The sequence below is a fragment of the Carboxylicivirga caseinilyticus genome, from assembly GCF_050589785.1.
Lineage (GTDB): Bacteria > Bacteroidota > Bacteroidia > Bacteroidales > Marinilabiliaceae > Carboxylicivirga > Carboxylicivirga caseinilyticus.
Genome location: NZ_JBNGOX010000013.1, coordinates 57,672 through 115,342 on the forward strand (window position 1 = coordinate 57,672; position 57,671 = coordinate 115,342).

58 protein-coding genes (2 of these 58 cut by a window edge) are annotated in these 57,671 nt (G+C 35.7%); 19 read left to right on the top strand and 39 right to left on the bottom strand.

Annotated features, from left to right (window positions below; genetic code table 11):
* The 9 genes from ACRD62_RS08805 to ACRD62_RS08845 form a co-directional block, all read left to right on the top strand.
* Window positions 1-206, top strand: the end of a protein-coding gene (locus tag ACRD62_RS08805) for a thiamine pyrophosphate-dependent enzyme (protein WP_430819763.1). The gene continues 1,408 nt to the left of window position 1, outside the view; 206 of the gene's 1,614 nt are visible here — the last part of the coding sequence; its start codon lies beyond the left edge, outside the window; it ends in the stop codon at window positions 204-206.
* 103 nt (window positions 207-309) lie between these two features.
* Window positions 310-903 (top strand): indolepyruvate oxidoreductase subunit beta, encoded by a 594-nt coding sequence (locus ACRD62_RS08810; RefSeq protein ID WP_430819764.1) that lies wholly within the window; start codon window positions 310-312, stop codon window positions 901-903.
* Between the two features lie 123 nt (window positions 904-1,026).
* The gene (locus ACRD62_RS08815; protein ID WP_430819765.1) at window positions 1,027-1,326 is read left to right on the top strand and encodes an ArsR/SmtB family transcription factor; all 300 of its coding nucleotides are present in this window, start codon (window positions 1,027-1,029) and stop codon (window positions 1,324-1,326) included.
* Between the two features lie 68 nt (window positions 1,327-1,394).
* Window positions 1,395-1,640: a thioredoxin family protein gene (locus tag ACRD62_RS08820; RefSeq protein ID WP_430819766.1), complete on the top strand. Its 246-nt coding sequence runs from the start codon at window positions 1,395-1,397 to the stop codon at window positions 1,638-1,640.
* Window positions 1,637-2,047 carry a nitrophenyl compound nitroreductase subunit ArsF family protein gene (locus ACRD62_RS08825; protein WP_430819767.1) on the top strand — a complete coding sequence of 137 codons (411 nt, stop codon included), beginning with the start codon at window positions 1,637-1,639 and terminating at the stop codon, window positions 2,045-2,047. The genes ACRD62_RS08820 and ACRD62_RS08825 overlap by 4 nt, the downstream gene beginning before the upstream one ends.
* Before the next feature lie 106 nt (window positions 2,048-2,153).
* Window positions 2,154-2,855 carry an aromatic aminobenezylarsenical efflux permease ArsG family transporter gene (locus ACRD62_RS08830; RefSeq protein WP_430819768.1) on the top strand — a complete coding sequence of 234 codons (702 nt, stop codon included), beginning with the start codon at window positions 2,154-2,156 and terminating at the stop codon, window positions 2,853-2,855.
* Between the two features lies 1 nt (window position 2,856).
* Window positions 2,857-3,882, top strand: a complete 1,026-nt coding sequence (locus ACRD62_RS08835) for a permease (RefSeq protein WP_430819769.1) — start codon at window positions 2,857-2,859, stop codon at window positions 3,880-3,882.
* Between the two features lie 105 nt (window positions 3,883-3,987).
* A complete protein-coding gene (locus tag ACRD62_RS08840) occupies window positions 3,988-4,614 on the top strand; it encodes a zinc-ribbon domain-containing protein (protein ID WP_430819770.1) in 627 nt (208 codons plus the stop codon).
* 100 nt (window positions 4,615-4,714) lie between these two features.
* Window positions 4,715-4,882 carry a hypothetical protein gene (locus tag ACRD62_RS08845; protein WP_430819771.1) on the top strand — a complete coding sequence of 56 codons (168 nt, stop codon included), beginning with the start codon at window positions 4,715-4,717 and terminating at the stop codon, window positions 4,880-4,882.
* Window positions 4,883-4,889: 7 nt separating this feature from the next.
* On the opposite strand, the gene ACRD62_RS08850 is transcribed toward ACRD62_RS08845, so the two are convergent.
* Together ACRD62_RS08850 and ACRD62_RS08855 are read right to left on the bottom strand one after the other, a co-directional pair.
* Complete coding sequence (locus tag ACRD62_RS08850; protein WP_430819772.1) at window positions 4,890-5,015, bottom strand: hypothetical protein; 126 nt, start codon at window positions 5,013-5,015, stop codon at window positions 4,890-4,892.
* A 92-nt stretch (window positions 5,016-5,107) separates the two neighbouring features.
* The gene (locus ACRD62_RS08855) at window positions 5,108-5,782 is read right to left on the bottom strand and encodes an inorganic diphosphatase (RefSeq protein ID WP_430819773.1); all 675 of its coding nucleotides are present in this window, start codon (window positions 5,780-5,782) and stop codon (window positions 5,108-5,110) included.
* Window positions 5,783-6,260: 478 nt separating this feature from the next.
* On the opposite strand from ACRD62_RS08855, the gene ACRD62_RS08860 reads away from it, so the two are divergent.
* The 6 genes from ACRD62_RS08860 to ACRD62_RS08885 all read left to right on the top strand — a co-directional run bounded on the left by ACRD62_RS08860 (window position 6,261) and on the right by ACRD62_RS08885 (window position 14,174).
* On the top strand, window positions 6,261-6,923 hold the full coding sequence (locus ACRD62_RS08860) for a B3/B4 domain-containing protein (RefSeq protein WP_430819774.1): 663 nt from the start codon (window positions 6,261-6,263) through the stop codon (window positions 6,921-6,923).
* A gap of 121 nt (window positions 6,924-7,044) precedes the next feature.
* The gene (locus ACRD62_RS08865) at window positions 7,045-7,851 is read left to right on the top strand and encodes an MBL fold metallo-hydrolase (RefSeq protein ID WP_430819775.1); all 807 of its coding nucleotides are present in this window, start codon (window positions 7,045-7,047) and stop codon (window positions 7,849-7,851) included.
* Window positions 7,852-8,283: 432 nt separating this feature from the next.
* On the top strand, window positions 8,284-9,147 hold the full coding sequence (locus ACRD62_RS08870) for a DMT family transporter (RefSeq protein WP_430819776.1): 864 nt from the start codon (window positions 8,284-8,286) through the stop codon (window positions 9,145-9,147).
* 11 nt (window positions 9,148-9,158) lie between these two features.
* Window positions 9,159-11,345, top strand: coding sequence for a B12-binding domain-containing radical SAM protein (locus ACRD62_RS08875; protein WP_430819777.1), 2,187 nt, complete (start codon window positions 9,159-9,161; stop codon window positions 11,343-11,345).
* 299 nt (window positions 11,346-11,644) lie between these two features.
* Entirely contained in the window at window positions 11,645-13,312 is a 1,668-nt protein-coding gene (locus ACRD62_RS08880; protein WP_430819778.1) for an alpha-amylase family glycosyl hydrolase, read from the top strand.
* 73 nt (window positions 13,313-13,385) lie between these two features.
* On the top strand, window positions 13,386-14,174 hold the full coding sequence (locus tag ACRD62_RS08885; protein ID WP_430819779.1) for a PhzF family phenazine biosynthesis protein: 789 nt from the start codon (window positions 13,386-13,388) through the stop codon (window positions 14,172-14,174).
* Window positions 14,175-14,225: 51 nt separating this feature from the next.
* Here the strand turns inward: ACRD62_RS08885 and ACRD62_RS08890 are convergent, their stop codons facing one another.
* On the bottom strand, window positions 14,226-14,753 hold the full coding sequence (locus ACRD62_RS08890) for a DUF4251 domain-containing protein (RefSeq protein WP_430819780.1): 528 nt from the start codon (window positions 14,751-14,753) through the stop codon (window positions 14,226-14,228).
* A 194-nt stretch (window positions 14,754-14,947) separates the two neighbouring features.
* Here ACRD62_RS08890 and ACRD62_RS08895 point away from each other — a divergent pair, with 194 nt between their 5' ends.
* Window positions 14,948-15,469, top strand: a complete 522-nt coding sequence (locus tag ACRD62_RS08895) for a hypothetical protein (protein ID WP_430819781.1) — start codon at window positions 14,948-14,950, stop codon at window positions 15,467-15,469.
* Here the strand turns inward: ACRD62_RS08895 and ACRD62_RS08900 are convergent.
* Window positions 15,466-16,230: a YdcF family protein gene (locus tag ACRD62_RS08900; RefSeq protein ID WP_430819782.1), complete on the bottom strand. Its 765-nt coding sequence runs from the start codon at window positions 16,228-16,230 to the stop codon at window positions 15,466-15,468. The genes ACRD62_RS08895 and ACRD62_RS08900 overlap by 4 nt on opposite strands.
* A gap of 95 nt (window positions 16,231-16,325) precedes the next feature.
* Between ACRD62_RS08900 and ACRD62_RS08905 the strand changes: the two genes are divergently transcribed.
* On the top strand, window positions 16,326-16,859 hold the full coding sequence (locus ACRD62_RS08905; RefSeq protein ID WP_430819783.1) for a nitroreductase family protein: 534 nt from the start codon (window positions 16,326-16,328) through the stop codon (window positions 16,857-16,859).
* 3 nt (window positions 16,860-16,862) lie between these two features.
* Here the strand turns inward: ACRD62_RS08905 and ACRD62_RS08910 are convergent, their stop codons facing one another.
* The 4 genes from ACRD62_RS08910 to ACRD62_RS08925 all read right to left on the bottom strand — a co-directional run bounded on the left by ACRD62_RS08910 (window position 16,863) and on the right by ACRD62_RS08925 (window position 21,096).
* Window positions 16,863-17,855 carry a DUF6588 family protein gene (locus ACRD62_RS08910; protein ID WP_430819784.1) on the bottom strand — a complete coding sequence of 331 codons (993 nt, stop codon included), beginning with the start codon at window positions 17,853-17,855 and terminating at the stop codon, window positions 16,863-16,865.
* A complete protein-coding gene (locus ACRD62_RS08915; protein WP_430819785.1) occupies window positions 17,855-18,850 on the bottom strand; it encodes an SPOR domain-containing protein in 996 nt (331 codons plus the stop codon). The genes ACRD62_RS08910 and ACRD62_RS08915 overlap by 1 nt, the downstream gene beginning before the upstream one ends.
* A gap of 112 nt (window positions 18,851-18,962) precedes the next feature.
* A complete protein-coding gene (locus ACRD62_RS08920; RefSeq protein WP_430819786.1) occupies window positions 18,963-19,925 on the bottom strand; it encodes a DUF6588 family protein in 963 nt (320 codons plus the stop codon).
* A 40-nt stretch (window positions 19,926-19,965) separates the two neighbouring features.
* Window positions 19,966-21,096, bottom strand: a complete 1,131-nt coding sequence (locus ACRD62_RS08925; RefSeq protein ID WP_430819787.1) for a hypothetical protein — start codon at window positions 21,094-21,096, stop codon at window positions 19,966-19,968.
* 176 nt (window positions 21,097-21,272) lie between these two features.
* On the opposite strand from ACRD62_RS08925, the gene ACRD62_RS08930 reads away from it, so the two are divergent.
* Window positions 21,273-23,294 (top strand): M3 family metallopeptidase, encoded by a 2,022-nt coding sequence (locus ACRD62_RS08930; protein ID WP_430819788.1) that lies wholly within the window; start codon window positions 21,273-21,275, stop codon window positions 23,292-23,294.
* A 32-nt stretch (window positions 23,295-23,326) separates the two neighbouring features.
* Here ACRD62_RS08930 and ACRD62_RS08935 read toward each other — a convergent pair whose 3' ends face one another.
* From ACRD62_RS08935 to ACRD62_RS08945, 3 genes are all read right to left on the bottom strand, one after another.
* On the bottom strand, window positions 23,327-24,127 hold the full coding sequence (locus ACRD62_RS08935; protein WP_430819789.1) for a ribonuclease H family protein: 801 nt from the start codon (window positions 24,125-24,127) through the stop codon (window positions 23,327-23,329).
* A 124-nt stretch (window positions 24,128-24,251) separates the two neighbouring features.
* A complete protein-coding gene (locus ACRD62_RS08940) occupies window positions 24,252-24,698 on the bottom strand; it encodes a cold shock domain-containing protein (protein WP_430819790.1) in 447 nt (148 codons plus the stop codon).
* A gap of 451 nt (window positions 24,699-25,149) precedes the next feature.
* Window positions 25,150-26,982: a tetratricopeptide repeat protein gene (locus ACRD62_RS08945; protein ID WP_430819791.1), complete on the bottom strand. Its 1,833-nt coding sequence runs from the start codon at window positions 26,980-26,982 to the stop codon at window positions 25,150-25,152.
* A gap of 152 nt (window positions 26,983-27,134) precedes the next feature.
* On the opposite strand from ACRD62_RS08945, the gene ACRD62_RS08950 reads away from it, so the two are divergent.
* Window positions 27,135-28,676 carry a thiol-activated cytolysin family protein gene (locus ACRD62_RS08950; protein WP_430819792.1) on the top strand — a complete coding sequence of 514 codons (1,542 nt, stop codon included), beginning with the start codon at window positions 27,135-27,137 and terminating at the stop codon, window positions 28,674-28,676.
* 126 nt (window positions 28,677-28,802) lie between these two features.
* Here the strand turns inward: ACRD62_RS08950 and ACRD62_RS08955 are convergent, their stop codons facing one another.
* The 28 genes from ACRD62_RS08955 to ACRD62_RS09090 all read right to left on the bottom strand — a co-directional run.
* Entirely contained in the window at window positions 28,803-29,297 is a 495-nt protein-coding gene (locus ACRD62_RS08955) for a DUF2867 domain-containing protein (RefSeq protein ID WP_430819793.1), read from the bottom strand.
* 34 nt (window positions 29,298-29,331) lie between these two features.
* A complete protein-coding gene (locus ACRD62_RS08960; RefSeq protein WP_430819794.1) occupies window positions 29,332-30,285 on the bottom strand; it encodes a hypothetical protein in 954 nt (317 codons plus the stop codon).
* 256 nt (window positions 30,286-30,541) lie between these two features.
* A complete protein-coding gene (locus ACRD62_RS08965; RefSeq protein ID WP_430819795.1) occupies window positions 30,542-31,648 on the bottom strand; it encodes a TFIIB-type zinc ribbon-containing protein in 1,107 nt (368 codons plus the stop codon).
* A complete protein-coding gene (locus ACRD62_RS08970; RefSeq protein ID WP_430819796.1) occupies window positions 31,648-32,751 on the bottom strand; it encodes an SPFH domain-containing protein in 1,104 nt (367 codons plus the stop codon). Before ACRD62_RS08970 ends, ACRD62_RS08965 begins: the two co-directional genes overlap by 1 nt.
* A gap of 197 nt (window positions 32,752-32,948) precedes the next feature.
* Complete coding sequence (locus tag ACRD62_RS08975; protein WP_430819797.1) at window positions 32,949-33,983, bottom strand: serine hydrolase domain-containing protein; 1,035 nt, start codon at window positions 33,981-33,983, stop codon at window positions 32,949-32,951.
* Window positions 33,984-34,100: 117 nt separating this feature from the next.
* Entirely contained in the window at window positions 34,101-34,595 is a 495-nt protein-coding gene (locus tag ACRD62_RS08980) for a MepB family protein (RefSeq protein WP_430819798.1), read from the bottom strand.
* 35 nt (window positions 34,596-34,630) lie between these two features.
* On the bottom strand, window positions 34,631-35,116 hold the full coding sequence (locus ACRD62_RS08985; protein ID WP_430819799.1) for a hypothetical protein: 486 nt from the start codon (window positions 35,114-35,116) through the stop codon (window positions 34,631-34,633).
* 89 nt (window positions 35,117-35,205) lie between these two features.
* On the bottom strand, window positions 35,206-36,327 hold the full coding sequence (locus tag ACRD62_RS08990) for a hypothetical protein (protein ID WP_430819800.1): 1,122 nt from the start codon (window positions 36,325-36,327) through the stop codon (window positions 35,206-35,208).
* 70 nt (window positions 36,328-36,397) lie between these two features.
* Entirely contained in the window at window positions 36,398-37,591 is a 1,194-nt protein-coding gene (locus ACRD62_RS08995; RefSeq protein ID WP_430819801.1) for a hypothetical protein, read from the bottom strand.
* Between the two features lie 91 nt (window positions 37,592-37,682).
* Window positions 37,683-38,435: a formylglycine-generating enzyme family protein gene (locus ACRD62_RS09000; RefSeq protein ID WP_430819802.1), complete on the bottom strand. Its 753-nt coding sequence runs from the start codon at window positions 38,433-38,435 to the stop codon at window positions 37,683-37,685.
* A gap of 112 nt (window positions 38,436-38,547) precedes the next feature.
* Window positions 38,548-39,435, bottom strand: a complete 888-nt coding sequence (locus ACRD62_RS09005) for a hypothetical protein (protein ID WP_430819803.1) — start codon at window positions 39,433-39,435, stop codon at window positions 38,548-38,550.
* 160 nt (window positions 39,436-39,595) lie between these two features.
* On the bottom strand, window positions 39,596-40,321 hold the full coding sequence (locus ACRD62_RS09010) for a hypothetical protein (protein WP_430819804.1): 726 nt from the start codon (window positions 40,319-40,321) through the stop codon (window positions 39,596-39,598).
* A 217-nt stretch (window positions 40,322-40,538) separates the two neighbouring features.
* Entirely contained in the window at window positions 40,539-41,564 is a 1,026-nt protein-coding gene (locus tag ACRD62_RS09015) for a hypothetical protein (RefSeq protein ID WP_430819805.1), read from the bottom strand.
* Between the two features lie 309 nt (window positions 41,565-41,873).
* The gene (locus ACRD62_RS09020) at window positions 41,874-43,139 is read right to left on the bottom strand and encodes a T9SS type A sorting domain-containing protein (RefSeq protein ID WP_430819806.1); all 1,266 of its coding nucleotides are present in this window, start codon (window positions 43,137-43,139) and stop codon (window positions 41,874-41,876) included.
* Between the two features lie 513 nt (window positions 43,140-43,652).
* Window positions 43,653-44,378, bottom strand: coding sequence for an NAD-dependent epimerase/dehydratase family protein (locus ACRD62_RS09025; RefSeq protein ID WP_430819807.1), 726 nt, complete (start codon window positions 44,376-44,378; stop codon window positions 43,653-43,655).
* A 79-nt stretch (window positions 44,379-44,457) separates the two neighbouring features.
* The gene (locus ACRD62_RS09030; RefSeq protein ID WP_430819808.1) at window positions 44,458-44,634 is read right to left on the bottom strand and encodes a hypothetical protein; all 177 of its coding nucleotides are present in this window, start codon (window positions 44,632-44,634) and stop codon (window positions 44,458-44,460) included.
* 90 nt (window positions 44,635-44,724) lie between these two features.
* Complete coding sequence (locus ACRD62_RS09035) at window positions 44,725-45,294, bottom strand: Crp/Fnr family transcriptional regulator (protein WP_430819809.1); 570 nt, start codon at window positions 45,292-45,294, stop codon at window positions 44,725-44,727.
* A 94-nt stretch (window positions 45,295-45,388) separates the two neighbouring features.
* Window positions 45,389-46,405 carry an arabinan endo-1,5-alpha-L-arabinosidase gene (locus tag ACRD62_RS09040; protein ID WP_430819810.1) on the bottom strand — a complete coding sequence of 339 codons (1,017 nt, stop codon included), beginning with the start codon at window positions 46,403-46,405 and terminating at the stop codon, window positions 45,389-45,391.
* A 193-nt stretch (window positions 46,406-46,598) separates the two neighbouring features.
* Window positions 46,599-47,270, bottom strand: a complete 672-nt coding sequence (locus ACRD62_RS09045) for a TMEM175 family protein (protein WP_430819811.1) — start codon at window positions 47,268-47,270, stop codon at window positions 46,599-46,601.
* A gap of 141 nt (window positions 47,271-47,411) precedes the next feature.
* Entirely contained in the window at window positions 47,412-48,452 is a 1,041-nt protein-coding gene (locus ACRD62_RS09050) for a proline racemase family protein (protein WP_430819812.1), read from the bottom strand.
* 70 nt (window positions 48,453-48,522) lie between these two features.
* Window positions 48,523-49,224, bottom strand: coding sequence for a VIT1/CCC1 transporter family protein (locus tag ACRD62_RS09055; protein WP_430819813.1), 702 nt, complete (start codon window positions 49,222-49,224; stop codon window positions 48,523-48,525).
* A gap of 18 nt (window positions 49,225-49,242) precedes the next feature.
* The gene (locus ACRD62_RS09060) at window positions 49,243-50,199 is read right to left on the bottom strand and encodes an ornithine cyclodeaminase family protein (protein ID WP_430819814.1); all 957 of its coding nucleotides are present in this window, start codon (window positions 50,197-50,199) and stop codon (window positions 49,243-49,245) included.
* Between the two features lie 10 nt (window positions 50,200-50,209).
* Entirely contained in the window at window positions 50,210-51,601 is a 1,392-nt protein-coding gene (locus ACRD62_RS09065; protein WP_430819815.1) for an aminopeptidase P family protein, read from the bottom strand.
* A 78-nt stretch (window positions 51,602-51,679) separates the two neighbouring features.
* Window positions 51,680-53,941 (bottom strand): S9 family peptidase, encoded by a 2,262-nt coding sequence (locus tag ACRD62_RS09070; protein WP_430819816.1) that lies wholly within the window; start codon window positions 53,939-53,941, stop codon window positions 51,680-51,682.
* A 290-nt stretch (window positions 53,942-54,231) separates the two neighbouring features.
* Window positions 54,232-55,500: an FAD-binding domain-containing protein gene (locus ACRD62_RS09075; RefSeq protein WP_430819817.1), complete on the bottom strand. Its 1,269-nt coding sequence runs from the start codon at window positions 55,498-55,500 to the stop codon at window positions 54,232-54,234.
* Between the two features lie 184 nt (window positions 55,501-55,684).
* A complete protein-coding gene (locus tag ACRD62_RS09080; RefSeq protein ID WP_430819818.1) occupies window positions 55,685-56,167 on the bottom strand; it encodes a hypothetical protein in 483 nt (160 codons plus the stop codon).
* Between the two features lie 245 nt (window positions 56,168-56,412).
* A complete protein-coding gene (locus tag ACRD62_RS09085) occupies window positions 56,413-56,964 on the bottom strand; it encodes a DJ-1 family glyoxalase III (protein ID WP_430819819.1) in 552 nt (183 codons plus the stop codon).
* Between the two features lie 298 nt (window positions 56,965-57,262).
* Window positions 57,263-57,671, bottom strand: the 3' portion of a protein-coding gene (locus ACRD62_RS09090) for a UvrD-helicase domain-containing protein (protein ID WP_430819820.1). Its footprint extends 1,301 nt past the window's final position; only the last 409 of its 1,710 coding nucleotides appear in the window; its start codon lies beyond the right edge, outside the window; the stop codon is at window positions 57,263-57,265.

Below are 57,671 nucleotides of genomic sequence, written 5' to 3' on the forward strand. Positions count from 1 at the left end.
TCGAAAGTATTATTCAAGGAATTGGTGTTGAACCTGAACATATCAGGGTGTTTAAACCAACTTCAGCCAACCTGGATGAGATGGTTGAAATAATGCGCGAAGAACTTAAATATCAAGGGGTTTCTGTGATCATTCCTCGTCGTCAGTGTATTCAAACTTTAAGAAATAAGAGTCTGGTACATAAAGTGAAAGAGCTTGGATTGTAATAGTCTGAAGTCTTAAATTTAATCTTAAGGGAACGGTTCTCTCTTAAAGTGATGTAAATAAAGAACCGTTCCGTAATTTACCTTATAGTTAAATATTTAAATTATGAAATCAGATATAGTATTAGCAGGTGTAGGAGGTCAGGGAATCTTATCAATCGCAGCAACTCTGGGAATGGCTGCAGTGGAAAATCATCTTTATCTCAAGCAGGCTGAAGTACACGGAATGAGTCAGAGAGGCGGAGATGTTCAGTCGCATTTAAGATTGAGTTCCGAACCTGTTGCCTCAGATCTTATTCCAAAAGGTAAAGCTGATATAATCTTGTCTGTTGAACCAATGGAATCGTTACGTTATCTTCCGTTTCTTTCCCGTAAAGGATGGTTGGTGACAAACATTACGCCTTTTGAAAATATTCCTGAATATCCGGATATGGAGAAAGTAATGGCAGAAATTGAAAAATTGCCTCATCATATCGCCATTGATGCTGACCAAATAGCAAGTGAAGTGGGTAATCGCAGAGCTTCTAATATTGTTATGTTGGGTGCCGCATCTCCATTTATCGATATACCTTATGATGCATTGGAAGAAGGTATTCGTAAGATTTTTAGTCGCAAAGGTGAGGGTGTGGTAGAAGTTAATCTTAAAGCATTACGCGCCGGAAGACAGGCCGCTGAGGAATCATTGGCTCATATGAATTGAATGAAAATATGTAGTACTCCTTCTGAAGTCGGCCGGCAATTGCGGTCGGCTTTTTTATGTGTAAATAATTATGAAATTAAGAATGAATTCATACCTTTGTTCGGTAATTAACGAACAATATTTATGTATAAAGAAGTGCTGACAGAAAAGCAAAAGAAGGTTGCCCGTTATGCAAAGGCTATGGGGCATCCTATTCGTGTTTATATACTTGAATTATTGTCAAAACAAAGTTGTTGCTATAGTGGTGATCTTACCGATGATTTGCCGATTGTAAAATCTACCCTGTCACAGCATCTGAAAGAATTAAAAGACGCCGGTTTGATTCAGGGAGAGATTGAGGCGCCTAAAATTAAATACTGTGTTAATAAGGAAAACTGGAAAGAAGCTCAGGATTTATTTCGTGAATTTTTAAAGTTGGAATAAAATTTTTTGAATTATATGTTCGTTGTTTTACGAACTGCGAACAAACTAAACTATTAACGAAAAAAGTTATGGAAATTAAAGTTTTAGGAACCGGTTGCAAAAAGTGTAAGACACTTGAAGCTGTAACAAAACAGGCTGTAGAAGAACTTCAATTAGATGCTGTTGTTGAAAAAGTGGAGGATATTCAGCAGATAATGTCGTATGGCATTATGCAAACACCGGGTTTAGTTGTAGATGGTAAGGTCGTTTTGTCTGGGCAATTACCGGATATTACTTTAATGAAAGGAATTCTTACTCAACAACAGTCAAAATGAGAAGAATACAATTTCTTGCAATTGCGTTAGCATTCATTTTATTAAATGTTAACTGTTCCTCAAAAAGTGCTAAAAGTAATGCTACCGAAAGTATTGCTAAGGCTGATAAAGTGGAAGTGTTCTATTTCCATTTTAACCGCAGATGCGCAACCTGCAATGCAGTTGAGGAAGTAAGTAAATTAGCTATTGCTGAGACTTATGACGATAAGGTAAGTTTTGAGAGTTGCAATCTGGATGAGAAAGAAGGTAAAGAGAAAGGAAATAATCTCGGTGTTTCGGCTCAGACCTTGTTAATTGTTTCGGGTGACACAAAAATCAATATTACCAGTCAGGCATTTATGAATGCCCGCAGTAATCCTGAAAAGCTAAAAGCTTTGATTAAAGAAAAAATCGATCCTTTATTGTAATTGTTTGCGAGTGAATGTGTAAGGTTAGTTTTTGTTGTTATTGAGTCAATAAGAATTTGCAAAATTAACTACTGTCTTCTGCCTAAATAACTAATAAGCTAAGTTTATGGAGGAGTTTCTTAATAATCTCTATAGTAACAGTTCTGCACCTGTTTGGTCGGCACTGCTATTGGGTTTAATGACTGCCATCAGCCCTTGTCCCCTGGCTAGCAATATTACAGCCATTGGATTTATCAGTAAGGATATTGAAAACCGGAATAAGGTGTTTATAAATGGTATTGTTTATACACTTGGAAGGGTTTTTTCGTATTCGTTGCTGGCAGCTGTATTGGTTTTAAGTGCCGACCAGATAAAGATTGCAGGTGTTTTTCAGCAGTATGGAGAAAAGATTTTAGGACCTGCTCTCATCATTATAGGGCTCATCATGTTGGGTGTTATTAATCTAAGGTTTTGGGGTGGTGGTGGATTGACCTCATATTTTCAGAATAAACAAAGACATAGTTATAGGGATGCTTTTTTATTGGGTGTATTGTTTGCATTAACTTTTTGCCCGTATAGTGGGGTACTTTTCTTTGGCATGCTTATACCTATGACTATCGAAAGTTCTTCAGGAATGCTTTTACCACCGGTTTTTGCTTTCGCCACGGGCATACCGGTAGTTGTATTCGCCTGGTTACTGGCTTACACCGTTTCAGGTGTGGGGACTTTATACAACAAAATCAAGGCTTTCGAAATATGGTTTCGACGGGTGGTGGCTATCACCTTTGTTGGAATAGGAATTTATTATACAATTGCTGTTTGGATATAAAATGAAGACAAAAAGAATTATTACACTGATTTTATCCCTTATTTCCTGGGTGATCATCTATCATTACCTGAAACCTATTTCAGATTTTATAGTCGATGATGTATTTAAGATGAAAGCTGAAACGCATCTTACCGAATCAGTACGTTTCTTTATTTTTGAAGTGCCAAAGGTCTTATTATTACTGGTGTTGATCATATTTCTGGTAGGTATTGTCCGATCCTATTTTTCTGCTGAGAAAACCCGTAAAGCACTGGAAGGAAAACCACTTTTTGTAGGTAATATAATGGCATCGTTGTTAGGTATAGTAACTCCTTTCTGTTCCTGTTCAGCTATACCACTATTTCTTGGATTCGTAGAAGCCGGTATTCCTGTGGGGGTAACTTTTTCATTTTTAATTGCTGCTCCAATGATTAATGAGGTGGCTCTGGTTATGCTGGTTGGTTTGTTTGGATGGAAAGTGGCCTTAATATATGTGGCAACAGGACTGATCGTGGCTATTTCGGCCGGGTATATTCTGGAGAAATTAAAACTTCAAAAGTACGTGGCTGATTGGGTTTTTACAGTTAAATCACAACAAAATGGTCTGGAATTACCTCAATTGACTTTTAATGACAGGATTATAGCTGGTCTTACCTCAGTTAAAGAGATTGTTGGAAAAATCTGGATTTATGTGTTGGCAGGTATTGCCATTGGAGCAGGGGCTCATGGTTATGTACCCGATGATTTTCTGGCACGTGTATTAGGAGCCGATAATTGGTATTCGGTATTGTTGGCAATTGTGGTTGGTGTGCCGCTTTATTCCAATGCTGCCGGTATAATTCCAATTGTAAGTGTTTTGATTGAAAAGGGTGTTTCGTTAGGAACTGCTTTAGCTTTTATGATGTCGGTTATAGGTCTTTCTTTACCCGAGATAATTATTCTGAAAAAAGTGTTGAAATGGCAACTGATAGCTGTTTTTGTAGGTGTGGTGGCAACAGGAATTATAATTGTAGGTTATGTATTTAATTATTGGGTGTTTGCAGTGTGAGATTTGTTATTTTGACAATTCATATTATTTTTAATGATGTGATGACATTCTGTTTAGGATAATGTTGTCTGCATAATGTTTGTATCGTAATATTAACCTTAACAAATGGCAATGATAATTTTTGGCAGACGAAAAGTCAGGATTAAAAAGTATAATAATTCACATATAAAATGTGAGGAATGTGGTAGTTTTCAGCAACAGTTTTCTGTGTATCAGGAATACTTTCATATATTTTTTATTCCTGTATTCCCAACAAGTGTTAAAACCATTCGAACAGTTTGCTTGAATTGCAAAGATACTTTTAATCAGGAAAAGGTAAATCATTATCTTTCTATTACAAAAACTCCAATTTATATGTATTCAGGCCTTATTCTGTTTGCATTATTAATTATTACAGGAGTGTATGCAAATAATGAGAGTCAGAAAAAGAGGGTTGAATATGTCTCTAGTCCAAAGGTTAGCGATGTTTATCTGATACAACAAAATGATGATGGGCCGACGTTTTATTATTTCTTGAAAATTATCAGTATTGATTCAGATACAGTTGAATTATTACATAGTTCTCTCCAATATAACCAATTTGTTACCAATATGACGGATTCTGACTTCTTTGTTTTGGATGATGGATTTAAGGTTCTGAAATCCGACTTGAAAGTTTTTCTCGATGATGGAATGATTCGTTCTGTTGAAAGGGATTATGATGCTGCAAGTCAATTTATGATTGAAAAATAAACATGTTCAATTGTAGAGTAATATTATTCATAAGAGCAGATTTGTTCTCAGTACATTAATCAATTAATGTATGTTGCTCAATCAATTAAACCTCTCAAAAATGAAAAAAATCTACTTCGATTTGATTTTTATAGTTTTAGCTTCTGTATTGTTGATAATAACTATTAGTACCGGCTTGCTGGAAAAGTATTTAGGATTTGCATTAATCCCACTTTTATTGGCTTATTATTTGGGGCAGTTGGTACAGAAAAAAGCTAAGAATAAATAATCCTAATTTAATTCTCTTTGTTTTTCAACTTGCATAACTCCTTCAATCTTGCAACTTCTTTGGCCTCTTCGTCAAATTCCCAGTAATCAGGGTGTTCTATTATGAATTTTTCAAGTAGTTGTTCTGCACTCATAATCTTGTTATTTAGATATTATTCCATAACAAAAATAATGTGCGCTAATACTAAAGGAGTTAAATGAATAATAAGTTGATATTAAGTTAAGGTTATAACTCTATTTTCATTAACTCATCCGCTAAAAGTTGAGTGTTGCTGAATAGCTTATCTGCACCGGCATCCAATAAGACCTGATCGTTAAGTTTACCTGTATTTACCGCAATGGTATAAATTCCGGCAGCTTTTGCTGATTCAACACCCAATGGAGCATTTTCAACTACCATGCATTCATCTTTCTTCATTCCCGATTTTTCAAGAGCTATAAGATATGGTTCAGGATGTGGTTTTCCTTGTTTGACATCACGCCCCGATACAATGTTATCTTTCAAAACCCCAAAGTGAGCATCCAGCTTATCGACCAAGCTGGGTTGTTTTGATCCGGTAACCACAAAGACTTTTACTCCATTTTCATTCAAATACTTCAGCAGTTCTTTCATGCCCAGAAGGATAGGGGCTTCGGGACATTCTTTCATTAAGCGTGTTTTTTCCCCATACACTTTATCGATGTCCTCTTCTGTTGCCTGACGATGCAAAAATTTATCAAAAGCGTATTTGATAGTTGAAAAACCCGGACGCCCTTCATTCATGTAGGCTTCTTCAGCAGGAAAATCAATCCCAATAGTTTTAAAACTTTCTTTCCAGGTATATTCATGGTTGGGCATTGAATCGTAAAGCACTCCATCCATATCAAAAAACACAGCTTTAATTGTCTCCGGCATCATCATGGTTTTTGTTTTGAGCTGCAAAAATGTGGAAAATATGGTTAGGAGGCAAAAAAAGCTGAAGGACAGAAGTTAGGAATTAGAAGTTAGGATTGGTCTTTGGACTATGGACTTCGGATTAAATTAACAATTCAATAGTTCAACATTAAAAGCTTATGGCCATTGGCTAATAGCTGACAGCTTTTCTCTGACTGATTGCCTCCAGTTAGGATCATTTCATGTTGTCCGAAATTTGTTTAGTTGTCGAATTGTCAATTTGGTTAACTGTATGTCAACTCAACAATTCAACAAAAAGCCATCAGCCAGTAGCTATCAGCTATCAGCTTTTTTTCGGACTTCGGACTAAAGCACCAACTCAACACCTTACCAGTTCTACAATTCAACAAAAAAAGCAATCAGCCATTAGCTAGAAGCCATCAGCTTTCTAAAAGATCAGGAGAAAATTTCCTTTCTTTGTAATACAGAACCAATTTGCCTGAATATGAATATTAGCATTGAGAAAACGGTTAGTGAGCTTTTGCCTTCAATCATTCTGGGAGGTTTTTTAATTTCTGTTGAGGTGGAGGAAAGCAGCGAAGAGTTGCTGACTTTAATGGGAAATGAACTAAAAGCACTGGAGCCGGTTTTAACTCCCGAATCGATCCGCGAAATGTCAACTGTTAAAGCCAATAAAGAAGCCTACAGGGCATTGGGTAAAGATCCGAATCGTTATCGTCCGTCAGCGGAGTCGTTGCTTCGAAGGGTAGCCAATGGCAAGGGTTTGTATCATATCAACAATGTGGTGGATATACTAAACCTTATTTCGGTTAAAACAGGTTACTCTATTTGTGGATACGATTACAATACCATTAAAGGCTCTGTTAGTCTGGGAAAGGGTAAAGAGGGCGAGCCATACGAAGGAATCGGGCGCGGAGAGTTGAATATTGAGAATCTGCCCGTTTTCAGGGATGACTCAGGTGCTTTTGGTACTCCAACCAGCGATTCTGTGCGTACTATGGTTACCGAAAAGACGAAGCAGTTTTTAATGATCATTATTGGTTTTGATGATCAGGCAAAAATTTCAGCCGCTTTGGATGAGGCTTCTGCCTTATATGGTAAGTTTGCAAAAGGAGTGGAGAAAGAACGTTTTTTTATACACAGCTAAGTGACCGCTTTGCTGGTTGTGTATTAGTAATAAAAGAATAAATGATTTTAGGCTTTATATGTATCAACTACTGACTCCCGATAGCTATCGGGATGCCTAAAAACTGTTTAACTAATAAGGAATGATTGAATATTGTGCGCTGGCATCGGGCAGTAATGGTAACTGCTATTATGTAGGAAATGAGAATGAAGCTGTTTTGATTGATGCAGGTATCAGCCGTAAGCAGGTACTGAAACGCATGAAGGAGGTTGGCCTGAAGATTGAAAAGGTTAAAGCTGTATTGATTTCGCATGAGCATTCCGATCATATCAGAGGTTTAAGAGTTCTATCCGATTTGCATAAGATAGATGCTTATCTTACCAAAACTACTCAAAGCAAAACCCGTGTGCATCATCAACCCTTTAAGGTAAATGTGTTTGAGCCCGGTGATGTTATTGAGGTAGGTAATATAAAGGTTCATTCATTTGCCAAAAAACACGATGCTGTGGATCCTTGCAGTTTCAGGGTAGAGCTGAATGGAAAAAGCATTGGTGTGATGACCGATATAGGAACGGCTTGCAGTAATGTAAAGGATCACTTACAAAAGTGTCATGCCGTTTTTCTGGAGAGCAATTACGATGAGGAGATGCTACTGAATGGTCCGTATCCGGCACATTTAAAAAGCAGGGTTAAATCCGATCATGGTCACCTTAGTAACGATCAGGCTGTAAAGGTGGTTGATAAACTCAAGGATACGCCTCTGAAAACCATTTTGTTATCACATATTTCAGCAGATAATAACCGACCGGAGATTGCACTGAAAACCTTTCAGGTAGTGAGTGACCGTTACCAGATATTTGCTACTTCGCGATATGCTCCAACAGAGGTATTTAGATTAGAACCGGGATCAGAGGTGCAGGAAAAGGCTGATCAGCTTAGTTTGTTTTAATAAAAAGGGTCGCTGTTCTGCAACAACGACCCAATCGAGTATCTACTTTCAAGTGTATTAACAATAGCTACAGGTTGTTGCTAATACCTTTTATTAAAAGTAATCCCCAATGGTCAGCAAATCCATATCCGGGTTTAGTTAACCCAAATTGTTTTTGCTTTCAGAATACGGAATTATTCTTGTGGACTGTATACGGTGGTTTTGAATTAAAGTTAACAGATGGGGCAATAATATTATTGCAACCGAATTCTCAATGATGTACTTTGTAAATAAACTGTTTCTCAAAAAAATCGAATTGAAGTAAGTATTTTCTTTACCTTAAATATTAATACCATCTGAAAATGAATAAAATATAGTGTAAGAAGATTGGAAAATAAATATTTCAATCGTACTTGTTTTATTTATCTATAACTTCGGCAAAAATCTTATCCAATGAAGAAAGAAGGAACATCCTATGGAATATTTCTGATGTTACTTTCGGTAATAGCCTTTGCCATTATGGCTACACTGGTAAAATCTATGTCTCATGTCAGTACTTTTGTAACTGTATTTGTACGTTTTTCAGTGGGAGTGGGTATTCTGGGTATTCTGGCCTTGTTTCGCAAAATTGATCTGAGATTTGTCCGGAGTCCTCTTTTGCTCTTAAGAGGTATATCCGGTGCCATATCAGTAGCGCTGTTTTACTTTGCCATCGTAAAGATTGGAATGGGAAAAGGATCTGTCTATTCTTATTCATATCCTGTTTTTGCTACTTTACTAAGTGCCATTGTATTAAAAGAAAAAGTAAGTACAGCCAAATGGATCTTAATTTTATCAGCTTTTGCAGGCATAGTACTGGTATCGTTAAAGTTTAGTGAGGGCGACTCGGGCTGGAGTTTTGGTTTTTACGATATACTGGCCATCTGTAGTGCCTTTACCAATGCCATATCTATTCTGATCGTAAAAAAGCTGCATGGAACGGATAGTTCATACGCCATATTCTTTGCTCAGAGCATTGTTGGTTTTTGGATCTTCCTGATTCCTGCAAATATACCTGAATTAACAGGTCCGGTGTCGGGTAGTTATGTGCTGATCATTATTGGGGTTTTCTCGGCTATGGCTCAATTATTAAATACCGAAGGATATCGGCATGTATCCATTGCAACCGGATCACCTTTTCATATGTTGATTCCCATTGTTAATGTGTTGATTGGCGTGTTGGTATTTAACGAAGCTTTCAGTACATTGGAAATTGCAGGAGCTTCACTGGCAGTATTGTCATGTCTTGGTATCATGCTTTTAAATATTAAAAAATAGTCAAATTACATATGTCAAAGGTTCTTTTGGTAACACCTCCATTAACTCAGTTAAATACTCCTTATCCGGCAACACCCTATTTAAAAGGTTATTTCAATACGGTAGGAATTGGCAGTGATCAATGCGATCTGGGTATTGAATTGATTGATGTGCTATTCTCATCAAAGGGTCTTGAAAGAGTATTTGCCATTGAAGAAGAGGAGGATTCTAAATCAGAAGATGTTGCAAGAATGCTGGCCTTAAGAGATGAATATATCTCAGTTGTGGATGTAGTGATGAATTTTCTTCGTCAGCCAACAACGGAGCAGGCCTACCTTATCTGCAATACTGATCTGTTACCACAAGGAAGTCGTTTTGCTCAGCTCGATGATTTGGATTGGTTATTTGGCTCCATGGGATTGACCGATAAGACCAAGCATTTATGTACTTTGTTTTTAGAGGATGTGGGCGATTTCATCACCGAGGTGGTTGATTCAAATTTTGGTTTCTCACGCTATGCCGAACGTCTGGGACGATCTGCCACAAGTTTTGATCATTTGTATGAAGCCCTGAATGCTCCACTTTCACTGATTGATGAAATAATGCTTGATTTGTTTTCAAAGCATTTAAAGCAATTTCCATGCGAACTGGTGGCTATATCCATTCCTTTCCCGGGTAATCTGTTTGGAGCCTTACGAATAGGTCAATGGATTAAGCAAAACCATCCGGAGATCAAAGTATCGTGGGGAGGCGGTTTTGTGAATACTGAGCTTCGGTCAGTGTCAGATCCCAGAGTTTTTGAGTTTGTTGATTTCATTACTTTGGATGATGGTGAAAGACCGTTACAACTTTTAAGTGAATATCTGGATGGTAAGCATGACTTAGAAGCACTGATGCGAACATTTATTTTGAAGGATGGAATTGTAACTTACATTAATAAAGAGGTGCAAAAAGACGTTCCTCAAAAGGATACAGGAGCACCTGATTATAGCGATTTGCCATTAGAAAAGTATATTTCTGTTGTTGAGGTTGCCAACCCGATGTTTCGTTTGTGGAGTGATGGCCGATGGTTGAAATTAACACTGGCTCATGGTTGCTATTGGGGGAAATGTACGTTCTGTGATGGTTCGCTGGATTATATTGGTCGTTATGAGCCAAACAAGGCAGTCGATATCGTTGACCGTATGGAGCAATTGATGACTCAAACGGGTCTGAATGGTTTTCATTTTGTTGATGAAGCAGCTCCTCCAATGTTACTTAAGGAAGTTGCTTTGGAGCTATTGCGAAGAAAGCTGAAAGTAACCTGGTGGACCAATATTCGGTTTGAAAAAAGTTTTACGGCTGATGTATGTCGCTTATTGAAGTTGAGTGGATGTATTGCGGTTTCCGGAGGTCTGGAAGTAGCATCTGATCGCATTCTGAAACTAATTAACAAGGGTGTTGATCTGGCTCAGGTAACAACCGTAACTTCAAACTTTAAAGAAGCCGGTATTATGGTTCATGCTTATCTGATGTATGGATTTCCGACTCAAACAATACAGGAAACAATTGATTCTTTGGAGGTGGTTCGTCAACTCTTTGACCTTGAGTTGCTGACTTCAGCTTTCTGGCATCAGTTTGCCATGACAGCTCATAGCGATGTAGGTTTGAATCCTGATAAATACAATGTTGAAATAACCGGAGGATTAAACGGATCTTTTGCTAATAATGATTTGTTTCATCTTGATCCTCAGGGAGGGCCACACGAACTGTTTGGTGAAGGTTTAAAGAAGGCCGTTTATAATTTTATGCATGGAGTTGGTTTGGATTGGCCGGTTGATGAGTGGTTTGATTTTAAAACACCAAAATCATTGTTGCCCCCTCATTACCTTCAATCATTTCTAAAGGAAACAACAAAAGTTAAAGAAACGGCCAGATGGATTTGGATGGGAGTATTGCCTGATTGTGAATTCTTTCAGAAAAAGAAAGGTAAGAAGGTTGTTGAAATGGCTGAAATGAAAATATATGCGCATACAAACACATATCATATCAACATCAAGAAAAATCTGGCAGAATGGATCATGGTGTGGTTACCACAGATAAGGTATCAATCAGATAATAACTTTAAAACTTCAGATTTGAGAGAGTCATTTCTTAATCATCAGTTGGGTGACTTTGATATTTTCCTCAATAGTTATACCTGTAAGCAACTAAAAGAAGCCGGTTTGCTGGTTTTATGATCTAATAGCAACTTTTCGCAAACCGTTTCGGTAGAGTGTCTCTAATTATTTCAGGCTAGATAAAAGTTATTTAAATATCAATAAATCAGTTGTGTATAATGATTTTCATACTTTCGTAAACACATGTGTTTTAGATTTCTTATCATCAATAACTTATCTTTACTTACAATATTAGTTCGTTAATAATTAGAAGGATATGAAGTAATTAATGCAGTTCAATAACCTGGTAAAACAGGAAAGGGATTATTGCTTCCGACCTAAAACAAACGAACTATTAACTAACTAATCAATCGTTACTAATGAAGAATCTAATTGTTTCGGCTTTGCTTTTGAGCATTATATCGATCAGTTGTCAAAGTCCTGAAAAAACCACTCAAAAGCCAGAAGTTCCATTTCTCTGGGAAAATGCCAATGTTTACTTTTTACTAACGGATCGTTTCCAGAACGGAAATGCAGAAAACGATATTAATTTTAACCGAACAGAAGAATGTGGCTTACTGCGCGGTTTTGAAGGTGGTGATTTTAAAGGCATCACACAAAAAATAAAGGAAGGCTATTTTACTGATTTAGGCATTACCGCTTTGTGGTTTAGTCCGGTTGTGGAGCAAATACACGGTGCTGTTGATGAGGGAACAGGCTTAACCTATGCTTTTCATGGCTATTGGGCAAAGGATTGGACTGCCTTCGAACCCAATTTTGGGACAGAACAGGAGTTTGCTGAATTGGTTGAAGCTGCCCATGCTAAAGGTATGCGGGTTTTGATGGATGTGGTTATTAATCATACAGGACCAGTGACACAAAAGGATCCGGTGTGGCCGGAAGGTTGGGTGCGTCAACAACCACAATGCAAATATTCCGATTATGAATCTACGGTTTCATGTACTTTAGTCGAAAATCTGCCAGATGTTCTAACAGGTACTGACGAGGAAGTAGAAATACCTGCTCAGCTGCTTGAGAAATGGGAAGCTGAAGGTCGTTTGGAAAAAGAAGTCAGTGAACTGGATGCATTCTTCTCTGCCACCGGTTATCCTCGAACTCCACGCTACTATATCATCAAGTGGTTAACTGATTTTATCAGAAAATACGGAATTGATGGCTATCGTTTGGATACCACCAAACACACCGAGGAAGATGTATGGGGCGATTTATGGAAAGAAGCGGTTAAGGCTTTTGCCGAGTGGAAAGAAGCGAATCCGGATAAGGTTTTGGATAATAACGACTTTTTTATGGTAGGTGAGGTCTATGGCTATGGAATATCAGGTGATCGACTTTATAACTTTGGTGATAAGCAGGTTGATTACTTTAATTATGGAATGAAAAGTCTGATTAATTTCGATTTTAAAGGTGATGCCAATAAAGCATATGAGGAACTATTTTCGTTATACAGTGCTAAATTAAACGGACCTCTGAAAGGACAGAGTGTGTTAAATTACATCACATCTCATGATGATGGTTATCCATACGATAAGGAAAGAGAAAAAACGATTGAAGCAGGGACCAAATTACTGCTTTGTCCCGGGGCTTCTCAGGTTTACTATGGCGATGAATCGGGCAGAAGCCTGATCATTGAAGGGGCTGTTGGAGATGCTAATTTGCGTTCGCTAATGAATTGGGAGGATTTGCAGAATAATACTGAGATTCATGGAATACCAGCAAAAGATATATTAGTTCATTATCAAAAATTAGGAAAGTTTCGCTCCGAACACCCTGCTGTTGGAGCTGGTGTACATACTATGATTCAGGAATCACCTTACTATTTTAAGAGAGAATACACAAATGGTGATTTTAAGGATATTGTTGTTGTTGGGCTTGATCTGGCAAAAGGAGAGAAAATTATACCTGTTGAAGAAGGTGTGTTTAATGAAGGAGAAGAGCTGGTTGATTCATATTCAGGTATTAAAGTTAAAGTAAAGAATGGAGTGGTCAAATTGAACTCAGAATATAACATAGTGTTATTATCCAAATAGATTTAGATTGAATGAATACTAAATCCGGGCTTGTCCCGGATTTTTTTTATCTTCAAAATTCAAAATCAAGGTTATGAAAATTCCCTTTTATCAGGTAGATGCATTTACAAATGAGTTGTTTAAAGGTAACCCGGCAGGCGTTTGCATTGTTGACGAGTATCCTGACAATGAGGTGATGCAAAAGGTTGCAGCCGAGAATAACCTGGCAGAAACAGCTTTTGTGAAGCGTGTTACAGATGAACAGTTCTTTATCAGGTGGTTTACTCCGGTTGCAGAAGTGGATTTATGCGGTCATGCTACCTTAGCCAGTGCTTTTGTGCTATTCGAACAGCTTGGTTTTGATAAAGATAAAATTGTTTTTGACACTCTTTACAGAGGAATGTTGGAGGTGAGCAAGGAAGAGGATTGGTATTGGTTGGATTTTCCTACCGATGAAATTAAGACTGCTGAGATCACAGAGGAGTTGAAAGCAGCATTTCCATTACGACCTGATTCTATTTTAAAAGGTAAAACGGATTATGTACTGGTATACAGTCATCAAAAACAAGTGGAGGAAACTAAACCGGATTTTAGTAAGCTTGCATTGGTTGATGCTCGCGGTGTAATAGTCACAGCAAAAGGAGATAAGGTCGATTTCGTTTCCCGTTTTTTTGCTCCTCAGATTGGAATCGATGAAGATCCGGTTACAGGTTCAGCTCATACATCATTAACACCTTATTGGTCAAAAGTGTTAGAGAAGAAAACTTTACATGCGCTTCAACTATCAGAAAGAGGTGGCGTATTAAAATGTAATTATTTAGGTGAACGAGTAACGATTGGAGGGCAGGCTCGTTTATTTTTAGAAGGAACCATAATAATTTAACAACAGTTAGATAGTACTATTCTTTTAGAGTAAATCTCTCAATGTAGATCATTATTCATCTTCTTCTTCTTCTTCTGGTATTGCACTGATTCTGCCATAATAGCTTATAAAACTTCTGTTGTTACTGGTAATTCCAACGGTGGCAGAACCACCAGAAAAGATGCTTATTCTTACTTTGTAAAAATCTTTATCACTTACTTTAAAAATTACCTCAATTGAATTCTTGCGTTCGTTTACTTCAATTTTCTTTTCAAGCATCTCACCTTTAAACTTCATACCTCCTTCTGTATTTCCGTAACTGGATTGAAATGCTCTTCCAAAAAATGGCATGTCTGAATCCGCATTATTATCTGTAATTTTTAAGAAACCAAAGTGGCTGCTTAAATCAAAGGAGCCTCCTCCGAGCGGAAGAGCACGCTCCGGAATAAACATATAATTGTTACCCTCAATTAATTTTAATGTTTCAGCAAACTCTTGCTTCTGTTTTTCTTTCCGGCTTTTTTTATCCTGTGAAAAAGACTTTTGAGAGAAGCTTAATCCAATAATACCAACAATGAATAGGGCAACAATTGTTTTCATGATAATTTGGTTTTATTTTTACCTAAAGTTATCAAAACATATGCCAAAAAATCAAGAAGTATAGAATAATTTATGAGATATCTTGTGTGTTAAATTATTCAATAGTAATGAAATAACATTCAGTTTTGGTGTTGATTTGAGTATTTGCAGTGTTTTATTGGTAAGAGGTATTTGTTAAAATTATCCAGTATTAAATGAAGAGAGTAAGTTTTATTTTGATAGGCACGCTAATTTTTATTTCTTCTTTTGCACAGGAATCAGAATCATTTAAAGACAGACTATTTACGGGTGGCCAGGTTGGATTGACATTGGGTAGTTATACCAATGTAATGATTAGTCCTGTGTTGGGTGCCAGATTGAATGATAAGGTGTATGCTGGATTAGGCATAGAGTATCAATATACAAAAGATAAAACCATTTCACCATCCAGAACATATAATCAATATGGCGGACGATTATTTGCGCAGTATAATGTTTTACCATCTATATTTGGACATGCTGAATTTGCTGGTCTGAGCATGGAACGATATAATTATTTACTACAAAAAGAAAGAAATTTTGTACCCTTTTTATTTGTGGGTGGTGGTTACAGGCAATATCTAAGCAGAAGAAGTTTTGTTACTTTTCGTGTATTATTTGATATTCTGCAGGATGAAAATTCCCCATATAAAGCATGGGATCCGGTATTTAGTGTTGGTTTTGGGATCGGTATCTAGAGGTATGATTTAAACCAATACATTGTAATTCCCAACCATTCCTTTATTAAAATAGACCATGTGTTTAGGGTGTTAATCGAAGGCAAAATGTAGTCTAACGGTTTTAAAGGTGTAAGACTTCGTAAAGGTTGCGTTGGAAATGGTATGACTTCGATATTAAGTTTATCAAAACAACCTTTTGCTCTGGTCATATGAAAAGCAGAAGTAATTAAAATATTTTGTCTGGTGGAGTTAAGCGAATCAATTATTTCACCGGTGTATATTGCATTTTCGTATGTGTTGCGCGATTTGGATTCAAAGAGAATATTAGACTGGTCGATATTGATGGATTCCAGATACCTTAATATATATTCTGCCTCTGGGGTTTCATCAAAATATATATTAGCTGTTCCTCCGGTAATGATTATTTGGTTGCTGTCGTTTAAATAATAAATTGGTAAAGCTTGTAATAATCGGTCAGCTGCCTGATTAAAACTAATTTGTTGTGTCTCTTCATCCATATTGGAATATCCGCCCAATACAATAATATTGTAAGGTTGATTAATGGATAATTTCGGAATGGTGTATTGGGTTTCCCACTTTGTTGTAACAAGTTGAAAAAAAGCTGTATTTGAGAAAATAATTAGGTTTACTATTGCCCCAATACGCAGCCTTCTTCTTACCTTTTTATTTTTACAGAGTTGGGCACTAATTATTAATAAAAGGCTCCAGTTAAAAGGATAAACCAAAAAAGACAACAGTTTAGAAAGAATGAAAAACATTTGCTACCGATAAAATTTGCAGGTTTTCGCTATAAAATTAATTTTGTAATAGTGTCAAAAGTAATACATTAACCACACATTGAAAAAATACCGTTATGCATTTTAATCAGCTATTGCGAGAACGTTATTCAATACGGGAGTATAAATCTCAGAAAGTTTCAAAAGCACTTTTAATGGAAGTATTGGAGGCGGGAAGATTAGCTCCGTCAGCTGCCAATAAGCAACCGTGGAAGTTTATTGTAGTTTCGGAAGAGGATAACCTGAATAAATTAAAAAGTGCATACAACAGAGAATGGTTTAAAAAAGTACCTCAGATTATTGTAGTCTGTGGCGATCACAGCGAATCGTGGAAGCGGTCGTTTGATAGTAAAGACCATTGTGATATTGATATTGCCATAGCAGTTGATCATATGACAATCAGGGCTTCAGAATTAGGTTTGGGTACCTGCTGGGTATGTCATTTCGATCCGGATTTGGTGAAAGAATTAATGCAACTACCAGATGGTATTGAACCTATTGCATTACTTCCAATTGGATACCCATTGGAGAACAAACCTCCATATAAAATTAGAAAGAATCTGGATGAAATAGTTTTTGAAGAACGATTTGGAAATCCTTTAAAAAAGTAATCTTTAAAACGATATTCCGGCACCTAAAGAGATCATACCAAAGTCACTGTATGAATAGGATGTTTGTAGATTAAAAAAATAGATTCTTACCTGTGCTCCTAATTCATATTCCATAGCAGAGAAATCGTAATTATTGGTTATCGGATCACTTATAGAGCTGGTTTCGCCTGGTATATCAGTATAAGTACCTTTAAACGAAGAATCAATAGTGCGGTTACTGTATCCAACACTTCCGTAAATATCGACAACGGTAAAATGGGCACCCATTAAAAATTTACCGGAAATGTTTTTACCTGTCATTTCCAGCGTTTGTCCACTCGGATCATTGTAAATTATATCCGAGCTGGTAGTGATTTGAGAATAATTACCCATTAATGAAGCTTCCAGAAACGGGTGTTTTTGCATAAATCTAAAATAGGGGATAAGACTGTGTTTTAATCCAATACCCCACATAAATGCCTCACCAATATTTGTGTTCTTTAGAGGAGGAGCTATTCTGATACTTAAATCAGTATTCATCGAAATACCTACACTAGCAGAAACAAGAGGTAAACCTAAGGTTTTTATTTCTTTTCCATTTGGAACCATGGTAGCTGTTTCGTTATAAACTAGGACAGGCCGCTCCTGAATACCCGGATAATTATAGACGGCTGTAGGTGCAGTGTTAATATTAGTATTCTCAAGACTAACACCGCTTAATTGGTTACTCTCAATGAGTTGATCGATATATAGAAGCTTATTGCCATTTGAAAAGCTTTGATTGTAAAAGAACTGGACATTAAATCTTCCTGGTCGCAGAACACGTGGTGACATGTTCCAACCTCCAATTAAAGTAGAATTAAGCATTCCTGCATATGGTTGAAGATATAAACCTGATAGAACTTGAGCATTATCAATTCCATAATTCAAATAATCAACAACTTGTGTCTGAGCTTCAGTTTTATGCCCAATAACAAACAGGCCCGATAGCAGAATATATGTCAGAATTTTTTTCATTATTTGCTGTTAAGTATGGTTTTGGCTTGAGATGTTGTTATTCGTTTGCCATCGGAATAGGCCACAACAAAACCTTTGATTCCTTCCGATTTCATAACAGAGTTAGCCTCTTCAAAACTTTTGAATTTACCTATCGAATATCTATACCAACCATCACCTTCATTCATGATAATTTTACGACTACCTTTATAAACGATCTTTAAACGTGATTCACTAACGGTTGTTTTATCTGCAATTATCTGAATGGAAAAGTAAGTTTCTGGCTGTTGTACAGTTTTTTCAGGTATTTTTTCTACAACAACAGGAATCGGAGCTTCCTCAGTTACTGTAACAGTTTCTTCTGTTTTTTTAGGTACAATTGTTGTAACCTCAACAGGCTCTTCGGGGGTTGTTTCTATGATTTCCACAGGTGGAGGTGGTGCAATCGTTTTTTCTTCAACAATTTCTTCCGGTTTACGATTAATAATATCGATGATGTCGCTATACATCGCTGCCTGCATTTCACGGTGTTTGTTGATGGCATCAGCGCTGTATTTTACTGCATCTTTCAAATGTCTGCTGTTTCTTGATTTCTGAAAGTCTTTTTTTGATGCTTTTACCTGAACTTTATATCTGTCAAGCAATGCATCTATTTCATTTAAGTCTTTCTTTTCAGTTTTTAATTTTTTCAATCGGTTAAGGTATACATCCGTTTTAGCAAACATACCGACATAATATGGGCGACAAGCTCTTAATGTTGTTTGCATTTTGTATTCATCCTGACTTATACCAGGATTCTTACTGTTAGAGTTTTTATAGGTAGAAAGAAGGAGGTTTATTTCGGGATATAAGTCAATTCCATTGGAAATCTGCTCATCGCCTTTTGTTAGTTTCTTTATCTCCGATGGAGAAAAGATTAAAGCAAGGCTATCGCTGGCAGACTGAGCATAAGAACTTATTGTCAGTCCACAAAAGAAGATAGTAATCAATAATCGATGAATTAGATTATGATTCACGGTAGTTTGGTATTAATATAACGGGGTGTTTAATTGTAATCCTGAATAATTCAGGCGTGAGAGAAGGATGCTGTCTGTTATCATATTAAACCGACAGCTCCTTTGAGTTCAATTATCTGAAATTGATGCCTACACCAGCTGTAATAACTGAGTAATCACCAACAGTATAGTCAGCATGAATAGAGAAAATCGCTAAGCGAAGTCTCATTCCTACGTTAAAATCGAAATTTCCTGTGGAATAGTCAAGAGCAATCGGGTTATTTGGTAAATCTCCAAAATCTCCTATTACATCAAAACTACTTTTCGTGTTTCCATATCCAACACCTGAATAAAATGCTATAACAGGCAGATTAGCTCCAATTAAAATACGTCCTGTATAAGCATTGGCCATCGTTTCAAGGTTACCGCTTCCAACTTCACCCGCAACACCCAGCTTTGATTCAAAATGCGTATAGGCTGCCAAAGCTGATAATTGAAGAACTGGTATTCTTTTAACAAAAGGAATATAGTCTTTCAATGAATGTTTTAATCCCAATCCCCACATATATGCCTTGCCATAATCACCGTATTCAACACGAGGCATGAAACGACCCATAATTTCGGTATGGAAAGGCAGGCCAACAGCTCCTTGTACCATAGGACTTACAAAGGTATTCATTCCGGAACCTTTCAACGAAACCAATTCCTGTCCGGGTACATCCTTGTGTTCAAATGCAATTTCTCTTCCCTTATCACCAGCCATGGTTGGTGCAATTGTCGAACCATCCATTACCTGTAGCTGTTCCAAAGTAAGTTTTGAAATATCAAAACTCTCTTTTGAACTGGGTGCTGTTGTGTAGCTTCCAGATATTGTAATATCAAAACCTGCCAGTTTATGAACCTTTGCAGAATTGTACCAACCACTGTTCAGATTAACACCTAGCATCTCACCGTATGGTCTTAGATATTCTTTTGCAATTGCATTAGCATCATTTACGCCTCCTTTCAAAAGATCCAAAGGCATGTTCTTCTGAGCATTTATATTTCCTGCTATCAATAAGAGGATAGTACCTAAATAAATCAGACTTTTTTTCATGTTGTTTTCACTTTTATTGATGTGTGGTAAGTTATTTCAATTATTGATTGTTAATTATTTCCAATGCTTCTTTTACCGAAATGCGTTCATCTTTATTATACGCTACAATAAATCCTTTAATTCCTTCATTTTGCATGGTTTCGCGCGCTTTTGTAACATCTGTAAATTTACCAACCGAATATCTGTACCAGCCGCTTCCGGTTTTTTCGATTATCTCCAGATTGCCACTATAAGCTTGTTGTAGTTTTTCTTCTGATGCCTTTTCTTTATCTGCCAAAAACTGTATAGTTAAAAACACGTCTTTTACTTGTTTGACAGGTTCAGTGACAACAGGTTCGATTATTTCTTCAACCACAGGTGTTGCTTGTTCAGTTGTTTCGGTTTGTAATACTTCATTTGCAACTGTTGCAATGATCGTTTCACTTCCGGTAGCGCCTGCAACTGGAACAATAGGAGTTTCAACTTCTGCAATAGATTCATTAATAGTTTCACTCCCGGTAGTTATTTCTTCAACTGGTTCAGAAACAAGGGTAGTAGTTTCTACAATAGTAGTTGTATCTGTAACTTCTTCGGGTACATTTGAAATTACTGTTTCAGCTTCTTCTACTATTGGTTTTTCCTCAGGCTGATTGTCAAGAACTGATAAGAGGTATCTTTCCTGTAATTCAATCGCTTTACCCTGGTTCTCCTGTGCCAACTCAACCATTTCAATCATATCCTCAGGTGAAGAAAGACGTTCTGATTTATTGTATTGCTTTTTGGCTTTTTTTGTTAGCGATTTTACTTCATTTCGGGTTTTCGAAGCTTCAGCATTACCTTGATTTTCTAATTCCTTTATTCTTTTATCCAAAACACCAATATGCTTTGCATATCCGTCTTCATAAAAGATAGCTGCCTTTAATTTAGCTTCTGCAATTTTCTTGTTTCGCTTATTTATCTTGTTTGTTTTAATTCTTCCATCCGCATTTTTTAAAGCATCTACTTCTTCCTGAATGGATTTTACTGCATCTATTAGCTTATTCCCTTTGTTAATTAACTTTTCTGACGATGAAAGTTTTTTAATTTCTTTCTCATTCAGGTGTTTTTTTAATTCGTTTGTCTGGGCATGGCCATAGAAGGGTGATGATAGGACGGTTAAAACAATGGTAATTGTAATAAGTCGATTTAGCATTTTGGTAGTTTGTTGTTTTTGATTAATAGATGTTTAAAACGAATATATTCAAAATTTAAACATGCTTTACACTTTTTAACGAACGATAATTAAAAAGGTTTGTTGTTTAAATGTATTTAAAACAGTTCTTACTTCATTATTTTTGTAAGAAATTAAAGATTGTAAAAAATAATAGCATGATAAATCCATTATTAAAAACATTTGAAACCAAACATAACACACCTCCATTTGATTCAATTAAGGAGGAGTATTATCTGCCTGCGTTTAAAGCATTGATTGAAGAAGGTAAAGGACATATTAATTCCATTGTTGAAAATTCCAATGAACCCGATTTTAATATTACCATTGAAGCAATGGAAGAAGCCGGCCGTCAGCTGGGAATTGTAAGTAGTTTATTTTTCAATCTTAATCATGCTGAAACCAATTCGACAATACAATCCATAGCTCGTGAGGTATCACCAATGTTGACTGAGTATTCGAATGACATATGGTTAAATGAAGCATTGTTTGCAAAAGTAAAAAGTGTGTATGATAAAAAGGCTTCTTCTTTTTATTCTGTTGAAGAAGAAAAATTATTGGATGATACCTATAAGGCCTTTGTTCGCAAAGGAGCTTTACTTAAAGGCGAGGCGCGTAAAAAATACCGCGAAATAACCAGTGAATTGTCTCGTTTGAGTCTTCAATTTGGAGAGAACCTTTTAGCTGAGACCAATGGATTTCAGCTTCATCTAACTACAGAAGATGAATTACAAGGATTGCCAGATGGTCTGAGATCTGCTGCCAAGGAGTTGGCTCAGTCACAGGAGAAGGATGGATGGATTTTTACCCTCCATTTTCCAAGCTATGTACCTTTTATGAAATATTCTGCCCGTAGAGATTTACGCAAGAAGATGTACATGGCATATTCGACACGTGGTCATAATAATAATGAACATGATAATAAGGAAATCATTAAAAAGATGGTTTCATTGAGAGTGGAAAAGGCTAAATTATTAGGCTTTGAAACACATGCTCATTATGTTCTTGAAGAGCATATGGCGTTACATCCGGAAAAAGTAAATGAGTTTTTACAGGAACTCCTGGATGCTTCATATCTGGTGGGAAATGAGGATGTGAAGGCAGTAGAGGAGTTTGCACAACAGAATGGTTTGAAAGAACCGCTCGAAAGGTGGGATTATCCATTTTATGCTGAGAAACTGAAGGCTCAAAAATATGGTCTGGATGATGAGGCAACAAGGCCTTATTTCAGACTGGAGAAGGTGGAAGAAGGAGTATTTGGATTAGCTTCCCGCTTATACGGATTACAGTTTAAAGAAACCAATGAGATTTCAAAATATCACGATGAAGTGAAGGTTTTTGAGGTTTTTGATCAGGATGGTAGCTTCTTAAGTGTCTTTTATGTTGATTATTTTCCCCGACCCAGTAAACAGGGTGGAGCATGGATGACATCCTTCCGTGATCAATACAGTGAGGTTCGTCCTCAGATCTCAATTGTCTGTAACTTTACTCGTCCAACAGGTGATAAACCTTCGTTACTGACATTTAATGAGGTACAAACTTTTTTACATGAGTTCGGACATGCCTTGCACGGTATGTTGAGTAATGTTAAATATCAAAGTTTATCAGGAACCAATGTTTATCGTGATTTTGTTGAACTTCCTTCACAGATAATGGAAAACTGGGCTACCCAAAGGGAATGGCTTGAGGAGGTAGGGGTTCATTATCAAACTGGAGAAGTGATACCTCAGGTGATGATTCAAAAAATTATCGACAGTGATAATTATCAGAGTGGTTATGCAACGGTACGTCAATTGAGCTTTGGCTTGGTTGATATGGCTTGGCACTCATTAAAGGAATCTTTTGAAGGTGATGTGGTTACCTTTGAAAAGGAGGCGATGCAAGTAACTGAATTGTTTCCTGAAGTGGCTGGAACTGCATTTTCAACGGGTTTCTCCCATATTTTCGATGGAGGCTATGCTGCCGGTTATTATGGCTATAAATGGGCTGAGGTGCTGGATGCCGATGCATTTGATTCGTTTCTTGAGAATGGAATCTATGACAAGGAAACTGCCAATCGCTTCAGAAAAGAAATTTTGGAGAAAGGGGGTACCCAACACCCAATGACTTTATATAAGAATTTTAAAGGAAAAGAGCCTTCAATAGAACCCTTGTTAAAACGAAGTGGGTTATTAAAATAAAACAAGAAAAGGATGGTCTGGCCATCCTTTTTTTATTTCTTATTATTACCCTGAATAGTGATTGCACTTTCTTTAGCCAGTATATGACAAAAGTCTTGCAAGGTGTGGCCTGAATGACCTTTAATCCATTTGAATTCAATGAGTTTTCCATCGGTAATCGCATTCAAATCTTTCCAGACTTCTGCAAATTTAACTTCACTTCCCGAGGCTGTTTGCCAATTGTTATATTTCCAGAAATGCATCCATTGAACCATACCTCTGATCACATAACGGCTATCGGTATTAACCTGTATCCTTTCAAATTCTATTAATTGTTTTAATCCTTTCTGTACGGCTTTAAGTTCCATTAAATTACTGCTGCCACCAGTAAATGATTGGTTAATAACATTGGTTTGACCATCGTTGTAATCGATAATTATGCCGTAACCTGATGTAAAGGATTCAGAGGCAAAAGAACCGTCTGCATATAATTTACAGATATCTTTTGTTTCATCAGGGCTACTTGAAATATTCAATATTCCGTTTCGCCTGTCGAGACGTATAAATTGGTTGTAATCTGATTCGTTTAAGAAATTAAAGTCGGTGATGAAAACACAGTTTATCTTTTGTCCGACTTTTATTTTACGTTTAGAAGCTGACAGCATTACCTTTTCTAGCTGAAATTTGTTTTTGATAAGTATGTCAGTCAGCTTGTTATTGTTGGAGAAATCAGTTCTGTTCAGCCCGGGATAATATGAGAAATAAGAAATAATATCATTTGAATCAACTGCATAACATTGGATGGCAGAAGCATTTATGGCCTCAATGGTTAATATCAGTTTTATCGGTTTCAATTGAAATTCTTCAATGTATCAGTAATTTTCATAGTCAATTAAATGCCTGATATTTAACTCGTATTGAGTATTATCCCTACTTTACTCAATTAGCTCATATTTCACACCCGAATAAGATTGAATTTTATGAAATAGGTTTAACTTTTACGGCTTTTAATCCTTTAAGTCCCTTTTCTGTTTCAAATTCAACTTTGTTTCCAACCTTCAACGGTTCCAAACAATCATTAATATGCACAAAAATTGATTCTTTCGTATCTAAATCGATGATGAAACCAAAGCCTTTTGACTCGTCAAAATTGTTAACACGTCCCGTTCTGGTTGTGATAATATTTCGATTTTCAGCCTTAGGAACACTTATTTCTATATTCTCTGCTTTAACTTCTGTTTTCTGAGTTTGATCAGGAGGAGTAGACGTGATCATACCATTTTCATCAACCCATGCAATCATGTCATCAAAGTCCTTTTTACCTTGTTCTTTTTTTAATTGCTTGCGTTGCTCTTTATCTTTTCTTTTTTTCTCTTTTTTGTTTCTTACTTCTTTTTTTCCAAATGTTTCCTGTGATCTTGCCATCCAATTAATATTTCATTTGCGAAGAATAAATTCCTCTGGTTTATATTTTTATAACTGAGTTTGATCGATATTGTTTGGTCGTTTATGCACTTTTAAAATACATGTTTAATGCATCTTCCTTTAAAAACGAAATCTAGCTTTATCGATCAAAGCCTGATGTTGGGGTGCAGTTTTAAATTGAGAAGGAATAATCTGATACGGACTTTTCTTTTTCTTGCACTCAATAATTCTCTGAAAAAGGATAAACATATCAAGTACTAATATTGTAATCGATATGATGTTATTCTAAATTTCGATATAAAGGTAACTATTATCTGATAACCTACATAGAAATATTCTATTATAACTGTCTGCGTATTGTGAAATTATTTCTAAAACAACAGATGTATTTTTATATTTCGTATTCAAAATGAGGTTTATATGTAATATGGTTTTTGATTGCTAAAAGCAACTAAAGACTTAACAGATATTCATACAAATCCTGTTCTTTATCTAAATTCAATTTTTGTTTTAACCGATACTTTGATTTTAGTACACTATCGGGTAACACATTCATTAAATCAGCTATTTCTTTGGTACTTAAATTCATTTTAAGAAAAGAGGCAAGTCTTAATTCTTTTTCTGAAATACCCGGATAAACAGATTGAATCTTTTTGTCAAAGTCATTATGGACCTCCTTAAAATAGGTCTTAAATGCTTCCCAGTAATTATCAGAGGCCGCTTCTCGTTTTAGCATCAGCTGAATCCTTTTGTAATCCTTATCAAACTCCTTGGGTATGTTTTTCAGGTTTTCAAGATTATCATTTAATTCCTGGATAAAACTGTTCTTTTGCAAAAGGTGCAAGGTTTGAGAGGCCAGTTCTTTTTTCTTAAAATTTAGTTTTTGATCAAATACTTCCTGTTGTTTTTTACGTTCCTGCTCTTTTTTACGAATACGTTGGCGTGAAATAAAATACAGGAACAATGAAATCATTGCAAAGGCCATCATTCCAAATGCATACTGAATCTTTTGAAGCTTATCCACCTTGGACCTTGCCTGAAGGAGCGAAATATCCTTTTGTTGAAGATCAATCTTACTTTCGCGCATTTCTGTTTCATAATATTCCTGAAGATTAAGAATCTCCTTTTGTTTTGAAATGGCAAATAGGGAATCGTTTAACTCAATTGATTTGTTTAAAATATTATAGGCTTCTTCCGTTCGGTTATTCAATTTTAACGCTTCGGCCTTTAGTATGTATGCTTCAATAAGCTCTTCATCCAGATCTTTTCGTTCTAATTCATTCTCGAGTGCTAAAGAAGCATTTTCAAGTGCATTAACTGGATTGTTTAAGGCCAGATAATTTCTGGCAGCCAGTTTTCGGTTTAAAGTAATAAACTGATAATCGAGTTGAGGTTTATAATTGAGTTCTTCCAATGCCAGATCCAGACTTTTTCTATGATCTCCCAAAAGATATAAGGCATGTGAGAGTTGTGCCTTTGCCGGATGTTCCTGAAAGGTTCCTTTAAAGTGTTTGATAGCCTGAGGCAAACTATCAGCTACCATTCGGGGCTTATTTAACTCATTCATAGCAACAGCCCAATTGATCATGGCCATAAAGTAGATGTTTTTGCTTCCCGACCGTGTCGCGTCCATAGCTTCTTCATATTTTAGTCGGGCTTGCTCATAGTCTTTATTGGTGAGGTAAATACTTCCGGCAATGAAGATTAGACCAATCTTCGTGAATTCAGATCCTTTTTCGGCAAAAGGTTTAGCTTCAGTAAGAATCTCAAGACCTCGTTTTGTTTTACCCTGTAAATGATAGGCATCGGCTGTGGTTAGGTAGGTAATGCCAATTTGCAGGGTATCGTGGGCCATTCTGGCTAACTCTAAAGATTTGTCGAGATATGGAAAAACACTGTCGAATACTTCGGTACGCATGTATGTCATGCCCATTCGTCGGTAATAGATACTTGTAATCCCTGGAAACCTTAATGAGTCAACTTCAGTAAGTGCTGTCTTTATTAATTTTCTGCAGTCTTCAGGCGTGCCAAAATTGAATATACTAAAAACTATCTCTTTATAGGTCATCGCCGAAACAGAGTCGCCTTGTCTATTCGCCTCATCAATGGCCAACCGGAAATATTTATAACAGGCAGAGTCACCTCTTTCAAGACATTGTTCAGCCTTTTTAATGGGGTTTACAATTGCACTGTCCAGAATTGTTAAATAGTTCTGTCCAATACTATATTTCAGGCAAAAGATTGATAAAAATAGGATCAGTAAGATGCCTTTTGATATTTTCATCCTGATTAGGTTAAAAGTTTTCAAGATGTACAACAAGCAGACTCTTTAAATGTTGATTTTTTACTTCTGTCCATATTTTGTCAATGCCCATAATTCGCTTTTAGGCAAGGTTAGCAATAGTTTTGAAGTGTTGAATCGTAATACTATTGTCTATGAGAATTAGAAGGATTTTTAAAAGTAAAGAAGTTTTATTATTGGCATTGTTGGTGACTGCTTGTTCAACCGATGATGTAATAAATGATGTTGACAAGAATGAAATTAATGAAGTATTGGAAAGCCTGACAGAATTCAATCAACCGGATGAGAGTGGTGAAGTTGAAGTGGGGTTGTCTGATCCGATGAGGGATGAAGATGATCAGTCATTGGAGTGTGTTACTACTACTTATTCAATATCTACAGGATTTGATGAGATGGTGGCTTTGGACCCATCAACCGATGTTATTTTCCCGGGGGCGATTTTAAAAGGTGAAACCATACCAACGGGGGCTTATGAACCTATCATTTCTGATCGTAATGCGGTAACACTTTCAGCGTCGCTTACTAATATTAGTGGTAGTCCGGTAGTAACAGTGAATAATCCTACCTTGTCGTCAGTGCGTGAGGGAATTAAAACGATTCTTGATCAGGAGGTAACCGGCGGAACGGCAGCCAGGGTTAGTTTTGAAATAAGTAATGTATACTCTGAGGAGCAATTAAATATAGCAATAGGTGCTAATTACAGGGTCGCTAATAAATCAGTTTCTGGTTCATTTGATTTTAGCAATTCTACTTATTCGAACCGTTTCGTAGTTAAATTTATTCAAACCTATTATACCATTGATGTGGATCCTCCTGCAAATCCTGGTGACTTTTTTGCGAAAGCTCCGGATTCAAGTGTATTTGGAAGTACATGTCCGGTTTATGTGGCAACAGTAGCATACGGTCGCATGGTTATTTATACGGTAGAAACAAACCGAACACAAACTGAAATTGATGCAGCTTTTAAAGCTACCATTAACTCGGTTGATGGGGAAGTAGAGACTAACTATGAAAAGATTATCACAGAATCAAAGATTAATGCGGTTATTATTGGAGGATCAGCAGCTGATGCTGTGGGTGTAATAGAAGGTCCTCAGGGAATTTACAAGTATATTAGTCAGGGAGGAAATTACGATAGAAATAACCCTGGTGCCCCAATCGCTTACAAATTACGATATCTGAAAAAAGGTACTCCTGTTGCCCGGGTCGTTCTACAGTCAGAATATCCGATTCGCAACTGCGATGTGGCATATCAAAAGTATTTTGCATCAATTAATGCAATAGAAGTAAAGGATTTTGATGCTGGACTTGTCAGTTCGTGGGATACCTATGGAAAGATCAAAATTGAATATTTTGATGGCAATCAATCATTGGGAAGTAAAGAATGGTCGGTAAGTCGTGACAATGCAATCAAACTCTCTGAAAATAGCAGGTATACCATCAATGGAAAGAATTTTACCGTTACTGATTTATACAAGCTTGATCCCGAAAATGTTTATGCGCGAATAACTGCAGATATTTACCGGAAAGATTTGGTAAATGATAATCATCTTGGTGGTATTGATGAGAAAATATATGTCAGTAATATTAATGTGAGTAGTGGAGAACGAAGCAGAATCATGCAGGATAAAGGAAAAGTAAAGATTTACTTTACATTGAAAGAAGTAGCTTATTAATGATCCTTTTTCTAAGCCGACACCTAAAGTTGATTCAACAACCTGGTGTCGGTTTTCTATTTAATTAAGATGGCTAATCGTTGAATGCAAGATTAGTTTTCAGAGTAATTAGTGAGTTTATGTTTGTTATTTTTCATTACAGGCATTGGCAACTAATCTTTTGACAACTTGCCTGTGAAAAGGTTTTATGATTTTCATGTACATTTTACCGTTTGAGTTATTGTATTCCACCAATGTTGTTACTTTGATGTTATACTTATCGGTATGGTCATTTTTTATAATTGCACGAAAATTAAGGTGCGAATCATCAGCTCCAAGTACAACTTCATTTTCGGATATAGAATATATTTTAAAAAATTTCACATATCCACCTACTTTGAAGTCTTCATTATAATCGTCCGGTATTTTGGTTTTAATTCCAATTATTTCAACCATTTTATTTCGAATGGTAAACAATGTTTTTACCCACGGAGGGGTGGTGTTAAAAACAAGATTTGTAATTTCCTTTAAATTATTCGTATGATTAGTGGTTGAAAAAGTATCTGCAAAATCTATTCTGGTTAACCAGTTTCTTTCAGTTTCGGTTAATTCCAGGTTTTCTTCCAAGACTTTTTTACTCATTGTTTTTAGTTACTTAGGTTTTATGAAAACAATTTTAGTTTGTTGGTAAATTTACTTTTTCTTTGATTTCAAATACGGCATAGCACCAATATGTTTTTGAAGTCCGATAATCCTGAAATTGACACTTGAAAGTAATTGAATTTCTGTTTGTTATGTAAATATCACTGAAGCTCCAATAAAATCCAGTTGAAATATATGAGTTAGTCCCTGGTGGATCAAATTCAAACCTTATTTTTAATTTCTTATCAATAATATCATAGAAGGTTATACCTCCAGATGTATAAGTCCATTCATCCCAATCATAAGTAACTAATATTTGGTGTTTAGCTGATGAAACGATATGATGATTTAAATTTATCTTTTCACCTGTATTTTTACTGATTAAAATACAATCATGAGCTTCATAGTATTGAACAGCAAATAAGTAAGAATTTATTTCTTCGATAAAACCTGCATATTTATAGGTTGAAAAACTCATTTTTCCTATATCCTTATTTTTTAAAGTATCCATCCTTTCAGAATCAATTTTATACACGAATGTCGAATTGTTGATTCTCTTAACATTTTCATTAGGTTTTGCTTTCCAATTCATATGGAGAATACCTTCAAATTTATTTGAATTATTATCAGTTATCAGTTTATTAAATTCATATTTGGTAATTTTTCTGATTGATAAATCAAAACTATCTAATTCGAATTTTTCAATTGAACGTATCAACGAATCTGTTATGTAGTCCTCATAATCATTTAATTCAGTTGCGTACTTATCGTGCTCAAAATTTTTCAAATTGGTGTTTGAGTTTTCAAGTTGTGATTCCAGATAAGATTTTTCATCACTAAGTAAAACGATGCGTGATTTCTGAGTTTCAATTTCTCCATTAAGAATTTCAATTTTTTCTTTGTCATTTCTATACTGAAGTGCAAATACAACACCAGTTAGAATAAGGAGAATTATTGTAACGCCTTGCATTAGTTTTTGTTTTTTCATAGATAAAGAAGGCCGTTTTGTTAGGTCTATTTTTAAAAAAGATCTTTGGAATTGAAATAAAGTAAAATCGAGTTAGTCTTTAATTATATTATTTATCAATTAGCTTTTATTCATGATCAAATTAGGTAAAGTACATGAGCTTCAGAGAAGATTTAATATTATTTGTGTTTAAAAAAATTATTGTCGGCAACCTAAAGTTGCCGACAATAGAGTATTTAAATAGCCGTTCTCAGACTGAATATTATCAGAATAACATTTAGTTATTAGTGAAATAGATGATAAGGGCAATAATTGCAGCAACAGCCAGTGATGTAAGGGTAATTTTAATCCAACTGTATGGTCGTTGACCTTGAACTTCACCGGTTCTGCCATTTACAAGGAACTGGTATAACTTTCCTTTAAACTTGTATGCACTTACAAAAACGGGCAACAGTAAATGTTTGAACGTGATATCGTCATACTGAGTGTTCATTGAGATAATTCGTTGTTCATCTCCACCAATATCTCGTCTTACCAAACTGCGTATTTCAGGTTCAGCAATTCCTTTTGCAATTTCAAATCCTTCCTCTAATTCGATTTGATATTTTTCCGTGATAAAACCACTCAGGTAACTCTTATCAAACGGAATTAAATTCTGTAAATCCCAGGGCTCAAGTTTGTAAATGTACTTTTGAGGAAGCGATTTTGTTGCTACCGTTAAGATATCATCAAAAAATCGCTTTACACTGCCGCTTGCCGGGTACCATCTGGTTTTTCGAACCTGACGTGTTTTTGTAACCGATTTACCATTTTCGGTAGTTGTATAGGTCTCGGTAACATAATAATACTCTCCACGCTGTCCAATGTATCGTGTAAAAGTATCGGTATCAAATGTCCAGTAAGGGATGTAAACTCCTTTAAAATGATCGAAGTTTAACGCAGCTTTTTTAAGGTCGTTGGGAGCAAACCACAATTTCTTGATCCATTTCTTAAATTCACCTTTTGCACCGTTCTTATCCAGTTTGAACGGAAGAAGTGATTTTGGCTGAATTATTTTTTCGTCCTTAGCCTGTTCAACAACCAAAGGGGTTGAACAATAGGGGCAAAGAGCCGAAGTAACATTGGGCTCAAGGGTGGATGATGCACCACAACTTTCGCATTTTACATAGCTCTCAACACTGGTTTCAATGGACTCTGATTGATTCGCCAGATAAGCATTAAAGTCAAGCTTCTTAATGTCTGCGTCAATTTGTGGAATTTCATTACTGGCACCACAGTATTCGCAACTCAAATGAACTGTACCAGGTTTGTATTTTAAATCGGCACCACAACTGGTACAGGCAAATGTGCCCACTTTTAGTTCCTGTTCTTGTATTTCTTCCATTATTGACCAGGTATTGGAGGTGGAACACTTCCGAAAATACTATTTAGCTCAGGTAGTTGACCTGCGGCTGTCCAGTTTGCCATTCCTTCGCGCCAAACCAATACATCTTTTGTAAGTTGGTTTTGCATCACCATCTGTTTTAATGTATTCATATCAAACGGGCCGGCTTGCTGACCATTAATAACTGCAAAGAAGGTGAGGGCAGGAGGTACCGGAGGAGGCGTTGACTGCGTTTGCTGCTGTTGTTGTCCACCGCCAAAGGTTTGCCCCATTTGGTTGGCCATCGCAAAGCCCATACCCATACCCATTCCGGCTCCGGCTGTTCCGCTTTCGTTTTCGGCTGCCTTTTCCATGGCTTTGGCTGCTTTCATCTGAGCCAGTTTATTTAAATCAATCGCATTTAATCGACTTAACTCAAATATCTCTTTCTTAATTTCTTCCGGCATTGATACATTCTCAACCAAAAACTTGGTGACTTCAATACCGTATTGTTCAAACTCAGGTCCAATTACTTTATGAACGTACTCCGATAATTCATTTAAATTACGGGCAAATGCTTCAACGGGTATTTCAGCTTCGGCAGCAGCATCGGTAAAGCGCGTCACAATCATACTTTTCAGTTGTTCTGCAATTTCTTCTGTTGTAAAATGTCCATCTGTTCCAACAATTTCTTTGATAAAAACAGGTGCATCTTTTACGCGAATCACATAGGTACCGAATGAACGAATTTCGAGCATACCAAAACGAGCATCACTGATCGTAATCGGATTTTTGGTACCCCATTTCTGAGCAGTAATATTTCGTGTATTTACAAAGTAAACTTCAGCTTTGAAAGGACTGTTAAATCCGTATTTCCAGCCTTTTAATGTGGAAAGTATTGGTAAGTTGGCCGTTGTTAGTTCATACATTCCGGGTTGAAACACATCGGCTAACTGGCCTTCGTTGATAAATACAGCAACTTGTCCTTCGCGGACAGTTAGTTTTGCACCGTTTTTAATTTCGTTCTGGTAGCGATCAAAACGATAAACCATTGTAGTGTTTGAATCATCGAGCCATTCAATAATGTCGATAAATTCGCCACGTATTTTGCTAAATAAACCCATTTTGTAATTTGTATTTAAGTTTAAGGTTATTCTTTTTGTAATTTGATTAAAGCATTCGTCAGCCTGTAACACAAATTAATATTGTGGTCAATGTAGTAAAAAATAAACATTTCTCTGGAGGCTAATTATAAAAAATGGAAAGTTTTGATTAGAAGTTTAAGTAGAATTGCTTTCTCTGATTCTGGGGTATAAAGGCTTTAATTGCTTCTGATAATTTTTACAATTCTATTATACATTATTTCCGACATGTTCCAGTTGTATCCATCAAAATTCACAGTGTTTGTAAATTGAATAACAACAGCATCTACATCTTCATAATACCTTGCAATGGTCTGATATCCGGGTATTAGTCCTGTGTGTTCAAATTTGTAAATTGAGGAATATATTTCCTGCTCTTCTTTGTTTTTAAAAACAGAACCATCATTGAGTGCCCGGATAAACTTAGCTAAATCTTCTGCCGTTGCCAGCATGGCATCGTTATCGTCAGTTTTTAGGTCGTATTCATAACCAACATAATAGCCGCTCATCACATCATCCATATTTACATCATGAATGGAACCGTAAGTGTTTTTAAGATTCAGAGGATCTAAAATATTTTCTTTTAGGTATTGAAATTTGTTCTTACCACTGACTTTTTCGATAAGCTGTGATAGTAGCAAGTAATTAGTGTTGCAATATTCATAATCTGTATCAGGTTCGAAATTGGCAGGTAAATCAAGTACAAGTTCTAAACGCTCGTTATCGTTTGTTTTGGGATGAGCCCAATAATTATATGTCGAAGTATAATTGGGTATTCCGCTGCGATGCTGAACCATCATACGAATGGTGATTTTGTCCGAATTTTCAATTCTATCCTTTAAGTCTGGAAAATAATGTGCAAGATTTTGGTCTAGTGCTAATTGACCGTCAGAAACTAATTTGGCTATAGCTAAAGCCGTATAAAGCTTATCAACACTGGCAATTTTAAATAATGAGTTCGGGTCGGCAGGAGTTTGGGTTTCTCTGTTTTTGTAGCCTGAAGTATAAAATTCGGAATGGTTACCTGTTTTATTCACACAAACAATAATCCCGTCAAATCCATAATCTGTTGCTTTATCAACTTGTTCCTGTATCGTTTGTGGCATTGGTGTTAGCCAGGCTATTACAATAGGCCACGGTACATAAAACAAAGAGATAGCAGTTCCCAGGAATAATAAAAATCTAATAATCCAAATTGAAGTCTTTTTTTTCATAGTAATTAAAAGGTTGTGTAAGATTAATATTAGTGATTTGGTTCACTAAGTCATAACACACTTACTTTGTTGTTGTTTTGCGTGGTAGATATGATTAAAAATAATTTAAACTACGCTTTATCTTCCAATATACAATTCGTTGACTCTATTTAAGTCTGTTAAATTGGTGATTTCATAGAAATAGTTCAACTGCCATTGTTGAGAAAGCTGTGCCTGTTTGCTTTTTGCAACATCCCATTTAGGATAAACCCGAAATGCTCTTTTACCTTCTCTCTTTTCTGTTGATATTATTCCCTTATCAATCAATACTGATTTTGGAAACACAAATTGCCCTAATTTTTTATTCATTCTGGTATTTACAATCAAATAGTCAAACTTATCATTGCAGTTAAAAGGTTGAATAGGACTATTATTAATTCTTTTCCAAAAGGTAACGAATTGTCCGTTTTTTTTGGTTGTGATTTTTGCGCTTCTACTTATGATATGCCGACCATTCAATTGAAACCGACAAGCATCATATTCCTTACTTTCTTTTTCTGTTATGAAATTTGTTATTGTTAGGGAATGTTTGTCGTAAATATCTGTTTTAATCTGGCTTAAGTTTTTATCCATTACTAATAATTAATGCATTGCAATATGGATAGCTATTATTGAAATAAGTAATAACCTAAAGCAAAACCTAAAACGGCAGCAAATATTCCAACAACAGTATTTCTTACTCTGTCATCTGAAACCCTATTATTCAAATTTTCTTCCTGATAGTATTCCGATTTAAATGGTTTTGATGATGGATCTTTATATTTTAGAAAATCAGCTTTACATCGATAACAGCTGCTCCATAAATCGGGCCTGGTCTCTTCTGTTATATTAATTAAATCAGCATTTATAGCACATCCTTCATTTTGTAATATCTCAATAGCGTGTGCTTCACTACAAGAAACTGAAATGCCTGATTCACCTAATATAATTTCTCCAATTTTTTCAATTGAATCGTTGTAGTTAATGAACTTTGTTATTTGAATCTCACAATTCTTATAATCAGATTTCGAGATTTGATACCCATTTCTTACAATTCGATGTGAACAACTTGATATTGAAATTAATAGTACAATAAAATATAAAATTCTTTTCATCGTATTAGTAGGTTTTTAAATGATATTTTTCTTTTACTGAATAAGGCAGCCAGAATAGTGAACAGATTAATGCAATACTTTAAGCTTGTTTATAACTTTGGTAATAAACTTTTCATTCCGTTAGATGAAATAATCCACAGAACTCTTAACGTAAAAGTATTTCCTTCGAGTTTGGTACCCGATGGATTATCGAAGTCAAGATGCTGATAACGAAATTGAAAGGATAAATAGTTTTTATAGTTATATCTGTATCGATAACCCATACCTACACTATAATTGGGAGACCAAAGAAACTTAGGGTCAATATCATTTTCATCATCTCTGGCAATAGCAGTAATTCTTTCACCACCAAGACCACCTGACAGATAATATTCTGAATTATTATAGGAGAGGAGGGTCCGCCCATATTCCAATCCAACATACATCCCGGTATATTCGTTTGTTGTAATTACTGAATTTTTGTAGAGTACATCGTATTCTTTTTTTGGTCCCCCAAACTTAAAATCCAGAAGCATATCAATAGAATTCTTGTTAAAAATTCCGCCAAATCCAAAACCAATTATTCCATTGTTACCTATTGTGTTAACGGATTGATTAGTAATAAAAAATCCGGAATAGATCGTAAAAGTAAATTCTGGAAGATGTTTAATACTATCGACGAATTGCTCATACTGATTTTTAAATCGATTACCCGCATATTTGTCTGTTGCTAAATCAGATAATTTAGTTTTATTGGAGTAGAGATCAGTTATAAACTTTTCTTCCAGGGTTAAGTTCGTTTGATTTAAGATATCATTAGATAAAGATTCTAAGAAACTGTTATATAATCCATTTGTATAATCGCTTGGATAATATCTCGAATACATTCCGGAATAGAATATATTATTTACTTTTCGTTTTCTGTAAGCCACCAGTTTCGTAAACAAATCATCATTGATATCCTTTTCATTGAAGGTTCGGTTCTTGATATTAACCAGTGTTTTAGTCTGATACAATAAATCACTGATTCCACATCTGTTTTCCCAATATTCTAAAACATAATTCAGACTGTCATTTAATCCTCGTTGATAATAATCGGGAATTAAGAAGGAGCAATTATATTCAATGTCAGGACAGCTAATATACCTTCGTGTCATTAAATGATCCAGATCCTGTGCATTGGCTGTCTGTAATAAAACAATTATGGAAAAAAAGGTAATGATCTTCTTCATACAAAAGATGTCTATCTTTTAGGATGTTTGGGTGTTTAAATCACTCATAAATAACAATTTTGATATTGCTTCAAAACAGAGTATATCCAAAAATTACTGATATTGTTTTATATTCACTACTAAAGTTCATATAATTTTGGAAAAGGTCTCTGTTTGTAAAATATCTCAGTTCAGCGCTATATCTATTTTGAAATTTATATCCTAAACCCAAAGCATAGTTCATTCCTGTTTTAATCTCTAAATCACCAGCGTTTTCAAATAAGAACTTTGAATTTCCAGAAAAATCCAAAACAAATGATCCATTAATAAAAACTTTAGAATTATCGTTCAAAAAGAAATAATGTCTTAGTCCAACAGGTAATTCAACCGATTTATAGTCGGCAGTGGTAACATAATCGCCTGTTGCATGGTCTTTCTCAGATTTAAAATATTGATAGGTTGGTTCAATTATAATTGCCCATTTATTTCTATTGAATGGCAATACAAATTCACCTTCTATTCCGAGTCTAAATGTTGTTTCATTGCCAAAATCAGTATTTCTGTAACTGGATGCAGCGTTAATAAAGGAGAGAGAAGTGGTATTTAAACCGGGTCTTAATGAAAGGTTGAAAGAGTTTTTGTTTTGTTTTCTTTCATAGGTGATGTATTCAGAATTATTGCACTCGTTATAAGCCTTGAATATTTCTACCAATTCTTTCCTGCGGCATCGGGTGTTGTTTATTTGATTTTGCGTTAGGCATTGTGATTGCAAATGAATCCAAAGTTGTTGCTTAAAGCTCTCGTTAACAGCAACTTTATTTACACCTGTTTTGTATTCTTTATAAATTAATTGTTCAATTTCTGTAGTGTCGGTATTATAAAAGTAACTTGTTCCGATTCCATCTTTATACAAATATAAATTGGCTTTACCTTCAACTAAAACCTTTAAAAAAAGCGTCTCTTCTTTAAAGATTGGATTCCTTTGATCACTTAACTCCCCACTCTTATATTTTGACCTGTCAATATTTACAGTACTTCTAATATACTTTGCGTTATTATTGATTGTGAATTCTTTTACAGAGTTAATGGTGAGTTTTTTTTGTTCTCCCAATTCTGTTAATGTATAAGTAAACAAGGTTGGATTAAGGTCCCAATCATTGTTTTTGATAAAACATTCGACCTTTTGGTCGTTATTATCAATAAAATATCCTTTTTCAAAAGAAATTTGGGAATAACAGTTCAGGCTAAAAACTGTGATTAAAAGTAAGGTGATTTGGCTTTTCATTGTTTAAAAATTGAATTTTTTAGTGCTGTGATGGTTAAATATAGTTAGTTATATTAAATTTTAAGTGTTTGTTAATTAGTATTTATTGATTTTATTCAATGTTTTTTGCACATCTGAAACCAACAGCATAATCGCACCAATTACTGATTAATCCTTTTCTGTAAAATACTTTTTTGCACATTGCTCCTGAATGCCAACTTCCTCCTCTGATGACTCTGTTTGATCCTTGCTGTGGTCCTTGCGGATTTTTATATTCACTCTCATTATAATAAGTCTCAGAAAACCTGTCAGCAGTCCATTCCCAAACATTACCCGACATATCATACAATCCGTAACCGTTAGGTTGATAACTACCAACCGGTTCAATCAGGTTTTGCCATTCTGTAGTTTCCTGTTTAGCTCTTTCCTGATCTGATTGATCTCCATTGGGGAAGTCTTTCCCTATTAATCCACCTCTTGCCGCAATCTCCCATTCTGCTTCTGTTGGAAGTCTTTTACCTACCCATTCGGCATATTTTTTTGCATCTCCGTAATTGATCCCTACAACAGGATAGTCAGGAAAGTCTTCTCCGCTTTTAAATATTTTTGTATTCCAGAATTCCGGCAATTGGTAACCGGTCTCTTTGCAAAAGATTAGATATTCTCTGTTGGTAACCTCGTATTTATCAATTAAAAAGGAATCGATCTTTACTTTATGCTCCGGACTAAAACCTAATCCATTTTGCATATTATTACCAATTAAATATTCACCTCCCGGAATTAATGCCATTGTTGAATCCTTCTGAGCAATCGAAAGAGATGTGGTAAATGCAAACCATAGCAGTATAGAATTAAACTTTTTCATATCCTGGGATTATTGGGTTTTTCTTTTTTACGTTTTAGATTGCTTTTATTGGATGAGCAAAGCACACCTTGCATTATACCAGCGTCTTAATACACGAAGTTTTTGATATGAATTATTCCAAGAAATTGTTCGAATCAACCATTATGTCTTTAAAAAAATAATCCCATGTAACTTTCTTCGTTAAGGCATTGCAAATTACATAGCAATTATAAGGATTTGATTTATAGCTAAATTTAATTTTGTAAACTCTATCTCCAATTCCAATCCGATCATTGAAATCAAGTTGTGTTAGGATTCTATGATTTAACAATTCTTCAAGTAAATAAGATCTCTTTTCTGGAATAGTTAAATCCTCAATACTTTTTACTTGATCAAGATAGATTTCCTTGAAGTTTATTGAAATTGAATCAGGTAATGCAACCCTTCGCTGGCTCTTAAATTCGCTCTCACTTTTCTTATACAATTTACCTTTATTATCGTTTTTATATTCTGAAACAGACTCATTAGTTTCAGCGTAATAGAATTTAAGATCAAGGGAATCAATATTAATATAGCGTGTCAAAATATCTATCCCCTCTGACTTAAAATCTTCCGAAAATAACTCATTGGGTATTGGGGAAGGTTGATCTTGACTAAATAATTCTTTATAAATATAATGAGGTTCAATGTATGTATTACGATAATGCGCTCCCCAACTATTGCCACCGGATTTTATTGACATTTTATTTCTAAGTGGATGAATACTTGAAAAATAGTTGCGATAATGATTAAAAATAATGGAGTCTGAAATAGTTTCAACAAATGAAAAGTCTTCCAATATATAATCATCTGCATTAGTTATATTTTTAATAATCCAATTATTAGATAAATTCTTAAAATTGGTTTCATATTCAATAATTGAATCTCCAAATTCATAAATAGGCACGGTCTTTTGACCTAAACAAAATGACTCTTGAATTAGTAGTATGTATACAATGATAATATATATAATCTTCTTCATTTTAAGATCTCTCTAGTGTTTGCTTTAACGGCCAGTGGAATGAAACGGCATGGGCGACGCTTGCTATATGTATCATGGTTTAGTTTTGCTATTAAAGTACAATTTTATCAGCATATCACTGAATCCTGCGATGGTTTATAACACATGTTAGCAAACGTTTTTATTTAATATTTTTTCCAGAAATCAGTTGTCTATTTACTTTTTGGTTGTTCATTATTGAATTCTTGAAGTCTTCAAAATTTTCATAATTATTCGGTGAATCTTTAAGTTGTTCATAAAGGAACGATTTGTCTGTTTGGGGATAAATTATGATAGTTTCACCAAACCTTAAATCAAAAAGTTTCATATTAAGTAGCAAAGTAGAATACCCATCAGGGCTTGCGAAAAATACCCAGTCAAATTCATTGTTTATTACTTCAAATGTTCCTTGTGCAGTCAAATAAGGATAATTTCGAGAGTCAACTAATGTTGTCTCTTCTGAATCCTTATCATTTGTTAAAATCAGTAAGGTTAGTTTATCTATTATTTTTTCGCTTTCAGGGGTTTCATATTCGCCAATTCTAACACCTTTAAAAACTGTAGAACCTATTTCAATCGAGAAAGGAATACTGGATACGGCATAGTTATATTCAGCTACTGGAAAAGGCGATTTGTTTAAAGGATAACTCTGAAAAATTTCGGAATACTTATTATATGTTTCAATGTCTTGATTAAATAGCTTTATGTCCCATTTAGTAGTATCAAGGTGTTGAACAGCTCTATCGTTTAATTTTTCAATATCCCATTTCTTTTCATCAGCTGTTTGAGAAACTGAATTAGATTTTTCTCTCTCTTGACAAGAATGAAAGAGAATTCCCAAAATTATTATTAGTAACTTTTTTGTCATTTTCAAATGTTTGCTAACGGCCTGCCGCATGGGGCGTAAGGGAAATTTAACCTTACTTACTTCTCAAATTGCGCGGAGCCGAAGCGTTGGATTGGGTTTTATCTTTTCATTTTATTTTAAAGTCAAATCAACGATTTGGCGTTGTTCGCCGAAGTCGCTAACCTTCCAAACTGCTCTGAATCCCTTATGCACTATTGCGGTTTGTTAGGTATTGTTTTTATTTCATTTTTATTCTCAAAATATCTCCTAGAATAAGGTAAGTTTGAATTATGCATTGATTAGCTTCCAGTTCATCCACATCTGCATGAATTCCCTTATTTGATAACTCATATATATAGTCAACTCTTTTGCCAAGACTAGAAAGTTGATTTTGAATCAAAGATGTTGATGTACTTTTTTCGAAATTTTCATGAATAAATTGCCAAATCCTAGCAATATATTTCTCTTCACTAAAAAGCCTTTCTTTCCCATCAGAACATTTTACTGGAATTTTTGACGGAGGATAAATGCTATCTGCGAAACTCTTTAATACACGTCTGCATGTCACAAGGCTTTGTGCGTACTCTTCCTTATTCTCAGATTCAATTTTAATTGATAAGAATTTTTCCAGTACATCTGGTGCAATCTCAGCTAATTTAATATCTACGAGTTCCTTAGTCCTTGCAAATATATCAGAATATGTTTTGCCCATTTGTAGTTCATATTCTGTGTCATTAAGGAAATTGGATGCTCTTAGTTTTATACGTCCTAGAATATTTCTATAATCCTTGATTGATGATTCTAATACTTGACGAGCTTCAAAATTTTCGATTTCTATTTCATATGCTCTTTTTGAATCAAGATTACTAGGTACGATAAGGTTTCTTGTTGAGTTCTCAGCAAATTCTAAGTTATTTTCTATTTCTATTACTGATTGTGAATAAATTTTATCAGACTCTATTATTGCTACATTTAAATTAATAGATTCAGCCCTTCTTTCATTAATCCATTCATCCAAGTATTCTTTCCAAAGTATCTGATACTTTTCAACTGAAAACTTATGCCTTATTGTCTCAGGAAATTTCTTTTTACAATTACCGCCATTTGTAGTACAGAACTCCCAGTGAAGCCACCACTGATTCTCAAAATCATTACGCAACATTGCCACTCTTAAGCAATCATTCAGTATAATACTAAGTTTTTCTGAACTTAACTTTTGCTGTGCTGAATTGACAATTTCTAATATTTTATCCTTTTGTCTCATCAATTAATACTCGTGTGGGTTTCAAAATAATGCCTAACTCTCCAATAAACGGAGTATTACTGTTATTTCTTCTTTATAATGTATTTTATTTGTTAGGCATTTATATACACTTATATACACTTATAAGTGTTTTAAATATATATAACATAAAAATCATTTCCAAAAGAAGGGCCTGTGTAACTATTCACTTTTTCGAAAAAGTTAGTAACACATTTATTGTTTTATATAATTGCTTCGGTTGGTGTAAATAGATTCGGCACAAAAAAACCGACCGGAAAAGCGGTCGGTTTAAAAAATCGTATTTAAAACTTATTTCTTCATTAATTTACCACATTTGGTAGTACCATTGTTAGTTACAAGGTTGTAAATATAGATGCCGGGTGTAAGGTCTTCGACATTTACTTTCAAACCTTGTTTAACCTGAATTTCTTTTACCTTATTACCGGTAATATCGTATAGTTCCAAACGTGCAGAATTAGCACCACCTGTGCTTATGGTTAGTTCATTAACAACCGGGTTGGGGTATAATTCTATTTTAGTTTCTACTTTCTCTGTTGTTCCAGTAGGAGTACCGCTGAAGTAATTAAATGTAATTACTGCAATTTCGTACCAATCGTTGTCGATAAAGTAGTAATCGGTAGCAGTATTTAGTTTATGAGTAAAAAATAAGCTTGCGTCACGTTCATAGGCAAAAGGAAGTGTCAGATCATCATAAACGGCTGTATTATCATGGGTAAAAATTTCTTTATAATCTTCCAACCAGCCTAAGTCAGCATCCCATTCAAAATCAATATATTCTGAAATATTACCATATTCGTCACGTACGAATTCTTCCTTGTAACTGTTCACCCAGGTATCTCCACTGTAATCCAACGAAGTGGCAACAGTCATCAAATCATTTTCGTCATAAATGTATTCCACTTTATAGGTGGGATGCCATTCTTCACTATAATAACTCGATTCAAGAGTATTGTTTAAAGTACCACTCTCATTGTAATTATATTCAATTTTGTCGCTAAGGGTATAAACACCTGCACTATACGAATAAGCGTTTACATAATCAATCTCTGCTGCGGCAGTATAAAAATATTCGTTTTTATATCTTAAAATCCAAACATCATTTGTAGGAGTATAGTACAGTTCCGTTTCAATCTTATTTTCTGTGTCGTATGTATATTCAGTTCTGCTGTACTTATACCATTGAGCATCAAATTCATATTCTTCATAGGCAGCAATCCGGTTGTTCGTATCGTATTCATACTCTTCCTTCCAGCTGGTTTCCCAGTTGCCTGTTTCATCGGCATAATACGAAACATATGAAGTTGATCTGTTAGATTCATCATACAGATAGTCCAGTTTTGCAACGTCAGTACCCTCAGAATTCACAATAGCATTATCAAGACGGTACGATGCCTTGATTGATTTTAATTCAGGAGAAAGTCCACCTTTGTGATAACTTACCATTGATTTTTTACAGTTTTTAGAAGGTAATAATCTGGAATTAAGGGAACTGCTTTGGGCAAAAGTTACGATAGAAAGCAGCAAAACGGCTGATAGTGTAAATGATCTTTTCATTTATAAATTATTAGGTTAAGAATTAAAAGACCCTTTCGGGCTTAGGTTATTTAAATTATGATATTGCTTTACGTATTTAGATTCTAAAAGGATACATAGAATGTTAAGTAGGTTTTATTTAGGTTTAGTTATGTGTTAATTGACTGATAGGGTATAGAAACATTCTGCACAGCAAAATTTCTGACCACTAATATATCAATTATATTTAATGTGTTGGATATTTGTCTAATGATGAAACTATTTCGTTTGTTGATTTATATTTCGTTGTGTTATGTTTAAATATTTGAAAATTGGATGATTGTGTAATTGTGTAACTTTATTTTAACTATGATAATTCAATTTTCTTCTGTCAATCTTCTTTTATTACAATTTACATACCATAAAAACTCACATATTTAAACTTATTAGAGTATTCCTAATAATAAATGAAAGAATTCAGAATAATAGAGTTTTAAATAAAATGCCCACAAATTCAACCTTAAACTTGTGGGCATAAATATTTTGTTATTCTTATTAATTCACTCGCCAATTTTCATCCCAGCCAAAAGTATTGATGGCTTTCTCACAAGAAATTGATTCATGGGCTTCGGTAACATTATAAATGCCGGTTACGCCTTTTGTAACTGCTATTTCTGTCGCTTTCGCAGCTGCTTCAACGTGAACTGAGGCAGGAACAATTGGTTCATTAAAGCCCGTACGAGGACCATAGAGAAGACCATAACGCAGAACAATACCTTCAATTCCGGATTCTATTACCTGTTTTTCTAAATTGCGAACACCCTCCGCAGTCTCACCATATACAGGGTGACTCAGTGGCAATAATGCATCCTCTTCGGTGTGCGGTATTGGAGCATCATCGTAAATGAATGAAATACTTTGTGCAATAATTCGCTTACATCCAGCATTAACAGCTGCATCTACAAGATTTTTTGTTCCTTCCGTTCTCAAACGAGCATTTCTTTCCAGAGCCGCTGTCATTTCATCAGCGTTTAGTGCATATGGAAGGTCAGTAAGCTGATGAATTACAACATCAGGTTTAATAATCGCTAGTTTATCTTTTAAGAGTTCTGCATCATATACATCCAACACTACTGGCTCAACACACATTTCTTGAAGCATAGCAATTTTCTCTTTTGAGCGAGTCATACCGTATACCTTCCAGCCATTAGCGACTAATAATTTTGAAAGAACTTGTCCGATGGCACCTGTTGATCCTGCTAAGAATATAGTTTTTGACATAATTTTACCTTTAAGATTCTTGAATCTCTGAAATTAATTTGTTTTTACTTTTTTGATTTTTATGTAACTGACTGATGAGTTATTTTGCCTGCCAGTAACATCTTTTAGGAGATGCGATAGCCTCCTCTTTTTTTAATGAAGCCATTGCTTTATCGACCTCTTTTCGGTCAAGACCAGTTATCTCGACAATCTTTCCGGCATTTAAGGGTGCCCCAAATTTTTTCATAGCAGCTAATACTATTTCTTTTGCTTCCATTTTTTAAAATTTTATCGTTTTAATCTTATGGATACAAAACTAGGGGAGTTGAAATTCAAAAAAATTAAGCTGGTTTAAGAAAGTAAACTGCTATTTCTTTTTACGTAATTCGCTTACATATTCAGGGGTGAGTCCCAGGTATGAAGCAATCATATATTGCGGAACACGTTGGACAAACTGCGGAAACGAAGTGCTAAAATGAAGGTAAAACTCTTCTTTCGACATCTCATATAAATACTTATTTCTTTGCTGAGAGGCCGCAAGGTTTTTCTGCATGATGATTCTAAAATAACGTTCTAATTGTGGTAGTTCTTTAAGTAAGTTGTCAAATTGCTGAATGTCTATTGATATAATTTTTGAGGCTTCAATAGCTTGAATATTATACTCAGATGGCTGATTTTCCATAAAGCTATTATAATCGGCCAACCACCAACCTTCTATGGCAAATTGTGTTATCTGTTCACTAGCTTTTGAGTTTATATAATACATTCGTAAACAACCTTTTTCAACAAAAAATAATGACCTGCATACTTGTCCATTTAAAAGTAAATGTTCCTTCTTTTTGATGGTTCGAGACTTAATGTATTTTTCTAATAATTGTTCCTCACTTTCATTAAGCTCAATATAATTTTTTATATGGCTCGAGAGGCTAATCTGCATAATCGTCTTATTTAATTGAATGGAAAGTGAATATACCTTATAAAGTTCTCAGAGGATAATTAATAGTTCACTAAAACATAGTAATAAATAGAATCTAGTGATTCTTTAATTCCGGCCAGCCATCTTTCCAACTTAATTCATCAATCAGAAGTTTTGATCGGCCATTTTCATTCCTGTCGTAGCCATGGTATACGATAATATCTTTTCCATCTATGAATGCAACGCCGTTATGTCCCACACCGGCCCAACGGTCGTCACCCTGCAATAATAGCGTACCACCTCCCTGATCAAGTCGTTTCCCATCTTTGTCAAGGTATGGACCGTCAACCGTTTTAGCCCTTCCAATAATGATTTTATAGGTACTATTTAAGCCACGGCAGCAAAAATCAATGGAGGCAAACAGGTAGTAATAGTCTCCTTTTTTATAAATGAATGGTGCTTCAATACTGTTTTCCCGGCGATCATCTTTACTGGTCCTTCGTGAGGCTATCGTATGTGTGTTATCAGAAGATTTAGCTGTTGTTAATCCATCATCACTAAGTTGTATTAGTTGCAAACCTCCCCAGAACGATCCAAAGGCAAGCCAGGGCGTTCCTTGCTCATCAACAATTAAGTTTCCGTCGATTGCATTCCAATTGGTTTTACCCGGAAAAGACTGAATGACTTTACCATGATCAACCCATTCGAAATCAGGGTCGTATGGATGCAAGGTCTTATTGGTGGCAACACCAATACATGAGGTGTTTTTACCAAAGGCCGAAACCGAATAGTAAAGGTAGTACTGACCATTGAAATAGCTGATATCAGGAGCCCAGGTATGGCCCTTGTATTCGGGTATCGTCTCTGTAGCCCACTGTGGTGGTTGATTAAATACAGGTGCTTCGATGGTCCAGTTTACCATGTCATTTGAAGATAAAACACTGATACCAAATCCGGTTGAGAAAACGTAATAAACCGAATCCTGTTTTATAATAACCGGGTCGTGTGATCGGATTGAATCCAGAGGAAAACTTTTTCCAATTAAATCTTTAAAACGATTTCTTTGTGCCTGGCTTGAAAAAGTACATAGTAAAGAAAAAATAATAATGAGAGAGAGATGGGATTTTTTCATAACTGGTTATATTTAAGGATAATCAAAGATAGTAAAACAATTAAGTGATGTCACTCATTATTAGTATCCTTTGAATTCCTTGATTGTTGTCATATGCTTCTTTGCAAAACACGGATTAAAAAAGAATTAACCAATAATTATCCTCTAATAACAAATATTTAAAGCCTGTTTTTATATGATGATTTGAATGCAATTATCTATAATGCTCCTTCATAATAGTTGGAAACTTTTTAGAATAGTATTGTGTAATTAATCGTGGAACAAAGAATATTAGAATTGGTAAAAAATATGCCCAACCAGTAATAAATGAGACTAGTAATGTAATTATAAATAATACAGGAACGATCAATGCTCTGGTAATGTTATAGTTTACAATTACTTTGCCTGGATTACTACTTATTTTGTATTGTGGGTTTCCAATGATTTTCCATAGTTTATAGCAGAAGAATCCTGATAAGCAAATTGTTAGGGTGTAAAATGTGAATGGTACTTTTAGCGATCCGGTAAAATATTCAGTAAAAAATGAAGTGCTAAATGGCATGAGAACAATGGGTAGTAAGAACAAAAGATTATTCCACAATAGTTTTGTATTTATTGCTGTTACAAATTTAAATAATCTATGATGCGTGAGCCAATACATGCCAATAACAAAAAAACTAACAGCGAAACCAATGAATTTAGGTAATAGATGTTTTAATTCATTCCACAATAGGGCATCGTTAATAGAATGAGCATTTAATGTGGGCATTTTAATGTCAATAACAAGTAATGTAATAGCAAATGCAAAAACTCCATCACTAAAAGATGCAACTCTTGATACCTGGAATTCTTCTTTATCACTGCTATTTCTAATATATTTTTTCATAGGTTAAAATCTTTTATTTCCAGTTAGACAATTGCTTATCTATGAAATGATTCGGGTTTAATAGTTTGTTAGAATTATCAAATTTTAGTCGATAAAACTTTTAATCATGAATTCTTTTTTAGTACTATTTTTATTTTACATCTATCTGAATATAAATCCTTCTCTTAAAGGATCATTCGGATCAAACCAGAATTCGTTTTTACCTGTCAGGTGTGCCGTCCCGCTTACTTCGGGCACAACAGCCTCATAAGGTCCGTAAGAAGTGATCTCAGCAATTTTTACTTCCATAGTAGTGCCTAGTATACTTTCGATGGTAATGGATTGTCCGGGTTGCAGATCACCTTTGGCATAATGTAAAGCTGCTCGAGCACTGACGCCTGATCCGGTTGCCGAACGGTCTACTTCGCCTTCGGCAAACACGCATACGTTGCGGCTGTGATGATTAGTGTTAAAAGCCTTACCAGTAAAAATAGTGCCATAAAGGAAGCTCAGATCTCTTTCAAAAGGATGGGTGATAGGGAACTGCGCCATCACGGCCTTTTTAATTTTGCGGCCCCAGTCAATGAGTTGATTGTAATTGTTGGCATCTAATCTTAGTTGAAGGGAATCTGCATCCACAAACGCGTAAAAAGCCCCGCCAAATGCTACATCAAACTTTATTTCGCCAATTCCATCCACTTGTATTGTTTCATCGCTATACAGAACAAATGACGGAACATTTAGAAAGCTGACCTTGTCAACTACATTGTTTTTTCTGTAGGCTTTTGCTCTGATGAGCCCGGGAGGTGCATCTATAATTAGTTCAGGAGTGTCTCCTTTTTTATGGATCATTCCTGTATCAAATACTAATTTGGTAAGTGCAATGATGGCATGGCCGCACATTGTGCTGTAGCCTTCGTTATGCAGAAAAAATGTGCCGAAATCGGCCTTGTCAGTCACCGGTTCAGTAATTATAGCACCATACATATCGGCATGTCCACGTGGTTCAAACATGGTACCTGTCCTGATGACATCCAGGTGGGTTTTAAAATACCTTCTTTTCTCTAGAATGGTACTGCCTTTAATATCGGGCAATCCATCGTACAATACCCTCAGGGGTTCACCACCCGTGTGCAAATCAACAGTTTTAATTTGTTGCCAGTTTACAGGTGGTTGCCAACTCCAGTCTTTCAGGATAATCATAATGCAGGTATTTTATTTGAATAACAGAAATGATCAGGAACAGAAGCCAAACACTGCTTTGAGAATAATATCAGATACTTACTCCAAATAAATATCCTACAAAGGCCGATAAACCCATTGCAATGGTACCCCAGATAACAATTCTTATAATTCCTTTTTTCAGGCTTGAACCTCCTGTTTTAGCTGAAACTGTGCCCAATAAAACCAAGGATACAATGGTAAAAGCATACAGGAAATACTCCATATGTATTACCGGAGCTAGTATGGCAACAAGCAGGGGTAAGATACCACCAGCTGTAAAAGCTGCACCTGATGCCAAGGCAGCCTGAATAGGGTTAGCCTGAGTAATTTCATTAATTCCCAGTTCGTCCCTGACATGTGCACCCAGTGCATCGTATTCGGTTAATTCCTGTGCAACCTGTTTTGCTGTCTCAGGTTTTAAACCTCTTCGTTCATAAATCTGGGCAAGTATTTCTAATTCGTTTTCAGGATAATCCTTCAATTCCTGTGCTTCTCTTTTAATGTCGGCCTGCTCAATATCGGTTTGTGAACTCACCGAAACATATTCGCCGGCAGCCATGGATAAGGCACCAGCCACCAGTCCGGCAATGGTAGCCATTAAAATGGTTTCACGCGAATTACTTGCGGTAGCAATACCTATCGATAAACTCGAAACGGATATAATACCGTCGTTGGCTCCCAATACAACTGCCCTCAACCAATTACTTCTGCCGATGTAATGATTGTCTAAATAATTGTCAATTGTAATCATTTTTGAATTGAATCTTTTTTATAGGGCAACATCAAAGCCCAGTTTTTTCTCCATTGCTTTTTGATAAACCAGCTTGGCAGCAAACAGGTCGAAGATGCCGTTGCCAACACTTTTAAAGAGCCTGGTTTCTCTAAATCCTAATTCGTTGGGTTGTTGTATAAGAGTTGAAAGATGTTTGATCTGAGTGGGTTTGATCCATTCGTTTTCGATCGGGTGAATGAGGTCACCACTTTCAAGTTTGGCCAGTTCGGAATCGATCCAAACAGTGTCGATCAGACGGTAAACTGATTCGGGTACCTCACGCATATCAGGTTTATAAGATCCAATGCTGATAAAGGTTTTACCCAGCAGCAGGTCTTCAAGATTGGGGATAACCGGCAATTTTGATGTAGTTGCTGTACAAACGATCTCAGAATTGGTTATTACCTGCTGTTCATCTTCGCAGGGAGCTACTTCTATATGTGGAGCATGTTTGTGCATAAACTGCATAAATTCAACCACCTTTTGATGTGATGGATCATAGAAATAGATTCGTTCCAGATCACGCTCATGAGTTGCCAGCCAGGCTAGGTGTTGTCCCTGTACTCCGGCACCTATAATACCCAGGTATTGTGACATAGGGTCTGACAGGTGACGAATACCAACACAGGCCACCGCAGCGGTACGCATGGCTGTTATCTTAGCACCATTGAATACCGCAAGAGCTTCGCCGGTAGCACCATCATTCAGAATCAATGTTCCCTGAATGGCAGGTTGCTTAACATTGGATGGAAAAACAGATACCAGTTTGGTTGAAAATAAATCAGGGCCAACTGAAGGCATGATTAATAAGGTGTTGGCATCCATTGATACATGCATGCGGTCCGGAGTTTTGTAATCTGCGTCTTTTAAGGCTTGCAATGCAACTTCCATAGCATCGATCCAAAGGTGAGGTTCGGCTGCAGATTCAATTATTTCCCCTGATAGTATTTTCATATTGAACTGGTTAAAATGCTTTCAATCGTTCGTTTTCCACATCTTCGATGGATTTTGGAAGAGGTTTCCCCAATAAACGTGCTCCTGATTCGGTAATCAAAAAGTCCTCTTCATTACGACATCCACCAAAATTTTTATACTGCTCTAATTTAGTGAAGTTAAGATATTTTTGAAAACGTTTTTCATTTTTCCATAAATCGATGAGCTGGGGAATGAAATAAATGCCTGGTTCTATGGTTAATACAAATCCTGGTTCTAGTTTTCGACCTAATCGTAATGACTTAAGTCCGAATTGTGTACTCTTGGCTTCGTTGTGATAGCCTACGTATTGTTCACCAAGATCTTCCATATCGTGTACATCCAGTCCCATCATATGTCCCAGACCACAAGGGAAGAACATGGCATGGGCACCTTCTGCTATTCCTTCGTCAATGTCGCCTTTAACAAAACCAAGATCTTTCATTCCCCTCATAATCTCGCGGGCTGATTCAAAATAAATGTCTTTGAAGGCAACACCCGGCTGCAGTAATTCAATGGCTCTGTTATGCGCATTGAGGGCTACCTGGTAGATTTCTTTTTGCTGATTACTAAAGGTTTTGTTTATCGGGAAGGTGCTTGACATGTCACCGGCATAGCCCATAGCGGTTTCAGCACCGGCATCGAGCAGAAACATACCGCCTTCGTGCAGGGTGTTTCCATGATAATGGTTATGCAGGGTTTGACCGTTAATGGTACCTATAACCGGAAATGCAATATGACCACCGGCTGCCAGTGCAATGCGTTCCACCTCGGCTGCAATTTCTGCTTCTCTTATGCCGGGGCGAGCCATTCGCATCGCTGCCAGATGCATATCAACTGTGGTATTGACAGCTTTTTCAATTTCTACAATTTCCTCATCTGTTTTGTAATTACGTTGTTTGATTACAGCATGTATCAATTCAAGTGAGGCTTGTTCTTTTAACTGATCGGGTCTTATACCGAGCCATTGAAATAGTTTAATTTTGCTTTCGGCACGATAAAGAGGTAGAAAATGAATTTGTCTACCCTTGCTCTGAGCTTCCTGCAAATCAAGGCTCAGCTGATTAAGAGTTGCGCTTTTGCTGACACCACATTGTTGGGCTCTGCTGGCAATGGTTGGTTGATTACCCATCCAAACAATGTCGTCAATGGTATAATCGTTGCCATACACGGTTGTCTCGTTACTCTCGGTGTCAATAATAGCAACTAAATCAGGGTGATCTAATCCGAAGAAATACAGGAAACTGCTATCCTGACGAAAATGATATGTATTATCAGCATAGTTCATCGGGCTTTCGGAATTACCAATAAAGAGAATAATTCCTTTGTCAACATCCTTAGCCAATTGCTGGCGGCGGTTTATATAGGTTTCTTTTTTAAACATGGTTTTGTTTTTTAGTTATCCCGATCGCTATCGGTAGTAATTAGTTAAAGGTTAGTAGATCGTTGTTTGTTGTGATGATTACTTTATCTTATAGTTTTTGGGTGGTTCAACACCCATCAGATATCTCACAAAGTAATCCCATCGTTTACGAATAACATATTTATCGTAGTAGGTGGTACTATGATCTTTTCCCGGAACAATCAATAAATCAAAATCCTTGTTGGCTTTGATTAATTCAGCAGCGAAACGCATGGATGCTGTTGTATTAACATTTTGATCCATATCGCCATGAATAAGGAGCAAATGTCCTTCTAATTTATCAGCGTTGTAATAGTTCGATTGTTCATCATAATGTGGTCCTTCCGGGTAGCCCATATATACCTCTGGCCACCAGGCTTTCGCCGATCTGTGATCGTGATTACCGGCAGCAGCCACACCTACTTTGTAAAAATCGGGATAGGCAAGTAATGCTCTGGCTGCATCATATCCACCGGCAGAGTGCCCGAAAATACCAACCCGGGTGGTATCCAGCCACGAGTATCGTTTAGCAAGTGATTTAATTACCGCCATTTTATCCGGTCCACCTATATCTCCCAGGTTCTTATAGGAAACGTCATGAAAAGCTTTGCTACGGTATGCCGAACCCATTCCGTCGATGTTGATAAGAACAAATCCCAGTTGAGCAAGCGGGGTATCGTCGTTAAGCAATCCTCTTCTGAATGACTTGGGAGCCCTTATGGTTTGTGGACCACTATAGGTTCCTTCAATAATGGGATAACTTTTTGATGGATCGAAATGGGCAGGTTTATAAATCACACCATAAATATCAGTCTTACCATCCCTTCCTTTGGCTTTGAATGGTTCAGGTGCCTGCCAACCCATTTTTAGTATTTCAGAAATGTCGCCCTGCTCAATTGTTTTTAGAACTTTTCCATCTTTTAAGCTTCGAAGAACAGCAATATTAGGCTCTTGTACGGTTGAATAATTATCAACAAATAACTGGTTGTCGGCTGAGATAGAAATGCTATGTTCGGCTTTCTCAGGTGTCAGTAGTTTTAAGGATTGCCCATTGAATTTAGCACTGTATAACAATTTCAGATATGGATCTGTGTTTTCTTCTTTGCCACCCGCAGTAAACCAGATCGTTTTTGATTTTGTATCGATATGCTCTATACTTCGAACAACAAAATCACCTTTGGTAATCTGGTTTAATAATTTTCCAGACTCTAAGTCGTAACGATAAAGATGATTCCAACCGTCTTTTTCTGATAAAAGGATAAGGCTGCCATCATCCAGGATACGATAGTCAAAGATGTTCGGATCAACATAAGTTGCTGCAGTTTCTTTATAAACAGTTTTAATGCTGTTGTCAGTAGTATTTACTTCGGAAATATCCATCATTTGGTATCCACGATAGTATCTCAGAAGGTAAGCTTTGGTGCCTTTATTGTTCCATCGAAAATTTAAACTCAGAAAGGTGGCCATGGGTTCAAAATCCAGTTTCTGAATATTCGATTGTTCTGCATTATAAATGTAATATTCAACTGTAGCGGTTAACGAATCGCCGGCCAGTGGTCGCTCATAGCTGTATACTTCAGCGCGGTTACCTTTATCAGGCAGTGTTTTATATAAGTATAAGTTTCGTGCATTGGTTCTGTTGTAACGGGCAATAATAGCATACTGGCTATTGGGGCTCCAGTTGATATCCAAATCCAATAAATGGTCTTCTTTGGATTCAATGTTTTTAAGCGACATCCACGAAGGAGTCACGCCATAACCATATTGTTGGGTACCATCGCTTGTTAGTTGGATGGAATCGTTCGTATCTTTTTTAATCCAAATATTATAATCAATAAATGCAAGAGTGTGCTTCTTATCCGGCGATTGACTGTAATTAGAAGGTTGTTTCTCTTTTTTTTCTGCTTCTTGTATGGAATAGGTTGCATTGTCAAAAGTGTAATCTTTATCCTTGTATGAAAAATTAATCAGCCCATTTTTATTAGTAATACCTTTTATCCAAACAGGTAATTTATAGGGATAGATCTCCTTTTCCGATAATTTAGAAAGCTGTTTAGCCAATTCAACCTGGTTAAAGAGTGGTTCTTTCTTTAATGTTTTTAAATTGATCTTAATGTATTCAACTCCTTTTTGGGTATTATTTCTATACCAAAAAACGTTTTGTTCGTTAACCCAGTTTGGTGATACCCAATAATTATAGTATTTCTTTGAAAGATTGGTTGATAGAAATTGTTCGGCTCTCTGATAATCAGTTGTATCGACTTGCGCCTTAGTAACCTGACATAGTAATGCTAATAGCACAAAATATAGTAAGTGTTTCATTGATTTGTTTATTTTACTTGCTGGATAATCTTAAATAATGCGGAAAAGATAAAATCTAATAGATCCAGCATTCGAAAAGCCCTTTAGAATGCCCGTAGAAATTTCGAATGGCTTTTGAATTCAAATAAACACACTTTATGGGAGAAGGGTCAAGTAAATTAACCCTTTGGGAGTTCATTTTAGTATTTTTTTTTATTTTTCCCATTGATGTGAATAAGGTCTGCGCAATTTATAAAAAATTGCGATTGAATAAACCTTACCCTTGAGAGAATAACAAAATAAAAAGCTTACTAAAATTGAATTTTAAGATTGACAGGATTCTGTTTCGTTTTAGTATCTCCCGACCATTTTGCGATGTACCTTTTATTCGGGTCAAATTTTTCGACTTGCTTAGCCAGGTTAAAACTACGGTTGAAACGACTATCGGTGCCAACACCAGCCTGATATGCCCAATTACCATAATTGTTACAAACCTCATAGTCGATCAGTATATGTTCGAACCATTCAGCACCCCACAACCAGTTAACCTGCATTACTTTCGACAGGTAATACGAAACCAACATGCGTCCTCTGTTTGATAGAAAACCGGTTGTTCGTAACTCATTCATAAATGCATTTATTAAAGGCTCATCCGTTTTTCCATTTAGCCATGCATTAAAGGCTTCAGAATCATCATATCGGTCGCGGTTTTTATTTCGGATACCATGTCGATAAAAGAGTTTGTTGTCGTACCTGAGAAATAAAAAACGATAATAATCACGCCAGATAAGTTGGAGTTTCATTTTTTCAACTGACTGTTCCAAATCAGGATTCTGTTTCTGTCTTTTATTTAGTTCGTAGTATAGCAAATTGGCCGATAAACTACCGTCGGCTAAATATGGCGAGAGAAAACTTGAGTAATGATTGCCTTCAAATAATTCTCTTGAGATATGATAGTTTGTAAACGAATCACTTTGGAGATAGTCCGTCATCAGCTTAACTGGTGATATTGTTTCCTTTATTAGAGGTAGCTCTAATGTTTCAATAGGTATAACTCCTTGGTATGTATTAAAGGATTTTGTGTTAGTGATTAATGGAGCAGGAGGAAGCTCAATCACCTTCTTCATAAATTTGGTATAATAATAGGGGCTGACATCGGCACTAAAAGGTACATGGTTTGGAGGGTAAATCATATTACCCCAATACAATTGAAGGTTTACATTTTCATTAATGATTCTTTCTTCTTCTAATTCATAAGGTGCATATTCATGATGGGCATAAACATCACTTGCATCTGTTTTATTTGCTAATTCAGGGATAATAGCAGTCGGGTTGCCTTTAAATATATGCAAATTCGCACTAACCGATTGAAGTTCTGATTTCAATCGGTGTAGGCTTTGATATAGTTGGTTTAAGCGAAACGATCCTATTCTGTTGAACCCTAATTCGCTTATTTTAAACCAATCAGAATTAATTATATATACAAATATGATGGGTTGATTGGTTTCACTTGCTTTTTGTAAGGCTATGCTATCGTATAAGCGCAGGTCATTTCTGAACCAGTATATGATTGGCTTCATTTGTTTATTGATTTATTCAAAATATTAAACAAAAATCTAGTCATTGGGTTCAAGAAAATTGATAGAATTATAAAAGATATTCCTGGTTAAGGTTCAAAAATGTTTACTACCAGGGTAATATGTGTATGGCATAAACTAAAAAAGGCCGGATAATTCCGACCTTTTTTAATGATAGTATAAGATTTTAAAATACGTAACGTACTCCTAGTGCCAATCCAAAGTTGAATGGATTATAGCTATTTCCCAGTCCAATCATTGGTCGGGTATCTACACTTATATTTAAAGGAATTTCATCAAAATTGTATTCAATACCAACCTGACCACCAATTCCTAAATAAAAACCAGCGTTTCCTTCGTCTGTTACACTGCTTTTATAGCTCCAGCTTCCAAGCTCAGCACCCGGACCGGCATACCAGTTAAATCCACCATCAATATTCCATACCCACTGATAGATACCTGCAATGTTAAAACCACTACCATTTGAATAAGAATAAAGACCAAGATCCGCTTCCAGACGATTAATGTTTGATAATCCTTTTTGATAACTTACTTCAGCTCCAAAGAAATTACCGCCTCCAAAGCGCAAACCAAGTGCATTATTATTAACTTGTGCAAAAGCACCTAAGCTGAATATTGCCATAATGGCTACTAATAATTGCTTCTTCATAATAAAATTGATTAATGTTAGGGTTCATAACAGAACCATCATACAAAAATATTAAATCTCTAATTAATTATTGCGTTAAAAAATAACTCTCATGTATAAGCAATAACGAACAATACTGTTGTTTGTTTTATAAGAGCATTTTGAGAGTTTATTGTTTCTTTAATCTTAATTCAAATTATTTTATGATATAGGTAGGATGGTTTTATCCTCTTAATTCATGAAATGAGAGGATTGTATGTAAATGTTTAAAGCTGAACAAACATTTTCTGAGCAATTTCATCTGCCTTTTCTTTTCCAGCAAGGATTTCGACCAATTGCAAAGAGAAGGACATGGAAGCTCCAGCTGCTTTTCCGGTTAGCAGATTTCCATCTCGCTCAGTTGAATTGCCTGTATACTGGGCATCTGTTAACTGATCTTCAAAACCAGGGTAGCAGGTTACTTTTTTATTTTTAGCCAGACCTAATGAGCCCGGAACAATAGGGGCAGCACAAATAGCCCCGATAAGTTTACCTTGTTGGGCAAATTCTGTTATTACTTTATTTAATTTCTGATGCTTCTTTAAGTTTAAAGCTCCGGGCATGCCACCTGGCAAAACTATACAGCTAAATTCATTAAAATCAATTTCATTAATTACTTTATCTGCTTTTACAATAATGTGATGTGCCCCTGTAACTTCAACCGTATTACTGATTGAAATAGTGGTAACCTGAATACCTGCTCTACGAAGAACATCAACGGGAGTTAAAGCCTCAATTTCTTCAAATCCGTCAGCTAAAAAAAGTGCTACATTTTCCATCTGAATTATTTTGATTTTACTGGCTAATGTAGGAATATCTATTGACTTGCTAAAAAATATAGTTGGTTTAATGGTTTGGTTGTTTTTGTATTGTTAAATAACAACCATCTTATTGGTTTGCCAGTATGCAGATTAGGAAGCAAGGTTATGCAATTTTCAAATACAATTATTAACATATAATAACATTTACCTATGGGTTTGTGGCACAGTACTTGTTGTTTAATAATAGATTTTTTTTCATAGATTTGGGTTAGGTTAAAAGAGGGATTTCAGGCAACGGCATGAAATCCCTTCTTATTTAATAGTATTTTTCCCAAAGATCCAGTTTGTCTATTCTGCTTTTAATGGCTGTTTGGCTTCGTCCTAGTAAACGGGCTATATGTGCAATGGGTTTACCTGATAAAAATAACTGACTAAGTTCTATTTCTTCACTTCTGGTCCATTTTGCATTTTTATTCGGAAGCGATCGGTTGGTAAAATCCTGTTTGAGTTTTAATGCTGTGCCGGTTGTAATTGATTTCATTCCTTCAACATAAAATCCGGTTGGTAAAAGTTTGATTGGAATATGAAGCATAGTTTTTGTTCGGGTTGCGGCTACATACAAAAGGTTTATTTCTTCTTCCAGCATCGAAGGTTTAATTTCTCCTGCTTTAATACCAGCTTTTGCATCAATCAGACTTTGTTCATTTATAAAATCCTCCTGAAGA

Coding starts and splice junctions, on each gene's coding strand:
- ACRD62_RS09000 (WP_430819802.1), bottom strand. CDS start 38,435: ATGAAAAAGTTTAATTCTATACTGCTATGGTTTGCATTTACCACATCT.
- ACRD62_RS08980 (WP_430819798.1), bottom strand. CDS start 34,595: ATGGATAAAAACTTAAGCCAGATTAAAACAGATATTTACGACAAACAT.
- ACRD62_RS08830 (WP_430819768.1), top strand. CDS start 2,154: ATGGAGGAGTTTCTTAATAATCTCTATAGTAACAGTTCTGCACCTGTT.
- ACRD62_RS08945 (WP_430819791.1), bottom strand. CDS start 26,982: ATGAAAATATCAAAAGGCATCTTACTGATCCTATTTTTATCAATCTTT.
- ACRD62_RS09035 (WP_430819809.1), bottom strand. CDS start 45,294: ATGCAGATTAGCCTCTCGAGCCATATAAAAAATTATATTGAGCTTAAT.
- ACRD62_RS09085 (WP_430819819.1), bottom strand. CDS start 56,964: ATGGAAAATGTAGCACTTTTTTTAGCTGACGGATTTGAAGAAATTGAG.
- ACRD62_RS08865 (WP_430819775.1), top strand. CDS start 7,045: ATGATTGAATATTGTGCGCTGGCATCGGGCAGTAATGGTAACTGCTAT.
- ACRD62_RS08985 (WP_430819799.1), bottom strand. CDS start 35,116: ATGAAAAGAATTTTATATTTTATTGTACTATTAATTTCAATATCAAGT.
- ACRD62_RS08895 (WP_430819781.1), top strand. CDS start 14,948: ATGAAGAGAGTAAGTTTTATTTTGATAGGCACGCTAATTTTTATTTCT.
- ACRD62_RS09070 (WP_430819816.1), bottom strand. CDS start 53,941: ATGAAACACTTACTATATTTTGTGCTATTAGCATTACTATGTCAGGTT.
- ACRD62_RS09055 (WP_430819813.1), bottom strand. CDS start 49,224: ATGATTACAATTGACAATTATTTAGACAATCATTACATCGGCAGAAGT.
- ACRD62_RS08860 (WP_430819774.1), top strand. CDS start 6,261: ATGAATATTAGCATTGAGAAAACGGTTAGTGAGCTTTTGCCTTCAATC.
- ACRD62_RS08925 (WP_430819787.1), bottom strand. CDS start 21,096: ATGCTAAATCGACTTATTACAATTACCATTGTTTTAACCGTCCTATCA.
- ACRD62_RS09060 (WP_430819814.1), bottom strand. CDS start 50,199: ATGAAAATACTATCAGGGGAAATAATTGAATCTGCAGCCGAACCTCAC.
- ACRD62_RS08870 (WP_430819776.1), top strand. CDS start 8,284: ATGAAGAAAGAAGGAACATCCTATGGAATATTTCTGATGTTACTTTCG.
- ACRD62_RS08820 (WP_430819766.1), top strand. CDS start 1,395: ATGGAAATTAAAGTTTTAGGAACCGGTTGCAAAAAGTGTAAGACACTT.
- ACRD62_RS08940 (WP_430819790.1), bottom strand. CDS start 24,698: ATGGCAAGATCACAGGAAACATTTGGAAAAAAAGAAGTAAGAAACAAA.
- ACRD62_RS09075 (WP_430819817.1), bottom strand. CDS start 55,500: ATGAAGCCAATCATATACTGGTTCAGAAATGACCTGCGCTTATACGAT.
- ACRD62_RS08885 (WP_430819779.1), top strand. CDS start 13,386: ATGAAAATTCCCTTTTATCAGGTAGATGCATTTACAAATGAGTTGTTT.
- ACRD62_RS08990 (WP_430819800.1), bottom strand. CDS start 36,327: ATGAAGAAGATCATTACCTTTTTTTCCATAATTGTTTTATTACAGACA.
- ACRD62_RS08995 (WP_430819801.1), bottom strand. CDS start 37,591: ATGAAAAGCCAAATCACCTTACTTTTAATCACAGTTTTTAGCCTGAAC.
- ACRD62_RS08835 (WP_430819769.1), top strand. CDS start 2,857: ATGAAGACAAAAAGAATTATTACACTGATTTTATCCCTTATTTCCTGG.
- ACRD62_RS08950 (WP_430819792.1), top strand. CDS start 27,135: ATGAGAATTAGAAGGATTTTTAAAAGTAAAGAAGTTTTATTATTGGCA.
- ACRD62_RS08890 (WP_430819780.1), bottom strand. CDS start 14,753: ATGAAAACAATTGTTGCCCTATTCATTGTTGGTATTATTGGATTAAGC.
- ACRD62_RS08905 (WP_430819783.1), top strand. CDS start 16,326: ATGCATTTTAATCAGCTATTGCGAGAACGTTATTCAATACGGGAGTAT.
- ACRD62_RS09030 (WP_430819808.1), bottom strand. CDS start 44,634: ATGGAAGCAAAAGAAATAGTATTAGCTGCTATGAAAAAATTTGGGGCA.
- ACRD62_RS09010 (WP_430819804.1), bottom strand. CDS start 40,321: ATGACAAAAAAGTTACTAATAATAATTTTGGGAATTCTCTTTCATTCT.
- ACRD62_RS09025 (WP_430819807.1), bottom strand. CDS start 44,378: ATGTCAAAAACTATATTCTTAGCAGGATCAACAGGTGCCATCGGACAA.
- ACRD62_RS08930 (WP_430819788.1), top strand. CDS start 21,273: ATGATAAATCCATTATTAAAAACATTTGAAACCAAACATAACACACCT.
- ACRD62_RS08965 (WP_430819795.1), bottom strand. CDS start 31,648: ATGGAAGAAATACAAGAACAGGAACTAAAAGTGGGCACATTTGCCTGT.
- ACRD62_RS09045 (WP_430819811.1), bottom strand. CDS start 47,270: ATGAAAAAATATATTAGAAATAGCAGTGATAAAGAAGAATTCCAGGTA.
- ACRD62_RS08920 (WP_430819786.1), bottom strand. CDS start 19,925: ATGAAAAAAAGTCTGATTTATTTAGGTACTATCCTCTTATTGATAGCA.
- ACRD62_RS08975 (WP_430819797.1), bottom strand. CDS start 33,983: ATGAAAAAAAAGACTTCAATTTGGATTATTAGATTTTTATTATTCCTG.
- ACRD62_RS08960 (WP_430819794.1), bottom strand. CDS start 30,285: ATGAAAAAACAAAAACTAATGCAAGGCGTTACAATAATTCTCCTTATT.
- ACRD62_RS08855 (WP_430819773.1), bottom strand. CDS start 5,782: ATGATGATGCCGGAGACAATTAAAGCTGTGTTTTTTGATATGGATGGA.
- ACRD62_RS09065 (WP_430819815.1), bottom strand. CDS start 51,601: ATGTTTAAAAAAGAAACCTATATAAACCGCCGCCAGCAATTGGCTAAG.
- ACRD62_RS08875 (WP_430819777.1), top strand. CDS start 9,159: ATGTCAAAGGTTCTTTTGGTAACACCTCCATTAACTCAGTTAAATACT.
- ACRD62_RS08840 (WP_430819770.1), top strand. CDS start 3,988: ATGGCAATGATAATTTTTGGCAGACGAAAAGTCAGGATTAAAAAGTAT.
- ACRD62_RS09020 (WP_430819806.1), bottom strand. CDS start 43,139: ATGAAAAGATCATTTACACTATCAGCCGTTTTGCTGCTTTCTATCGTA.
- ACRD62_RS09005 (WP_430819803.1), bottom strand. CDS start 39,435: ATGAAGAAGATTATATATATTATCATTGTATACATACTACTAATTCAA.
- ACRD62_RS09080 (WP_430819818.1), bottom strand. CDS start 56,167: ATGAAGAAGCAATTATTAGTAGCCATTATGGCAATATTCAGCTTAGGT.
- ACRD62_RS08815 (WP_430819765.1), top strand. CDS start 1,027: ATGTATAAAGAAGTGCTGACAGAAAAGCAAAAGAAGGTTGCCCGTTAT.
- ACRD62_RS08910 (WP_430819784.1), bottom strand. CDS start 17,855: ATGAAAAAAATTCTGACATATATTCTGCTATCGGGCCTGTTTGTTATT.
- ACRD62_RS08850 (WP_430819772.1), bottom strand. CDS start 5,015: ATGAGTGCAGAACAACTACTTGAAAAATTCATAATAGAACACCCTGAT.
- ACRD62_RS09015 (WP_430819805.1), bottom strand. CDS start 41,564: ATGAGACAAAAGGATAAAATATTAGAAATTGTCAATTCAGCACAGCAA.
- ACRD62_RS08845 (WP_430819771.1), top strand. CDS start 4,715: ATGAAAAAAATCTACTTCGATTTGATTTTTATAGTTTTAGCTTCTGTA.
- ACRD62_RS09040 (WP_430819810.1), bottom strand. CDS start 46,405: ATGAAAAAATCCCATCTCTCTCTCATTATTATTTTTTCTTTACTATGT.
- ACRD62_RS08810 (WP_430819764.1), top strand. CDS start 310: ATGAAATCAGATATAGTATTAGCAGGTGTAGGAGGTCAGGGAATCTTA.
- ACRD62_RS08955 (WP_430819793.1), bottom strand. CDS start 29,297: ATGAGTAAAAAAGTCTTGGAAGAAAACCTGGAATTAACCGAAACTGAA.
- ACRD62_RS08970 (WP_430819796.1), bottom strand. CDS start 32,751: ATGGGTTTATTTAGCAAAATACGTGGCGAATTTATCGACATTATTGAA.
- ACRD62_RS08825 (WP_430819767.1), top strand. CDS start 1,637: ATGAGAAGAATACAATTTCTTGCAATTGCGTTAGCATTCATTTTATTA.
- ACRD62_RS08900 (WP_430819782.1), bottom strand. CDS start 16,230: ATGTTTTTCATTCTTTCTAAACTGTTGTCTTTTTTGGTTTATCCTTTT.
- ACRD62_RS09050 (WP_430819812.1), bottom strand. CDS start 48,452: ATGATTATCCTGAAAGACTGGAGTTGGCAACCACCTGTAAACTGGCAA.
- ACRD62_RS08880 (WP_430819778.1), top strand. CDS start 11,645: ATGAAGAATCTAATTGTTTCGGCTTTGCTTTTGAGCATTATATCGATC.